The organism is Pseudomonas sp. Irchel s3a10, assembly GCF_900187525.1.
Lineage (GTDB): Bacteria > Pseudomonadota > Gammaproteobacteria > Pseudomonadales > Pseudomonadaceae > Aquipseudomonas > Aquipseudomonas koreensis_G.
The window spans coordinates 55482-111770 of record NZ_FYDR01000011.1 but is presented as its reverse complement, the minus strand read 5'-3'; the positions used below and the strand labels follow the sequence as shown (position 1 = coordinate 111770).

Annotated in this window: 55 protein-coding genes (2 of these 55 running past the window's edge); 29 read left to right on the top strand and 26 right to left on the bottom strand. The window is 60.6% G+C overall.

All coding sequences use genetic code 11. The features are described 5' to 3' along the window. A protein-coding gene (gene glyQ, locus CKW11_RS24745; RefSeq protein WP_003187265.1) for a glycine--tRNA ligase subunit alpha crosses the window boundary here: on the bottom strand, nucleotides 1-858 show its 5' portion. Its footprint begins 96 nt before the window's first position; 858 of the gene's 954 nt are visible here — the first part of the coding sequence; it begins with the start codon at nucleotides 856-858; the stop codon falls past the left edge of the window. An 81-nt stretch (nucleotides 859-939) separates the two neighbouring features. Between glyQ and CKW11_RS24740 the strand changes: the two genes are divergently transcribed. From CKW11_RS24740 to CKW11_RS24730, 3 genes are all read left to right on the top strand, one after another. After that, on the top strand, nucleotides 940-1497 hold the full coding sequence (locus CKW11_RS24740; protein WP_095139783.1) for a DNA-3-methyladenine glycosylase I: 558 nt from the start codon (nucleotides 940-942) through the stop codon (nucleotides 1495-1497). A 40-nt stretch (nucleotides 1498-1537) separates the two neighbouring features. Further along, nucleotides 1538-2425 (top strand): lysophospholipid acyltransferase, encoded by an 888-nt coding sequence (locus tag CKW11_RS24735; RefSeq protein ID WP_047596996.1) that lies wholly within the window; start codon nucleotides 1538-1540, stop codon nucleotides 2423-2425. A gap of 107 nt (nucleotides 2426-2532) precedes the next feature. Then, nucleotides 2533-2772: a PilZ domain-containing protein gene (locus CKW11_RS24730; protein WP_095139782.1), complete on the top strand. Its 240-nt coding sequence runs from the start codon at nucleotides 2533-2535 to the stop codon at nucleotides 2770-2772. A 1-nt stretch (nucleotide 2773) separates the two neighbouring features. On the opposite strand, the gene CKW11_RS24725 is transcribed toward CKW11_RS24730, so the two are convergent. From CKW11_RS24725 to def, 5 genes are all read right to left on the bottom strand, one after another. After that, a complete protein-coding gene (locus CKW11_RS24725; RefSeq protein WP_027610275.1) occupies nucleotides 2774-3088 on the bottom strand; it encodes a tetratricopeptide repeat protein in 315 nt (104 codons plus the stop codon). A 152-nt stretch (nucleotides 3089-3240) separates the two neighbouring features. Beyond that, the gene (trkA, locus tag CKW11_RS24720) at nucleotides 3241-4617 is read right to left on the bottom strand and encodes a Trk system potassium transporter TrkA (RefSeq protein ID WP_095139781.1); all 1377 of its coding nucleotides are present in this window, start codon (nucleotides 4615-4617) and stop codon (nucleotides 3241-3243) included. 22 nt (nucleotides 4618-4639) lie between these two features. Beyond that, nucleotides 4640-5950 carry a 16S rRNA (cytosine(967)-C(5))-methyltransferase RsmB gene (gene rsmB / locus CKW11_RS24715; RefSeq protein ID WP_095139780.1) on the bottom strand — a complete coding sequence of 437 codons (1311 nt, stop codon included), beginning with the start codon at nucleotides 5948-5950 and terminating at the stop codon, nucleotides 4640-4642. After that, nucleotides 5947-6906 carry a methionyl-tRNA formyltransferase gene (gene fmt, locus CKW11_RS24710; protein ID WP_095139779.1) on the bottom strand — a complete coding sequence of 320 codons (960 nt, stop codon included), beginning with the start codon at nucleotides 6904-6906 and terminating at the stop codon, nucleotides 5947-5949. Before fmt ends, rsmB begins: the two co-directional genes overlap by 4 nt. Before the next feature lie 57 nt (nucleotides 6907-6963). Beyond that, complete coding sequence (gene def, locus CKW11_RS24705) at nucleotides 6964-7470, bottom strand: peptide deformylase (protein ID WP_027610272.1); 507 nt, start codon at nucleotides 7468-7470, stop codon at nucleotides 6964-6966. A gap of 159 nt (nucleotides 7471-7629) precedes the next feature. On the opposite strand from def, the gene CKW11_RS24700 reads away from it, so the two are divergent. From CKW11_RS24700 to CKW11_RS24685, 4 genes are all read left to right on the top strand, one after another. Beyond that, nucleotides 7630-8655, top strand: a complete 1026-nt coding sequence (locus CKW11_RS24700; protein ID WP_095139778.1) for a LysM peptidoglycan-binding domain-containing protein — start codon at nucleotides 7630-7632, stop codon at nucleotides 8653-8655. 82 nt (nucleotides 8656-8737) lie between these two features. Beyond that, a complete protein-coding gene (gene dprA / locus CKW11_RS24695; protein ID WP_095139777.1) occupies nucleotides 8738-9835 on the top strand; it encodes a DNA-processing protein DprA in 1098 nt (365 codons plus the stop codon). Nucleotides 9836-9890: 55 nt separating this feature from the next. After that, nucleotides 9891-10448 (top strand): L-threonylcarbamoyladenylate synthase, encoded by a 558-nt coding sequence (locus CKW11_RS24690; protein WP_007962683.1) that lies wholly within the window; start codon nucleotides 9891-9893, stop codon nucleotides 10446-10448. 240 nt (nucleotides 10449-10688) lie between these two features. Further along, nucleotides 10689-11360, top strand: a complete 672-nt coding sequence (locus tag CKW11_RS24685; RefSeq protein WP_095139776.1) for a hypothetical protein — start codon at nucleotides 10689-10691, stop codon at nucleotides 11358-11360. Between the two features lie 65 nt (nucleotides 11361-11425). Here CKW11_RS24685 and CKW11_RS24680 read toward each other — a convergent pair whose 3' ends face one another. Beyond that, a complete protein-coding gene (locus CKW11_RS24680; protein WP_095139775.1) occupies nucleotides 11426-12403 on the bottom strand; it encodes an NADPH:quinone reductase in 978 nt (325 codons plus the stop codon). Nucleotides 12404-12566: 163 nt separating this feature from the next. On the opposite strand from CKW11_RS24680, the gene hemF reads away from it, so the two are divergent. Together hemF and aroE are read left to right on the top strand one after the other, a co-directional pair. Further along, a complete protein-coding gene (gene hemF, locus CKW11_RS24675; RefSeq protein WP_095139774.1) occupies nucleotides 12567-13481 on the top strand; it encodes an oxygen-dependent coproporphyrinogen oxidase in 915 nt (304 codons plus the stop codon). 9 nt (nucleotides 13482-13490) lie between these two features. After that, a complete protein-coding gene (aroE, locus tag CKW11_RS24670; protein WP_095139773.1) occupies nucleotides 13491-14312 on the top strand; it encodes a shikimate dehydrogenase in 822 nt (273 codons plus the stop codon). Nucleotides 14313-14427: 115 nt separating this feature from the next. On the opposite strand, the gene CKW11_RS24665 is transcribed toward aroE, so the two are convergent. From CKW11_RS24665 to betC, 3 genes are all read right to left on the bottom strand, one after another. Further along, nucleotides 14428-15996 carry a SulP family inorganic anion transporter gene (locus CKW11_RS24665; protein WP_095139772.1) on the bottom strand — a complete coding sequence of 523 codons (1569 nt, stop codon included), beginning with the start codon at nucleotides 15994-15996 and terminating at the stop codon, nucleotides 14428-14430. Between the two features lie 254 nt (nucleotides 15997-16250). Continuing rightward, nucleotides 16251-17171 (bottom strand): choline ABC transporter substrate-binding protein, encoded by a 921-nt coding sequence (gene choX / locus CKW11_RS24660; protein ID WP_095139771.1) that lies wholly within the window; start codon nucleotides 17169-17171, stop codon nucleotides 16251-16253. Nucleotides 17172-17186: 15 nt separating this feature from the next. Next, on the bottom strand, nucleotides 17187-18701 hold the full coding sequence (gene betC / locus CKW11_RS24655; protein WP_095139770.1) for a choline-sulfatase: 1515 nt from the start codon (nucleotides 18699-18701) through the stop codon (nucleotides 17187-17189). Nucleotides 18702-18815: 114 nt separating this feature from the next. On the opposite strand from betC, the gene CKW11_RS24650 reads away from it, so the two are divergent. Next, entirely contained in the window at nucleotides 18816-19766 is a 951-nt protein-coding gene (locus CKW11_RS24650) for a LysR family transcriptional regulator (protein ID WP_095139769.1), read from the top strand. A gap of 58 nt (nucleotides 19767-19824) precedes the next feature. Here the strand turns inward: CKW11_RS24650 and CKW11_RS24645 are convergent, their stop codons facing one another. Further along, the gene (locus CKW11_RS24645; protein ID WP_095139768.1) at nucleotides 19825-20490 is read right to left on the bottom strand and encodes an NAD(P)-dependent oxidoreductase; all 666 of its coding nucleotides are present in this window, start codon (nucleotides 20488-20490) and stop codon (nucleotides 19825-19827) included. A gap of 83 nt (nucleotides 20491-20573) precedes the next feature. Between CKW11_RS24645 and CKW11_RS24640 the strand changes: the two genes are divergently transcribed. Then, nucleotides 20574-20900, top strand: coding sequence for a DOPA 4,5-dioxygenase family protein (locus tag CKW11_RS24640; RefSeq protein WP_095139767.1), 327 nt, complete (start codon nucleotides 20574-20576; stop codon nucleotides 20898-20900). Here the strand turns inward: CKW11_RS24640 and CKW11_RS24635 are convergent, their stop codons facing one another. Then, nucleotides 20901-21302, bottom strand: coding sequence for a GFA family protein (locus tag CKW11_RS24635; protein WP_095139766.1), 402 nt, complete (start codon nucleotides 21300-21302; stop codon nucleotides 20901-20903). A gap of 322 nt (nucleotides 21303-21624) precedes the next feature. Here CKW11_RS24635 and CKW11_RS24630 point away from each other — a divergent pair, with 322 nt between their 5' ends. Both CKW11_RS24630 and CKW11_RS24625 read left to right on the top strand, forming a co-directional pair. Beyond that, a complete protein-coding gene (locus CKW11_RS24630) occupies nucleotides 21625-22932 on the top strand; it encodes a CitMHS family transporter (RefSeq protein ID WP_007954069.1) in 1308 nt (435 codons plus the stop codon). Between the two features lie 70 nt (nucleotides 22933-23002). Next, the gene (locus tag CKW11_RS24625; protein ID WP_095139765.1) at nucleotides 23003-23770 is read left to right on the top strand and encodes a TerC family protein; all 768 of its coding nucleotides are present in this window, start codon (nucleotides 23003-23005) and stop codon (nucleotides 23768-23770) included. Nucleotides 23771-23903: 133 nt separating this feature from the next. Here CKW11_RS24625 and CKW11_RS24615 read toward each other — a convergent pair whose 3' ends face one another. Next, nucleotides 23904-24254 (bottom strand): DUF6124 family protein, encoded by a 351-nt coding sequence (locus tag CKW11_RS24615; protein WP_095139764.1) that lies wholly within the window; start codon nucleotides 24252-24254, stop codon nucleotides 23904-23906. Between the two features lie 573 nt (nucleotides 24255-24827). Here CKW11_RS24615 and CKW11_RS24610 point away from each other — a divergent pair. The 12 genes from CKW11_RS24610 (at nucleotide 24828) to CKW11_RS24555 (ending at nucleotide 36417) form a co-directional block, all read left to right on the top strand. Beyond that, entirely contained in the window at nucleotides 24828-25325 is a 498-nt protein-coding gene (locus CKW11_RS24610; protein ID WP_095139763.1) for a PAAR domain-containing protein, read from the top strand. A 16-nt stretch (nucleotides 25326-25341) separates the two neighbouring features. Then, nucleotides 25342-26499, top strand: coding sequence for a DUF2515 family protein (locus CKW11_RS24605; protein WP_095139762.1), 1158 nt, complete (start codon nucleotides 25342-25344; stop codon nucleotides 26497-26499). Continuing rightward, nucleotides 26499-27128 (top strand): hypothetical protein, encoded by a 630-nt coding sequence (locus CKW11_RS24600; protein WP_095139761.1) that lies wholly within the window; start codon nucleotides 26499-26501, stop codon nucleotides 27126-27128. Before CKW11_RS24605 ends, CKW11_RS24600 begins: the two co-directional genes overlap by 1 nt. Beyond that, the gene (locus CKW11_RS24595) at nucleotides 27106-27807 is read left to right on the top strand and encodes a hypothetical protein (RefSeq protein WP_253151915.1); all 702 of its coding nucleotides are present in this window, start codon (nucleotides 27106-27108) and stop codon (nucleotides 27805-27807) included. Before CKW11_RS24600 ends, CKW11_RS24595 begins: the two co-directional genes overlap by 23 nt. Then, complete coding sequence (locus CKW11_RS28590; protein ID WP_095139759.1) at nucleotides 27804-28001, top strand: hypothetical protein; 198 nt, start codon at nucleotides 27804-27806, stop codon at nucleotides 27999-28001. The genes CKW11_RS24595 and CKW11_RS28590 overlap by 4 nt, the downstream gene beginning before the upstream one ends. 416 nt (nucleotides 28002-28417) lie before the next feature. Continuing rightward, nucleotides 28418-30076, top strand: coding sequence for a Na/Pi cotransporter family protein (locus tag CKW11_RS24585; RefSeq protein ID WP_095139758.1), 1659 nt, complete (start codon nucleotides 28418-28420; stop codon nucleotides 30074-30076). 166 nt (nucleotides 30077-30242) lie between these two features. Then, nucleotides 30243-31631, top strand: a complete 1389-nt coding sequence (locus CKW11_RS24580; RefSeq protein WP_095139757.1) for a pitrilysin family protein — start codon at nucleotides 30243-30245, stop codon at nucleotides 31629-31631. Between the two features lie 191 nt (nucleotides 31632-31822). Continuing rightward, nucleotides 31823-32851 (top strand): DUF5924 family protein, encoded by a 1029-nt coding sequence (locus CKW11_RS24575; protein ID WP_095139756.1) that lies wholly within the window; start codon nucleotides 31823-31825, stop codon nucleotides 32849-32851. A 54-nt stretch (nucleotides 32852-32905) separates the two neighbouring features. Next, entirely contained in the window at nucleotides 32906-34054 is a 1149-nt protein-coding gene (locus CKW11_RS24570) for an ABC transporter permease (protein ID WP_095139755.1), read from the top strand. Further along, nucleotides 34051-34854, top strand: a complete 804-nt coding sequence (locus tag CKW11_RS24565) for an ABC transporter ATP-binding protein (protein ID WP_095139754.1) — start codon at nucleotides 34051-34053, stop codon at nucleotides 34852-34854. Before CKW11_RS24570 ends, CKW11_RS24565 begins: the two co-directional genes overlap by 4 nt. Nucleotide 34855: 1 nt before the next feature. Further along, nucleotides 34856-35794, top strand: a complete 939-nt coding sequence (locus tag CKW11_RS24560; protein ID WP_095139753.1) for an MlaD family protein — start codon at nucleotides 34856-34858, stop codon at nucleotides 35792-35794. Continuing rightward, nucleotides 35791-36417, top strand: a complete 627-nt coding sequence (locus tag CKW11_RS24555) for an ABC-type transport auxiliary lipoprotein family protein (protein ID WP_095139752.1) — start codon at nucleotides 35791-35793, stop codon at nucleotides 36415-36417. The genes CKW11_RS24560 and CKW11_RS24555 overlap by 4 nt, the downstream gene beginning before the upstream one ends. Before the next feature lie 121 nt (nucleotides 36418-36538). Here CKW11_RS24555 and CKW11_RS24550 read toward each other — a convergent pair whose 3' ends face one another. The 5 genes from CKW11_RS24550 to CKW11_RS24525 all read right to left on the bottom strand — a co-directional run bounded on the left by CKW11_RS24550 (nucleotide 36539) and on the right by CKW11_RS24525 (nucleotide 40998). Then, nucleotides 36539-37768: a nucleoside recognition domain-containing protein gene (locus tag CKW11_RS24550; RefSeq protein WP_095139751.1), complete on the bottom strand. Its 1230-nt coding sequence runs from the start codon at nucleotides 37766-37768 to the stop codon at nucleotides 36539-36541. A gap of 204 nt (nucleotides 37769-37972) precedes the next feature. Beyond that, on the bottom strand, nucleotides 37973-39304 hold the full coding sequence (gltP, locus tag CKW11_RS24545) for a glutamate/aspartate:proton symporter GltP (RefSeq protein ID WP_038364978.1): 1332 nt from the start codon (nucleotides 39302-39304) through the stop codon (nucleotides 37973-37975). A gap of 705 nt (nucleotides 39305-40009) precedes the next feature. After that, complete coding sequence (locus tag CKW11_RS24535; RefSeq protein ID WP_095139750.1) at nucleotides 40010-40474, bottom strand: inhibitor of vertebrate lysozyme family protein; 465 nt, start codon at nucleotides 40472-40474, stop codon at nucleotides 40010-40012. A 2-nt stretch (nucleotides 40475-40476) separates the two neighbouring features. Then, entirely contained in the window at nucleotides 40477-40641 is a 165-nt protein-coding gene (locus tag CKW11_RS24530) for a DUF1328 domain-containing protein (protein WP_003177151.1), read from the bottom strand. Between the two features lie 72 nt (nucleotides 40642-40713). Beyond that, entirely contained in the window at nucleotides 40714-40998 is a 285-nt protein-coding gene (locus CKW11_RS24525) for a hypothetical protein (RefSeq protein WP_047297449.1), read from the bottom strand. 426 nt (nucleotides 40999-41424) lie between these two features. Between CKW11_RS24525 and algB the strand changes: the two genes are divergently transcribed. Together algB and CKW11_RS24515 are read left to right on the top strand one after the other, a co-directional pair. Continuing rightward, nucleotides 41425-42771 carry a sigma-54-dependent response regulator transcription factor AlgB gene (algB, locus tag CKW11_RS24520; RefSeq protein WP_003220286.1) on the top strand — a complete coding sequence of 449 codons (1347 nt, stop codon included), beginning with the start codon at nucleotides 41425-41427 and terminating at the stop codon, nucleotides 42769-42771. Between the two features lie 10 nt (nucleotides 42772-42781). Then, nucleotides 42782-44572, top strand: a complete 1791-nt coding sequence (locus tag CKW11_RS24515) for a KinB sensor domain-containing domain (protein ID WP_095139749.1) — start codon at nucleotides 42782-42784, stop codon at nucleotides 44570-44572. On the opposite strand, the gene CKW11_RS24510 is transcribed toward CKW11_RS24515, so the two are convergent. The 7 genes from CKW11_RS24510 to CKW11_RS24480 form a co-directional block, all read right to left on the bottom strand. Next, nucleotides 44569-46182 (bottom strand): EAL domain-containing protein, encoded by a 1614-nt coding sequence (locus CKW11_RS24510; RefSeq protein ID WP_371917887.1) that lies wholly within the window; start codon nucleotides 46180-46182, stop codon nucleotides 44569-44571. The genes CKW11_RS24515 and CKW11_RS24510 overlap by 4 nt on opposite strands. A 76-nt stretch (nucleotides 46183-46258) precedes the next feature. After that, nucleotides 46259-47038: an N-acetylmuramoyl-L-alanine amidase gene (locus CKW11_RS24505; protein ID WP_095139747.1), complete on the bottom strand. Its 780-nt coding sequence runs from the start codon at nucleotides 47036-47038 to the stop codon at nucleotides 46259-46261. A gap of 100 nt (nucleotides 47039-47138) precedes the next feature. Then, nucleotides 47139-49208 carry a GGDEF domain-containing protein gene (locus tag CKW11_RS24500; protein WP_095139746.1) on the bottom strand — a complete coding sequence of 690 codons (2070 nt, stop codon included), beginning with the start codon at nucleotides 49206-49208 and terminating at the stop codon, nucleotides 47139-47141. After that, on the bottom strand, nucleotides 49205-50083 hold the full coding sequence (locus CKW11_RS24495) for an endonuclease/exonuclease/phosphatase family protein (RefSeq protein ID WP_095139745.1): 879 nt from the start codon (nucleotides 50081-50083) through the stop codon (nucleotides 49205-49207). The genes CKW11_RS24500 and CKW11_RS24495 overlap by 4 nt, the downstream gene beginning before the upstream one ends. Before the next feature lie 14 nt (nucleotides 50084-50097). Then, the gene (locus CKW11_RS24490) at nucleotides 50098-50739 is read right to left on the bottom strand and encodes a thiol:disulfide interchange protein DsbA/DsbL (RefSeq protein WP_095139744.1); all 642 of its coding nucleotides are present in this window, start codon (nucleotides 50737-50739) and stop codon (nucleotides 50098-50100) included. 200 nt (nucleotides 50740-50939) lie between these two features. Further along, on the bottom strand, nucleotides 50940-51551 hold the full coding sequence (locus tag CKW11_RS24485) for a cytochrome c (protein WP_095139743.1): 612 nt from the start codon (nucleotides 51549-51551) through the stop codon (nucleotides 50940-50942). A 32-nt stretch (nucleotides 51552-51583) separates the two neighbouring features. Beyond that, nucleotides 51584-51889, bottom strand: coding sequence for a cytochrome c5 family protein (locus CKW11_RS24480; protein ID WP_041073683.1), 306 nt, complete (start codon nucleotides 51887-51889; stop codon nucleotides 51584-51586). A gap of 191 nt (nucleotides 51890-52080) precedes the next feature. Between CKW11_RS24480 and yihA the strand changes: the two genes are divergently transcribed. Then, nucleotides 52081-52731 (top strand): ribosome biogenesis GTP-binding protein YihA/YsxC, encoded by a 651-nt coding sequence (yihA, locus tag CKW11_RS24475; RefSeq protein WP_095139742.1) that lies wholly within the window; start codon nucleotides 52081-52083, stop codon nucleotides 52729-52731. A 410-nt stretch (nucleotides 52732-53141) separates the two neighbouring features. Here the strand turns inward: yihA and polA are convergent, their stop codons facing one another. Then, complete coding sequence (polA, locus tag CKW11_RS24470; RefSeq protein WP_095139741.1) at nucleotides 53142-55946, bottom strand: DNA polymerase I; 2805 nt, start codon at nucleotides 55944-55946, stop codon at nucleotides 53142-53144. 74 nt (nucleotides 55947-56020) lie between these two features. Here polA and CKW11_RS24465 point away from each other — a divergent pair, with 74 nt between their 5' ends. Then, on the top strand, nucleotides 56021-56289 hold the 5' portion of the coding sequence (locus tag CKW11_RS24465; protein WP_095139740.1) for a DUF2782 domain-containing protein. It continues 22 nt past the right edge of the window; 269 of the gene's 291 nt are visible here — the first part of the coding sequence; it begins with the start codon at nucleotides 56021-56023; its stop codon lies off the right edge, out of view.

Genomic DNA, 56289 nt, shown 5'->3' with positions numbered 1-56289 from the left:
CGCAACGGAACGCGCCAGGGTGCGTACGCGCAGGATGTATTGCTGACGTGCGGTCACCGAGATCGCCCGGCGCGCATCCAGCAGGTTGAAGGTGTGCGAGGCCTTCAGGACCATTTCGTAGCTCGGCAACGGCAGCGGCTGGTCGAGTTCGATCAGGCGCTTGGCTTCGCTTTCATAGAAGTCGAAGAGTTCGAACAGTTTGTCGACGTTGGCGTGTTCGAAGTTGTAGGTGGACTGCTCCACTTCGTTCTGGTGGAACACGTCGCCGTAGGTCACCTTGCCGAACGGACCGTCAGCCCAGACCAGGTCGTAGACCGAATCCACGCCCTGCAGGTACATGGCCAGACGCTCCAGACCGTAAGTGATCTCGCCGGTCACCGGGTAGCACTCGATGCCGCCGGCCTGCTGGAAGTAGGTGAACTGAGTGACTTCCATGCCGTTGAGCCAGACTTCCCAGCCCAGACCCCAGGCGCCGAGGGTCGGCGATTCCCAGTTGTCTTCGACGAAGCGGATGTCGTGGACCAGCGGGTCCAGGCCGACATGCTTGAGCGAGCCCAGGTACAGTTCCTGGAAGTTGTCCGGGTTCGGCTTCAGGACGACCTGGAACTGATAGTAGTGCTGCAGACGATTCGGGTTTTCCCCGTAGCGGCCGTCAGTCGGACGGCGGCTTGGCTGCACGTACGCGGCGTTCCAGGTTTCCGGGCCGATGGCGCGCAGGAAGGTCGCGGTGTGGAAAGTGCCGGCGCCTACTTCCATATCGTAGGGCTGAAGTACCACACAACCTTGCTCGGCCCAGTATTGCTGGAGCGCGAGGATCAAGTCTTGGAAGGTACGCACGGCTGGCGTAGGCTGGCTCACGAAATTCACCTGTTTCTTGGGCTGCGATTTAAAGAGCGGGAGTATACCCGATTCGTTGCTGCGCACGCCCCCTGGAGCCTTATGCCACGCTGCTTTTGGTGTACCGAAGATCCGCTGTACATGGCTTATCACGATCAGGAGTGGGGCACGCCGCTACGCGATGCGCAGGGTTTGTTCGAGTTGCTTTTGCTCGAAGGGTTCCAGGCCGGGCTGTCGTGGATCACCGTGCTGCGCAAACGCGAGCGCTACCGCGAGGTGTTGTACGGCTTCGACGTGCAGCGTGTGGCGCAGATGAGCGACGCCGAAATCGACGAACTGATGCTCGATCCCGGCATCATCCGCAATCGCCTAAAACTCAATGCCGCGCGGCGCAACGCCCAGGCCTGGCTGGCGCTGGAAGACCCGGTGGCGTTTCTCTGGTCGTTCGTCGGTGGCCAACCGATCATCAATCATTTCAAGGATCGCAGCGAAGTCCCGGCGATCACCCCCGAAGCCGTGGCGATGAGCAAAGCCCTGAAAAAGGCCGGCTTCACCTTCGTCGGCCCGACCATTTGCTACGCACTGATGCAGGCCTCGGGCATGGTCATGGATCACACTCAGGACTGTGACCGCTACGCGCAGCTGGTCAACGGCGGTTAGAATGGCCGCCTCGCGCACAGCACAAAATCAGGAGTGACCTGTGGAAAAGTTTAAAGGCGCCTTGCTGGTAGGCGCTCTGCGGCTGTTTGCCCTGCTGCCATGGCGGGCCGTGCAGGCCGTGGGTTCGGCGATCGGCTGGATCATGTGGAAAACCCCCAACCGTTCCCGCGACGTGGTGCGGATCAACCTTTCCAAATGTTTTCCACAGATGGATCCGGCCGAGCGCGAGCGTCTGGTTGGCCAGAGCCTGAAAGACATCGGCAAATCCCTGACCGAAAGCGCCTGCGCCTGGATCTGGCCGGCGCAGCGTTCGATCGATCTGGTACGCGAAGTCGAAGGCCTCGACATCCTCAAGGATGCGCTGGCCTCGGGCAAAGGGGTGGTTGGCATCACCAGCCACCTGGGCAACTGGGAAGTGCTCAATCACTTCTATTGCAGCCAGTGCAAACCGATCATTTTCTACCGCCCGCCAAAGCTCAAGGCTGTGGATGAATTGCTGCGCAAGCAACGCGTGCAGCTGGGCAATAAAGTCGCTGCCTCCACCAAGGAAGGCATCCTCAGCGTCATCAAGGAAGTGCGCAAAGGTGGTGCAGTGGGCATTCCGGCTGACCCGGAACCGGCCGAATCCGCGGGGATCTTCGTGCCGTTCTTCGCCACCCAGGCGTTGACCAGCAAATTCGTGCCGAACATGCTCGCCGGCGGCAAAGCGGTCGGCGTGTTCCTCCACGCCCTGCGCCTGCCGGACGGTTCCGGCTACAAAGTGATCCTCGAAGCGGCGCCAGAAGCCATGTACAGCACCGATACCGAAGAGTCCTGCGCGGCCATGAGCAAAGTGGTCGAGCGTTATGTCGCGGCGTATCCGAGCCAGTACATGTGGAGCATGAAGCGCTTCAAGAAACGTCCGCCGGGCGAAGCGCGCTGGTACTGAACAAGTTGGCACACTCTGTGGATAAACTGTAAGAGCTGCCGCAGGCTGCGATCTTTTGATCGTGCTCCTTCAGTTATCCACAACCGTTCATCAAAGGGCGCAACAAGATGTCCGAACAGCGCAAATCCTTCCGCATCAAGATCACCCACGACAGCTTCGGCGAATGCCTCGGGCAGACGCGCAACCTGTCGGCTACCGGCGTGTATGTGCAGCATCCGCGCTTGGCTTCACTGCCCAAAGGCGCTGTGGTTTATGGTCAGGTGCAGGGTTTACCCACCGGCGCGCCACGGGTGCGAATGGAAGTGGTGACGGTGGATGCCGAGGGCATCGGCCTACGCTATCTCTAGCCTATTGCGCCTGTCGGTCGAGTTTCTTCAGAAAAACCGTCATTTCCTTTTCGGCCTGCTTGTCGCCATGGGCGCGGGCGGCTTCCAGACCCTGTTCCCACGCCTGACGTGCGGCGGCGTGATCGCCGAGTGCGAGTTGCGCCTTGCCCAATAGCTTCCACGCCGCCGAATACTTCGGATCGAAACCGACACAGCGCTGGAAATGCTCGGCGGCCTTGGCGTTCTCCCCCAGATCCAGATAACCCTTACCCAAGCCGAAGCGCAGCAGTGAGTTATCCACACCCTTGGCGAGCATTTTTTCCAGGGATTCGAGCATCGGTGCAGTCCTTTTCTGTGGAGTGTCAGGCTTAGATCGGTGTCAGTTACACCGCTTTCGCGAGCAAGCTCGCTCCCACATTTGGAATGCATTCCCCCTGTGGGAGCGGGCTTGCTCGCGAAGAGGCCATTACAGCCAACGATATTTCTGGATCAGAAGAAGCTCAGACCCACATGAAACAGCTTCTCCACATCACGAATATGCTTTTTATCCACAAGGAACAGAATCACATGGTCGCCCGTTTCGATCACCGTATCGTCGTGGGCGATGATCACTTCTTCGTTGCGGATGATCGCGCCAATCGTGCTGCCCGGTGGCAGGCCGATTTTCTCGATCGGCCGGCCGATGACCTTGCTCGACTTCGCATCACCGTGGGCAATCGCCTCGATGGCTTCCGCCGCGCCCCGGCGCAATGAGTGCACGCTGACGATATCGCCCCGCCGTACGTGAGCCAGCAAGGTGCCGATGGTCGCCAGTTGCGGGCTGATAGCGATGTCGATGTCGCCGCCCTGGATCAGGTCGACGTAAGCCGGGTTGTTGATGATCGTCATCACCTTCTTCGCCCCCAGCCGTTTGGCCAGCAGCGACGACATGATGTTGGCTTCGTCATCGTTGGTCAGGGCGAGGAAGATGTCGGCGTCGGCAATGTTCTCTTCCAGCAGCAGATCACGGTCCGACGCGCTGCCCTGCAGCACCACGGTGCTGTCGAGGGTGTCGGAGAGATAGCGGCAGCGCGCCGGGCTCATCTCGATGATCTTCACCTGGTAGCGGCTTTCGATGGCCTCGGCCAGGCGCTCGCCGATCTGCCCGCCACCGGCAATCACGATGCGCTTGTAGGTTTCGTCGAGACGGCGCATTTCGCTCATCACCGCGCGAATATTCTCACGGGCGGCGATGAAGAAGACTTCGTCATCGGCCTCGATCACCGTATCGCCCTGCGGCAGGATCGGTCGGTCGCGGCGGAAAATCGCCGCGACCCGGGTTTCGACGTTCGGCATGTGCTCGCGCAACTGGCGCAATTGCTGACCCACCAGCGGCCCGCCGTAATAGGCGCGCACCGCCACCAGTTGTGCCTGACCTTCGGCGAAGTCGATCACTTGCAGCGCGCCCGGATGCTGAATCAGACGCTTGATGTAGTTGGTCACCACCTGCTCGGGGCTGATCAGCACGTCGACCGGAATCGCTTCGTTCTGGAACAGCTGTTCTTCGCGATTGAGGTAGGACGCTTCGCGCACCCGGGCGATTTTGGTCGGGGTGTGGAACAGCGTGTGCGCGACCTGACAGGCGACCATGTTGGTCTCGTCACTGTTGGTCACCGCCACCAGCATGTCGGCATCGTCGGCGCCGGCCTGACGCAGCACCGACGGCAGCGAGCCGCGGCCCTGAATGGTGCGGATGTCGAGACGGTCGCCGAGGTCGCGCAGGCGTTCGCCGTCGGTGTCGACCACGGTGATGTCGTTGGCTTCGCTCGCCAGGTGTTCAGCCAGCGAACCGCCGACCTGCCCCGCACCGAGGATGATGATTTTCATCCAGTCACTCCATTCAATCCATTTAGCCGCGCGCGGCAGCGATCTTGATCAGCTTGGCGTAGTAGAACCCGTCATGCCCGCCCTGCTGGGCCAGCAATTGGCGACCATGGGGCTGTTTGATCCCGGCCGTAGTTGCCAGATCCAGTTCGCGGGCACCGGGCGTGCGCTCAAGGAACGCGGCGATGACTTCGGTGTTCTCGGTCGGCAAGGTCGAGCACGTGGCGTAGAGCAGGATGCCGCCGACTTCGAGAGTTTTCCACAGGGCGTCGAGCAGCTCGCCTTGCAGTTGCGCGAGGGCAGCGATGTCGTCCGGCTGACGGGTCAGCTTGATGTCCGGATGGCGGCGGATCACCCCGGTGGCCGAACACGGCGCGTCGAGCAGGATGCGCTGGAACGGCTTGCCGTCCCACCATGCTGCGGTGTCGCGGCCGTCGGCAGCGATCAGGTCGGCGCTCAGGCCCAGCCGCTCAAGGTTTTCCTTCACCCGCACCAGACGCTTGGCTTCCAGATCCACCGCCACCACGCCGGCCAGCGCCGGTTCGGCTTCGAGGATGTGGCAGGTCTTGCCGCCGGGGGCGCAGCAGGCGTCGAGCACCCGTTGGCCCGGGGCCAGATCGAGCAGATCGGCAGCCAGTTGCGCGGCTTCGTCCTGCACGCTGATCCAGCCTTCGGCAAAACCCGGCAGGCTGCGCACGTCGGCGGCGGTTTCAAGGACGATGCCGTCGCGACTATAGACGCAGGGCATGGCAGCGATGCCAGCGTCGCTGAGCAAGCCGAGGTAGGCGTCGCGGCTGTGGTGCCGGCGGTTGACCCGCAGGATCATCGGCGGATGCGCGTTATTCGCCGCGCAGATCGCTTCCCATTGCTCCGGCCAGAAGGCTTTCAGGGATTTTTGCAGCCAGCGCGGGTGGGCGGTGCGTACCACTGGGTCGCGCTCTAGCTCGGCGAAAATCGTCTCGCTTTCGCGCTGGGCATTGCGCAGCACGGCGTTGAGCAAGCCCTTGGCCCACGGCTTTTTCAGCTTGTTCGCGCAACCGACGGTTTCGCCGATGGCCGCGTGCGGCGGCACGCGGGTGTAGAGCAGTTGATAGAGACCGACCAGCAGCAACGCCTCGACATCGGCGTCGGCAGCCTTGAACGGTTTCTGCAAAAGCTTTTCCGCCAGCGCCGACAGCCGTGGCTGCCAGCGCGCGGTGCCGAACGCCAGATCCTGGGTGAAGCCGCGATCGCGGTCCTCGACCTTGTCCAGTTGCGTCGGCAGGGAGCTGTTGAGCGAAGCCTTGCCGCTGAGCACGGCGGCGAGTGCCTTGGCGGCGGCCAGACGCGGATTCATTGCGTGTCCACCGCTGCGCCGAGCACGGTACCGACGGCGAATTTCTCGCGGCGGCTGTTGAACAGGTCGCTGAAGTTCAGCGCCTTGCCGCCGGGCAGTTGCAGGCGGGTCAGGCACAGCGCCTGTTCACCGCAGGCGACGATCAGGCCGTCCTTGCTGGCGCTGAGGATTTCTCCCGGTGCGCCTTTGCCGTCAGCCAGCGTCGCGGCCAATACCTTCAGCGCTTCGCCATTGAGGGTGCTGTGGGTAATCGGCCATGGATTGAAGGCGCGCACCAAACGCTCCAGTTCAACCGCGGGACGGCTCCAGTCGAGACGCGCTTCGTCCTTGTTGAGTTTGTGGGCGTAGGTGGCGAGCTCGTCGTTCTGCACTTCGCCTTCGAGGGTTCCGGCGGCCAGATCGGCAATTGCCTGGACCACGGCGGGCGGACCCATTTCGGCGAGACGGTCGTGCAGCGTGCCGCCCGTGTCGTCGGCGCTGATCGGGGTCACGACCTTGAGCAGCATCGGCCCGGTGTCGAGGCCCGCTTCCATGCGCATCACGGTCACGCCGCTTTCGGCATCACCGTGTTCCACGGCGCGCTGGATCGGCGCCGCACCGCGCCAGCGCGGCAGCAGCGAGGCGTGGCTGTTGATGCAGCCCAGACGCGGAATATCCAGCACCGCTTGCGGCAGGATCAGGCCGTAGGCGACCACCACCATCAAGTCCGGTTTCAGCGCGGCCAGCTCGGCTTGAGCATCGGCGTTGCGCAGGGTCGGCGGCTGCAACACCTGGATATTATTTTCCAGGGCCAACTGTTTGACCGGGCTCGGCATCAGTTTTTGCCCGCGACCGGCCGGACGATCCGGTTGGGTGTAGACCGCAACGATCTCGTAAGGGCTGTTCAGCAGGGCCTTGAGGTGTTCGGCGGCGAATTCCGGGGTGCCGGCAAAAACGATGCGCAATGGCTCAGTCATGAAGGGAGTCTCATAAAAAGAAAAAGGCTTGCCGCAGCAAGCCTTTGAAGGAGGGCATCAAGCGTTCTGGCGATGCAGCTTTTCCAGTTTCTTCTTGATCCGGTCGCGTTTGAGCGTGGACAGGTAATCGACGAACAACTTGCCGTTGAGGTGATCGCATTCGTGCTGGATGCACACCGCGAGCAGGCCTTCGGCGATCAGTTCGTAAGGCTGGCCGTCGCGGTCCAGCGCCTTGATTTTGACCTTCTGCGGGCGGTCGACGTTTTCGTAGAAACCCGGCACCGACAGGCAGCCTTCTTGGTACTGATCCATCTCGTCAGTCAGCGATTCGAACTCGGGGTTGATGAACACCCGGGGTTCGGTGCGGTCTTCGGAAAGGTCCATCACGACGATACGTTTGTGCACGTTGACCTGGGTCGCGGCGAGGCCGATGCCCGGCGCTTCATACATTGTTTCAAACATGTCATCGACCAACTGACGCACTTCGTCGTCCACTACAGCCACAGGCTTGGCGATAGTACGCAGACGCGGGTCCGGAAATTCGAGGATGTTTAAAATGGCCATAGGCTGATTGCTGCACGTATTGAGTAAAGTCGGGTCGATGGCCTGGCAGGTCCGAAGATGCAGGCTACCGTTGTGAAGCGTAGCTAATGCAATTTGCAGTAGCGAGCCACGGGGGCTCTGACGGTTCACGCGAACGCACATGATAAAGGGATTCGCTGCATGAGGAAAACACTACTCGCCCTGCTGCTTCTGGCTTCGGCCGCGGCAGCACAAGGGCAAGTGCAACTCAGGGATGGTTTTCCACAGCAATACACGGTGGTTTCGGGAGACACCCTCTGGGACATTTCCGGCAAATACCTGCGCGAGCCCTGGCAATGGCCACAGCTGTGGCGGGCCAATCCGCAAATCGAAAACCCCAATCTGATCTACCCGGGCGACACGCTGACGCTCAGTTACGTCAACGGCCAGCCGCAACTGACCCTCAATCGCGGCGAGTCACGGGGCACGATCAAGCTGTCGCCACGCATCCGCACCAGCCCGGTGGCCGAGGCGATACCCAGCATTCCGCTGAAATCGATCAACAGTTTCCTGCTGAGCAACCGCATCGTCGACAAGGTCGAGGACTTCGACAAGGCGCCTTACATCGTCGCCGGCGATGCCGAGCGCGTGCTCAGCGGCACTGGCGACCGGATCTTCGCCCGTGGCCACTTCGACCCGAATCAACCGGTGTACGGCATCTTCCGCCAAGGCAAGGTCTACACCGACCCGCAGACCAAGGAGTTTCTCGGGATCAACGCCGACGATATCGGTGGCGGTGAAATCGTCTCCACCGAAGGCGACGTCGCCACCCTCGCCCTGCAACGCACCACCCAGGAAGTACGTCTGGGCGATCGCCTGTTCAGCGGCGAAGAACGCTCGATCAATTCGACCTTCATGCCCAGCGCCCCGAGCACCGACATCAACGGCCTGATCATCGACGTGCCGCGCGGCGTCACGCAGATCGGCGTGATGGATGTGGTCACCCTGAACAAGGGCAAGCGCGACGGTCTTGCCGAAGGCAATGTGCTGGTGGTGATGAAAACCGGGGAAACCGTGCGCGATCGGGTCACCGGCCAGCCGCTGAAAATCCCCGATGAACGGGCCGGTTTGCTGATGGTGTTCCGCACCTACGACAAGCTCAGTTACGGCCTGGTACTCAACGCATCGCGCTCGCTGGCGGTGCTCGACAAGGTGCGAAATCCTTAGCACGCTTAACAAGTTACCAACAGAGTTATCCACAGCTTGTTCCGAATGGTTCGGGACTTATAACGATCAAGGATGATCCACCATGCTGTCTGCCCATACGCCGGTTTCCCCTGCGGAACTGGAAGCGCGTTTGCGCCTGCACCGCTTGCCGGAAATCGGCCCGAAACGTTTTGCCAAACTGCTTGAAGCCTTCGGCTCGGCGTCAAAAGCCATCAGCGCACCGGCCAGTGCCTGGCGTGCGCTGGGTTTGCCGGCGGCGTCGGCCGAGGCTCGGCGCAGCCCCGAAGTACGCGATGGCGCCAGCCATGCATTACGCTGGCTAGAGCGGCCCGGCCAGCATTTATTGATGTTGGACCAGGCGGATTATCCGGCACTGCTGGCGCAAATCCCTGACCCGCCACCGCTGTTGTTCGTCGCTGGCGATCCGCTGATTCTGGAAAAACCGCAACTGGCGATGGTCGGCAGCCGCAGTGCTTCACGTCCGGGAATGGACACCGCCGCCGCGTTTTCCCGCAGCCTCGCCGGGGCCGGTTTCGTCATCACCAGTGGTCTGGCGTTGGGTATCGATGCGGCTGCCCATCAAGCCGCGCTGGACGTCGGCGGGCAAACCGTCGGCGTACTCGGCACTGGTCTGGAAAAGTTTTATCCACAGCGCAATCGGCGACTGGCCGACGCGATGATTGCCTCGGGCAGCGCCGTGCTTTCGGAGTTTCCACTGGACGCCGGGCCAACGGCGAGCAACTTTCCCAGGCGCAACCGGATCATCAGCGGTTTGTCCCTTGGTGTGCTGGTGGTCGAGGCGAGTGTCGCCAGCGGTTCGCTGATCACTGCCCGGCTGGCGGCGGAACAGGGCCGCGAGGTGTATGCGATTCCCGGCTCGATCCATCACCCCGGCGCACGCGGCTGCCATCAGTTGATCCGCGACGGTGCGGTGTTGGTGGAAACCATCGAGCACATCCTCGAAGCCTTGCGCGGCTGGCAGCATCTGCCGTTATCCACAGACACGCCGCGCAGCGATCATCCGCTGTTGAACCTGCTGCATGCCGCGCCGCACACCAGTGAAGCCCTGGCCGACAGCAGCGGCTGGGCACTGCCCAAAGTCCTCGCGGCGCTCACCGAGCTGGAAATGGATGGCTCGGCCGTGTGCGAAAACGGTCGCTGGCTGGCGAGGACACGCTAGGTTTTACAGGGAAGATCGGTAAACTGCGCAAAACCTGTTTTCGGAGAGTTTTTTCATGGTCAACAGTTGGCGTGTGCAACAAGCCGCACGAGAGATTCGCGCCGGGGCGGTGATTGCCTATCCAACCGAAGCCGTCTGGGGGCTGGGTTGCGACCCGTGGAACGAAGAGGCAGTGGATCGTCTGCTGGCGATCAAAAACCGTTCGGTGGACAAGGGGCTGATCCTGGTCGCCGACAATATCCGCCAGTTCGATTTTCTGTTCGAAGACTTCCCGCAAGAGTGGATCGACCGCATGGCCAGCACCTGGCCGGGGCCGAACACCTGGCTGGTGCCGCATCAGAACCTGTTGCCGGAATGGGTGACGGGCGTGCATGACACGGTGGCGCTGCGGGTCAGCGATCACCCGCAGGTGCGGGATCTGTGCTCGATGGTCGGGCCGCTGATTTCCACCTCGGCCAACCCGCAGGGGCGTCCGGCGGCGCGCACGCGGTTGCGCGTCGAGCAGTATTTCCGTGGGCAGATCGACCTGATCCTTGGCGGGCAACTGGGTGGGCGCAAGAACCCCAGCGTGATCCGCGATCTGGCAACCGGCAAGGTCATTCGCCCCGACTGATCCGCTTTCGAAAACCTTTAACGTGGGTCTTCCTCGCCTTGATGGGGAGGAGGACTACGTCTGCCTGCGATTTATCCTGCAATGACGCCAGTCTCAGCGTCGGAAAAGTCGCCAACTACCCGGATTCATTGACTTTTCCCACCTGATTATCAGACTTTCTGGCGTGGCGGAATCGGCAAAAGCAACCATCCTTTCTCTGCACTCGAAACACTTCGATAAGTTAAGGTCTGCGGAGAAAGAATGGACACTACCAATTTGCAACTCACGGATTACCTGCAGGCGCTTCAGGTGACGTTGAAGAGTCACCATGAGGGTTGTCGCATCGTGATGCTTGAGGCAGGGGCGGATACTCAGGAGTTCGACCGGTTTATCGATCGGCAATTTCGGCTTCGGTTGCAGCATTACATGCTGACTTCACGGGCGCGGATGCTCGAAACCAGACTGGCGATAAAGTCGCGCAGTACCCATTTTCTGCTGTATCGACACGATCAACTGTTGGCGGTATTGAGAGCGACTCCGGCACCGTTCGAGTGGGTATCGCTGGCGCAGCAACATGTTTCACCCACGGTGGCGCTGTCGCGCCATGTCGAATTCAGTCGCTTGATCTCGTACACGCCCAATCAGTTGCCCATCGCGGTCAACGGTCTGCTGGCGGCCGCTACCGAGTGGGCCATTAAACGCGGTTATAACGGGGTAACCGCGTTGTGCAGATCGCAACAGCTGCGCTTCTACCAGCGTTTCGGCCTGATGCCGATCGCCTCCAATGCCCTGCATATCGACCAGCGCGCACGCGGCGATTACTGGGTGTTGTCAGCCGAGTGGCGGCAAATTCTCGCGGCGGTCCAACAGCCTGATCCGGCGGTTGGCCACGTGGTGCAGAAACCGTTGGAGTGTCATCTGCCGAGGTGCTGAACGCGTTCGAACTGACTTGCCAGCCGTGGGTTTGCAACCCTGACTGGCAAGACGTCGAAGGTTGGTCAGGGCAACAGGATGGTCGAGCCGGTGGTGCGTCGTGCCGACAGTTCGGTCTGCGCTTTCGCCGCATCAGCCAGTGGATAGCGCTGGCTGATGTCGACCTTGAGCTTGCCACTGATGATCATCTCGAACAGCTCGTCGGCCATGCGCTGCAGGTTCTCGGCGTTGTTGGCGTAGGTGGCAAGGGTCGGGCGGGTCACGTACAGCGAGCCCTTGGCCGAAAGAATCCCCAGATTCACCCCGTCCACCGCACCGGAGGCGTTGCCGAAACTAACCACCAGACCACGCGGCGAGACGCTGTCGAGCGAGGTCAGCCAGGTGTCCTTGCCGACGCCGTCATAGACCACCGGGACTTTCTTGCCGTCAGTCAGCTCCAGCACCCGTTGTGCCACGTTTTCGTGGCTGTAATCGATGGTTGCCCAGGCGCCGTTGGCTTTGGCCAGTTCGGCTTTTTCCTTCGAGCTGACCGTGCCGATCAGCTTCACGCCCAGTGCCTTGGCCCATTGGCAGGCCAGCGAACCGACACCCCCGGCAGCGGCGTGGAACAGAATGGTTTCGCCGCCCTTGAGTTCATAGGTCTGGCGCAGCAGGTACTGCACGGTGAGGCCCTTGAGCATGACCCCGGCAGCGGTCTCGAAGCTGATTTCGTCCGGCAGCTTCACCAGATTGGCTTCGGGCAGGGTGTGCAACTGGCTGTAGGCGCCCAGCGGGCCGCTGCCATATGCCACGCGATCACCGACCTTGAACCGGGTGACGTCGCTGCCCACCGCATCGACGATGCCGGCGCCTTCCGCGCCGAGGCCGGACGGCAAGGCTGGCGGGGCATACAGACCGCTGCGGTAATAGGTGTCGATGAAGTTCAGGCCGATCGCCTTGTTCGCCACCCGCACCTGATTCGGGCCAGGCGCGGCGGGTTCATAGTCAACAAACTCGAGCACTTCGGGACCGCCGTGGGCGCGGAACTGGATACGCTTTGCCATCTGCCTGCTCTCCTTGGTTCGTTTGTAAGCCCCCTATCCAACTCCCCTGCTTGATCTTCGTCAACTGCGGCGCGCAGGTTTGCGGTGTTATGCTACGCGCCCATTTGCGCCGCCCCCTGCCTGCGGGGCGCCCGCGTAGTTATGCCCGATTCAAGGTGAAGCCATGACGACCCGCACCGACGCCGTAAAGGCCTATCTGCTCGACCTGCAAGACCGCATCTGCGCCGCGCTGGAAACCGAGGACGGCGGCACGCGCTTCGTCGAAGACGCCTGGACCCGGCCTGCCGGTGGTGGCGGTCGTACCCGCGTGATCGAAAACGGTACGGTGATCGAAAAGGGCGGCGTCAATTTCTCCCACGTGTTCGGCAGTGGTCTGCCGCCGTCGGCCAGCGCCCATCGTCCGGAACTGGCCGGGCGCGGTTTCGAAGCCCTCGGCGTGTCGCTGGTGATCCATCCGCACAACCCGCATGTGCCGACGTCCCACGCCAACGTGCGCTTTTTCATCGCCGAGAAGGAAGGTGAAGAACCGGTCTGGTGGTTCGGCGGCGGCTTCGACCTGACCCCGTATTACGGCAACGAAGAAGACTGCATCCACTGGCACCGCGTCGCCGAGCAGGCCTGCGCGCCGTTCGGGCCGGACGTCTACCCGCGTTACAAGGCCTGGTGCGACACCTACTTCCACATCAAGCATCGCCACGAACCGCGCGGCATTGGCGGGCTGTTCTTCGACGACCTGAACGAGTGGGACTTCGACACCAGTTTCGCCTTCATGCGCGCCATCGGTGATGCCTACATCGACGCTTACCTGCCCATCGTGCAGCGCCGCAAGCACGAGTCGTTCACCGCCAAACAGCGTGAATTTCAGGAATTTCGCCGTGGCCGCTACGTCGAGTTCAACCTGGTGTATGACCGCGGCACCCTGTTCGGCCTGCAATCGGGCGGGCGTACCGAGTCGATCCTCATGTCGTTGCCGCCGCAAGTGCGCTGGGCCTATGACTTCAAGGCCGAACCCGGCAGCGAAGAAGCGCGCCTGACCGACTACTTCCTGCAAGACCGTGACTGGCTGGCCCAGGCCTGAGGACTGCTGATGGATCGTTACGTCGTTTTCGGTAACCCGATCGGCCACAGCAAGTCGCCGATGATTCATAAACTGTTCGCCGAGCAGACCGGTCAGCGCCTCGACTACAGCACCCTGCTGGCGCCGCTTGACGACTTCAGCGCCTGCGCCATGGCGTTCTTCCAGGACGGTCGCGGCGCTAACGTCACTGTGCCGTTCAAGGAAGAAGCCTTTCGCCTGGCCAACAGCCTGACCGCTCGCGCGCAACGGGCTGGTGCGGTGAACACCTTGAGCAAACTGGCTGACGGTTCGCTGCTGGGTGACAACACCGACGGCGCCGGACTGGTGCGCGACCTGACGGTGAATGCCGGGTTCAGCCTGACCGGTAAACGCATCCTGTTGCTCGGCGCTGGCGGTGCGGTGCGTGGCGCGCTGGAGCCGTTGCTGGCGGAGAAGCCGGCATCGGTGATCATCGCCAATCGTACGGTGGACAAGGCCGAGCTGCTGGCGGAGTTGTTCTGTGATCTGGGGCCGGTGTCGGCCAGTGGTTTCGACTGGTTGCAGGAGCCGGTGGACGTGATCATCAACGCCACCTCCGCCAGCCTCACCGGCGACGTGCCGCCGATTGCAGCGAGCCTGATCGAGCCGGGCCAGACTCTGTGCTACGACATGATGTACGGCAAAGAGCCGACCGCATTCTGCCGTTGGGCCAGCGAGCATGGCGCGGCAGTGTCGATGGATGGTCTGGGGATGCTGGCTGAACAGGCGGCCGAGGCGTTTTACCTGTGGCGCGGGGTGCGTCCGGATACGACGCCGGTGCTGGCCGAACTACGACGGCAGTTGGCGCAGTAACCCTTGTAGGAGTGAGCCTGCTCGCGATAGCGGAGTGTCAGACACAAATGTTTCAACTGATACTCCGCTATCGCGAGCAGGCTCACTCCTACAGAGGTATGCGGTGTTTGTTGGATCAATCCTCAAATCGGATCGGGCATTTCTCTGGCCCTTCCAGCTTCCGCAACTCCTCGACCACCTGCGGCCGCGCCCGGCGCAGGGTCAGGCTGCGATTCTGACGCAGCAGGCGCCGCGCTTCCTGATGCAGCATCTCCACCCCCGAATAATCGATGAAGTTGATCTGCTGCGCCTCGATCACCACCCGCGTACCGTGCAGCCGTTGCAGGCGCACTTGCAGATAATGGCTGGCGCCGAAGAAGATCGAGCCGCCGACCCGCAGCACGTCCTCCTCACCTTCGCGCGAATGCTGCACCCGCGGTTGCGAAGTGCGTTTGAGGTAGAAGAACAGCGAGGCCAGCACCCCGGCATAAATCGCCGTCTGCAACTCCAGCAGCAGCGTGGCGAGGCAGGTCAGCGCCATGACCACGAACTCGGCACGGCTGACCCGCAGCAACGAACGAATCCCGCGATGATCCACCAGCCCCCAGGCGATCAGCAGAATGCTCCCGGCCATCGCCGGAATCGGAATGTGTGAAATCAGCCCGGCGCCGAAAATCGCGAATAGCGCGACCCAGATCGCCGAAAACACCCCAGCCAGCGGCGAACAGGCACCCGCCTCGTAACTCAGGCCTGAGCGGGTGAACGAACCGGCGGAAAGCGAGCCGGAAAAGAACGCCCCGACGATGTTCGACAAACCCTGTGCGCGGACTTCCTGGTTGGCATCGAGCAACTGCTGCGAACGTGCAGCAATCGAACGGGCAATCGACAGACTCGTCACCAGCCCGAGCATGCCCACCGCCACGGCGCTCGGCAGCAAACGCAGAATCAGATCCAGATCCAGCGGCAGCGCACTGAACGGCGGCAAACGCCCGACAAAGGCGCTGACCAGATGCACATGGCCGAACATCGACGGCCATAACCACACCACCGCGCTGCCCAGCACCAGAGTTATCAACAGGGTCGGCCAGCGCGGCAGCAGTTGTCTGAGCACGAAGCCGACCAGCACCGTGGCCACACCCAATACCAGTGAAGGTTTATCCACAGCCCGCAGGTGTTGCAGCAGCTCCATCAGGCTGGCCAGCGCCGTGGCTTTCGCCGGCAGATCCAGCCCCAGCAAATTCGGCAACTGGCCGATGGCGATCACCACCGCCGCGCCGAGGGTGAAGCCAAGCACCACGGAATGCGAGACGAAATTCACCAGTGCGCCGAAGCGCAGCAGGCCGAGCAGCCACTGGAAAATCCCGGCCAGAAAGCTCAACAGCAGGATCAGCGTGATGTAGTCCTGCGACGCCGGCACGGCCAAGGGACTGACGCTGGCATACAGCACAATCGAAATCGCCGCGGTCGGGCCGCAGATCAGATGCCACGACGAACCCCACAGGCAGGCAATCAGCACCGGGATGATCGCGGCGTAAAGACCATACTCCGGCGGCAGGCCGGCGATCAGCGCGTAGGCGATCGACTGCGGTAACGCGAGAATCGCTCCGCTCAGGCCAACGACCAGATCCCGGCCGACGCTGGCGCGGGTTTGCCGGGGCAGCCAGGTCAGGAAGGGAAAGAGTGAGCGGCGGCTGGGCAGGGCCATGGGTCCTCGCGGGCGGGTTTTGTTCAAGGTTATCAGGGTGCCAGGGTAAAGGCCCTCACCCTAACCCTCTCCCGGAGGGAGAGGGGACTGACCGAGGTGAAAGAGGGAAGTACGTCGACCTGAGATATCCAGTCGAACTCAGGTTCTGAACAGCATAAAGATCGGCTCCCTTCCCCCTCGCCCCCTCTGGGGGAGAGGGCTGGGGTGAGGGGGCAAAAATCTCAAGCCGAGCAAAATTGAAAGCCTCCCCACGGTCAAAGCTTTGCCTTTACAGCCGCCAAAGCATCCTTGCCATCCACGGTCTTCACCCCCTCCAGCCACTTGTCCAGCACCGCCGGATTGGCCTTGATCCACGCCTTCACCGCCTCGGCATTGCTGACTTTCTTGTTCACCACTTCAGCCATGATGCTGTTCTCCATGTCCTGGGTGAACGTCAGGTTGGTCAGCAACTTGCCCACGTTCGGGCAGGCCTCGGCGTAGCCTTTGCGCGTCAGGGTGTAGACGCTGCCGGTGTCGCCGAAATACTTCTCGCCGCCCTTGAGGTAATGCATCTTCAGCTGCACGTTCATCGGGTGTGGGGTCCAGCCGAGGAAAGTGACGAATTTCTGTTTCTTCACTGCTCGCGAAACTTCAGCGAGCATCGCCTGTTCGCTGGATTCGATCAGCTTCCACTGGCCAAGGTCGAAGTCGTTTTTCTTGATGATTTCCTGCAGCGAGATGTTCGCGGGTGCGCCGGAACCGATGCCGTAGATTTTCTTCTCGAATTTGTCGGCGTATTTGTTCAGGTCGGCAAAGTTATGCACACCAGCGTCCCACACATAATCCGGGACTGCCAGGGTGAACTCGGTGCCGTCGAGGTTCTTCGCCAATTGCGTGACGTCACCGGTGGCGACGAACTTGTCGTAGAAGCCCTGCTGCGCCGGCATCCAGTTGCCGAGAAAGACATCCACCTGACCATCCTTTAAACCGCCGAAAGTGATCGGCACCGCGAGGGTGTCAACCTTGGCCTTGTAGCCCATGCCATCCAGCAGAAACCCGGTGATGGCGTTGGTCGCGGCGATGTCGCTCCAGCCCGGGTCGGCCATTTTCACCGTTTCGCAGCTTTGCTCGGCGAATGCCGAGGCGCTGCGCAGAGCCAGCAGGCCAATCGTCAGTGCTGTGGATAACTTGCGCATGGACTTCCCCTTACATTATTGGTTTTGGCAGGGTTGTGGATAACGGGCCTTGCGCTCCAGATCGTCGAGGTCGATGTGGTTGCGCATGTACTGCTGACTGGCGTCCACCAGCGGCTGGTGATCCCAGCTCTTCAGCTTGCCGATGGTCAGAGCATCGGCAACAAAACGACGGCGGCGCTGGCTGGCGAGCACTTCGCGGTGAATCGCCGGGATGTCCCACTTGGCGCGCGCTTCGGCGAGAAAATCGTCGAACAGCTGGCGATGTTGCGGCGACTGGCTGAGTTCTTCCAGTTCACGCGGATCGTTGTGCACATCGAAGAGTAGGCACGGGTCGCTTTCACTGTAGATAAATTTGTACGCGCCGCGCCGGATCATCATCAACGGGCTGACAGTGCCTTCGGCCATGTATTCGCCGAACACTTCGTCATGCCCGCCCTGCCCTTGCAGATGCGCCAGCAGCGAGCGGCCATCTAGCGGCAGACCCGGTTCCAGGGTGCCGCCGGCCAGTTCGACGAAGGTCGGCAACAGGTCGGCGGTGGACACCGCGGCGCTGACCCGGCCGGCAGTGAATTGTCCCGGCGCACTGATCAGCAGCGGCACCCGTGCGGACATCTCGAACCAGTGCATTTTGTACCAGAGACCCTTCTCGCCAAGCATGTCGCCGTGGTCGCCGGAGAAGACAATGATGGTGTCATCGATCAACCCGGTTTCTTCGAGGGTTTGCAGAAGTTTGCCGACGTTGGCGTCGATATAGCTGCAAGCACCGAAGTACGCCCGGCGTGCATCGCGGATCTTATCCACAGGCAGCGGCTTGTCCCACAGGTCGTAGACCTTGAGCAGGCGTTGTGAGTGCGGATCGAGGGAGTGTTGTTCGGGGGTTGTCGGTAACGGGATGTCGCTATCGTCGTACAAATCCCAAAATGCCTTGGGAATTGTGTACGGGTCGTGTGGGTGCGTCATCGACACGGTCAGGCAGAACGGCTGGTCGCCGTCCTCGCGAATATGGTCGAACAGGTATTGCTGGGCCTTGAACACCACCTCTTCATCGAAGTCGAGCTGGTTGGTGCGCACGCACGGACCAGCCTGCAGCACCGACGACATGTTGTGATACCAGCTCGGCCGCACATCCGGCTCGTCCCAGTTCACCGCCCAGCCGTAGTCGGCCGGGTAGATGTCGCTGGTCAGGCGCTCTTCGTAGCCGTGCAATTGATCCGGGCCGCAGAAATGCATCTTGCCCGACAGCGCGGTGCGGTAGCCGAGGCGGCGTAGGTAGTGGGCGTAGGTCGGAATGTCGGCGGGGAAATCGGCGGCGTTGTCGTAGGCGCCGATCTTGCTCGGCAGTTGGCCACTGACCAGGGTGAAGCGCGACGGCGCGCACAGCGGACTGTTGCAGTAAGCGGCATCGAAAACCACGCCCTGAGCGGCGAGGCGCGAAAGATTCGGCAGTTTGATCGGCGACGGCCCGTAGATCGGCAACATTGGCGCAGCCATTTGATCGGCCATGATGAAAAGAATGTTCTTGCGCTTCATGTGATCGCGGCATTCCATAGTGAATATTTATGCGACATTGCTGCGATCGAGCATGGAGTCCATGCTCTGTCCGGTAAAGCCCGCGCCGGACAATGACTAGGATAAGCACAGCTTATGTATGAAGCCCTCGGCAACCTGTCTCTCGACCTGTTGCGCGCCTTCGAAGCAGCGGCCCGTCATCGCAGCTTTACCGCTGCGGCGGTTGAGCTGGGCACCACGCAGCCGGCGATCAGCCAGCAGATCAAGCGTCTGGAAGAACAGCTGGGCTCGCGATTGTTTGATCGGATCTACCGCGGGATCGAACTGACCGAGGGCGGAGCAATCCTGTTCGAGCAGGTTCAGCTCGGTTTGCAACATATCGACGCAGGATTGAGTGCGATCAGTACGCAGCAACAACACGAGGTGTTGCAGGTCGCTACCGATTTCGCCTTCGCTGCGTACTGGCTGATGCCACGCCTTCATCGCTTCCACGAAGCCAACCCGAACGTCGATGTCAGCCTGGTCACCAGCGAGCGCAGCCACAACATGCTGCGCACCGATATCGATGTAGCGATCCTGTTCGGCGACGGGCGCTTTAAACAGGGCGAAAGCCATTGGCTCTTCAGCGAGGAAGTGTTTCCGGTGTGCAGTCCGCAATTGCTCAAGGACCGGCCCCTGCCCTTGCCCACCCAGGCGTTGCTGGAGCTGCCACTGCTGCACTTGCGCGGGGAAAACAGCAGCAACTGGTTTGACTGGAGCGGGCTGTTTCGCGAACTGGGCATCAGCACCCCGCCGGCGCCGGGTCAACTACGTTTCGACAATTACACGCTGTTGATTCAAGCGGCGATTGGCGGTCAGGGTGTCGCGATCGGCTGGCGTCACCTTGTGGATAACTTGCTGAGCCAAGGCTTGCTGTGTCGGCCGATCGCCGAGGCCACGTTGTCACGCCTGGGTTATTACGTGGTGCCGCCGCAACGCAAACGCCGAGGCGCGTTGATTCAGCAGTTTGTCGACTGGTTGATGGCCGAGCAGGCGAGTAGCGCCGAATCTCTGACGGGAATGGCGCTGCCGTCGATTGCGGTTTGAAGAGCAAAAGATCGCAGCCGCGTTACAAATGCAGGAGCTGCCGCAGGCTGCGATCTTTTTACGTATCTGACGTCGCCACAAAATTCACATGCTGCCCCACATGCAGATTCAACCGCAGCTCATCGGCAATCCCCACCGCGACCCGGTTCAGCCGTTCCAGCGGCTCAGCCAGCCCTGGCTCAAGATTGCCGCCCACCTGACTGAAATGCTCAATCGTCAGCCCCGCCACCCCGCGGGGCGCGTTGACCAGCGTCCAGTGCAGCGGGCTGCTTTGCAGGGCTTCGCGGATTTCTTCGGCAGCGTGGCGTTGCAGTGGATCGCCCAGATCCGGCTCGTCGAGCACGGCAAAATCCCCCACCAGAAACAGCCGCGAGACATTGGCCATTTGCAGGCCGTCGATCAATGCATCGACCGCCAAAACCTGTTCCACCGGGCCGAGCACCACGGACCTTTCCACATGGTCGCTGTTGAACGGCAGACCCGGTGCGTCCAACAAGCAGATCACTGCCGAGCTGCCCGCTACGCTCTGCTTGACCCGCTCGGCATCGAACAGATCGCCGCTTTTGGTGCGCAGGCCCGGACGTGGTGCGAGTACGTTCAAATCGTCGAGAATCGCGATGACTTCGTGCTGCCGACGCAGCAATTCAGCCATCAACGCACCGCCCAGGCTGGCCATGGCACCATAGAGCACCACTTTCACCGTTGGGGTTTCGGCATTTTTCATGGCTGATCCTTTTTGTTATCCCTTGTATGGCGTGTGACATACGGGCAACGCCGAGGGTTCGAACCGATTTCCGAGGGTTTCAGATGCAAGCGATCAAGGGTTACCACGCCCACGTCTATTTCGACGCCGACACCATCGACCAGGCGCGCGCGTTGTGTGAGCAGGCCGCGCAGTTGTTTCCATTGAAGATGGGCCGCGTCCATGAACGTCCGGTCGGCCCGCATCCGGATTGGAGCTGCCAGTTGGCCTTCGGCCCGGAGCTGATCGGTGAGGTGTTGCCGTGGCTGGCGCTCAATCGCAAAGGTCTGGTGGTGTTTCTCCACCCGGACACTGGCGATGACTTGCTCGATCACACCGAGCACGCCATCTGGATGGGCGCGATGCGGCCGCTGGACCTGTCTATTTTCTGATCAAAGAGTTTCTTCGGGCTCGCCCGGAAGATGCTCGTCGAGGTGCAGCCAGGGCAATTGGCTGTCGGTCCAGATATGCCGCTCGGCTGGTGCCAACTCCGGGTGATCCAGCGTGGCGATCGTCACATCGATACTCTCGGAACTGAGCTGGGTCACCAATGCCAACTGCGCGCCGCACTGCGCACAGAAGTACCGCGCGCAACTGCTCGACGAGTCGTAGCGCGATGGCGTGCCACTCAGCCATCGGAAGCCGGCCGCCGGAACCGTGATCCACGTAGTGACGATCCCGCCGCTGACCTTGCGGCAGATCGAGCAGTGGCAGTGGGCAATGTTGTGCAATGGCCCGCTGAACTGATAGCGGATATGTCCGCAATGGCAGCCACCACTGTGCACTTCCTCCATGTCCCTGCCCTCCCGTCCCCGAATTTGTTGACTCTAGCCGCATCCGACAGCCGGTTGGCGATTCGCCCGAAGCTTTCGTCAGCGAAAGGTAGCTGAAAGGTTGCCCGATTAGGATCGCGGCCACTACCGGCAACAGACCGGTTGGCCAACGCGTGTGATCGCTCGCACGTCAGGCCCAATTAACAACAACAATGGTGATTCTGATGTCCTCTGTAGCCCGCCCCCTAGCTGTCACTCCGTCCGTACGTCTCGTGCTTCCCGTTCTGCGCTGATCCCTCCGATCCGCTCACTCAATTAGCCGCGCTACGCCTGGAGTAATCTCATGCTGACTTTCCTTGGCTTCGCCATGGTCATCACGTTCATGTTCCTGATCATGACCAAGCGCCTGTCTGCGCTGATCGCCCTGATCATCATCCCGATCCTGTTCGCCCTGTTCGGCGGCTTCGCGCCGAAGATCGGCCCGATGATGCTCGAAGGCATTACCAAGCTTGCGCCGACCGGCGTGATGCTGATGTTCGCCATTCTGTACTTCGCCCTGATGATCGACTCCGGCCTGTTCGACCCGGCCGTGCGCAAGATCCTCAAACTGGTCAAGGGTGACCCGCTGAAAGTTTCGGTCGGTACCGCCGTGCTGGCGCTCGTCGTTTCCCTCGATGGTGACGGCGCGACCACTTACATGATCTGCGTGGCCGCCATGCTGCCGCTGTACAGCCGCATCGGCATGAGCCCGCGGATCATGGCCGGTCTGATCATCCTCGCCGGTGGCGTGATGAACATGACCCCGTGGGGCGGCCCGACCGCTCGTGCCGCCAGTGCGCTGCACGTCGACCCGTCGGACATCTTCGTGCCGATGATCCCGGCGATGGCCGCCGGTGTGGTGGCGATCCTGATCATTGCCTACTTCTACGGCAAACGTGAGCGTGCGCGTCTGGGCGAGCTGCACCTGATCGGCGACGAGATCGACCACAGCGAAATCAGCGTCTCGCAGTTCCCCGATGCCCGTCGTCCGAAGCTGATCTGGTTCAACGGTCTGCTGACCCTGGCGCTGATGTGCACCCTGATCGCCGGCCTGCTGCCGCTGCCGGTGCTGTTCATGGTGGCGTTCAGTATCGCGATGATCGTCAACTACCCATGCCTGCAAATGCAGAAGGACCGCGTTGCGGCCCACGCCGGCAGCGTGCTGTCGGTGGTCAGTCTGATTTTCGCTGCGGGTATCTTCACCGGTATCCTGTCCGGAACCGGCATGGTCGACGCCATGTCGAAAAGTCTGCTGGCAGTGATTCCGGATTTCCTCGGCCCGTACCTGGCGGTGATCACGGCGCTGGTGAGCATGCCGTTCACGTTCTTCATGTCGAACGACGCGTTCTACTACGGCGTGTTGCCGGTGCTTTCGGAAGCGGCCAGCCATTACGGCATTACCGCGGTGGAAATGGCCCGTGCCTCGATCGTCGGTCAGCCCGTCCACTTGCTCAGCCCGCTGGTGCCGTCGACGTACCTGCTGGTGGCGCTGGCCGGTATCGAGTTCGGTGACCACCAGCGTTTCACTCTGAAGTGGGCAGTGCTGGTCTGCCTGTGCATACTGGTGGCCGCCTTGCTGCTGGGGACGTTCCCGCTGTTCAGCACGTTGTAACGGCATTCACTCACCATGACGCCAGCTGCTTGCTGGCGTCATGGTTTAACACTCGCTCAAAGGAATACACATGGATTGGCTGACCAACCCCGAAATCTGGGTTGCCTTCTTAACCCTGACCGCCCTGGAAATCGTTCTGGGCATCGATAACATCATCATGATTTCGATCCTGGTCAGCCGCATGCCCAAGCACATGCAGCAGCGCACGCGGATCTTCGGCCTGGGCCTGGCGATGATCACGCGGATCCTGTTGCTGCTGTCGATCACCTGGGTCATGCGCCTCACCGCCGACCTGTTCGTGGTGTTCGGCCAGGGCATTTCCGGCCGCGATCTGATCCTGTTCTTCGGTGGCCTGTTCCTGCTGTGGAAGAGCTCGCAGGAGATGTACCACGCGCTGGAAGGCGAAGACGAAACAGGCGACGAGCCTTCGGGCAAGGGCGGCAACTTCCTCTACACCATCATCCAGATCGCGATCATCGACATCGTGTTCTCGCTGGACTCGGTGATCACCGCCGTCGGCATGGTCTCCCATGTGCCGGTGATGGTCGCGGCAATCGTCGTCGCCGTGCTGGTGATGATGGCGGCCTCGGGCAAAATCAGCGAGTTCATCGACAAGCACCCGTCGCTGAAGATGCTGGCGCTGTCGTTCCTGCTGGTGGTCGGTACCGTACTGATCGCCGAGTCGTTCGACGTGCACGTACCGAAGGGCTACGTCTACTTCGCCATGGCGTTCTCGCTGGCGGTGGAAGCGATCAACATCAAACTGCGCGGCGCGATGGCCAAGAAGAAACAGCAACAGGATCCGGTGAAACTGCGCAAGGACGTGCCGGGGCAGTAACCCGGCAGTCCAGCAACACGCAACATCCCTTGTGGGAGCGGGCTTGCTCGCGAAGGCGGCGTGTCAGTCAACGATGATGTTGGCTGACCCAGCGCTTTCGCGAGCAAGCCCGCTCCCACAGTTGTTTCTGCATTCAGGCAGGGGGGACGAGGTTATGCAGCACCCGGTTCACCGCCAGTTCGCCGAGCATGATTACCTGCTGAATGCCGAGCAGGGAATTGCGCTGCGGCCCGTCGATGAACCCGGCCAGATCACTGGCCATGATGCTCGCCGACGCCAGGGATTCGCAGGCATGCACCAAAAGGGTTTCGTTATCGACGGCGGGGTCGATGAGGAAAATCGTGCTGGGTTTGCGCACCGGCTCACAGACTTTCTTGAGCGTGGGGTCGAGGTAGAAATCGATGGCACGGTCGGCCGCCTCTTTCATTTTTTGTGTATTGGTAGCCGGATCGGTGTCCGGTGGGTTGGGTGTCACTTTGAACATATTGACTAGCTCCTCAAATGAAGCCGCCATCGTTCTCTACTAAAAGAATGGAGGCGGCTGTGCGCAGGTTAGTAGACCGGGGAGCTAGCTTTACCGGCGCACCCGAGGGTGCCCTGCGCACAACCACCATCGAGTGCAGGAAAGCGAAACCTGACTGAACAGTACTTGTGCACAACACTAGCAACCCGGGCTACTAATCCCGACCACTGATGAGCAGTGGCAAGCAAACGATAGAGACCGGCCCCAAGGCGCACAAGCCGGCGGATTCTGGCGTAGCCGTAGGCAACGGCGCAAGGTTTTGTAGCCTTCCGGACGTAACACGGCATGTGCATAAACACCCTGCACAATCCGCGTTTAACCTTTTCAAATCCGCCCCAAAATCTGTGGGAGCGAGCCTGCTCGCGAAGGCGTCATCTCAGTTAAAAAATAGCCCGCCTGACCCATCGCATTCGCGAGCAGGCTCGCTCCCACAGTGGCACATCGCAACTCTTTGAGACGGGATTCAAAGGTTGACGCCCCAAGCTTCGCTCGTTAGCTTCCCCGCTCGCCTCAAACGACAAACAAGGAGTGTTCATGTCTGGAAAACCTGCCGCACGCGTCACGGACCCGACCACCTGCCCGCTTCCCGGCCATGGTACCAACCCGATTGCCAGTGGCTCCGGCGACGTCTTTTTCAACGGCCTTGCCGCCGCTCGCCTCGGTGACACCTGCACCTGCGGCCAAGCCCTCAATGGCGCCTTTTCCGCGACGGTATTTATCAACGGCAAAAACGCCATGACTCTCGACAGCACGGCCAGCCATGGCGGCGTTGTGATCGGTGGCTCCGGTGACGTCATCATCGGCAGCTCGCACACTCCCGCACCGTTCATTCCGCCGCTGCCGATCGTTGGCCAGCCGCTGATCGAATTTAAAGCCGTCAGCGCCGGCAACGGCGAACCCATCGCCGCACAAGGCTACGAAATCGAAACCGCCGAAGGCCGCATCGTCAAAGGCCAGACCAACGAAAAAGGCATGACCCAAAGCGTCGCCACGCGCCAGCCGGACCTGGCCATCGTGCGCTGGACAGCCTGACTTTCAAGGAAGAACCATGACCGGACAATGCATCGCTCCAGACGACCTGGACATGAAGAAGCTCTGGGACAGCACCTGTGAGCTGCCCACCTGCAAACGCGAAACCAGCACCGCCGGCCCCAATCCGAAAACCCGCGTCGAAGTCCCGCTGCTGACCTGCAACTGCCTATGGCGGCGCTTCCAGAAAGAAGCCGAAGACTGGGTCGCCCCCGGCGGCGTCCTCATCGCCGACCCTCAGGCACGCAACCGCAAAATCAACGCCGCGTACGCGCAGTTGTGGCTGGCGGATAACCGATTTCAGTGGGCGGGGCTGGCGGCGTTTGCATCGAAGCAGGTGGGGTGTGGCTTGATCCACGCCACCAAACTGCAAACTGCCATTGCTGCGCAGAAAGCAGCGCTGGAAAAGCTGCGCACCGCCCCATCGGAAACCTTGTTCGAAGGCTTCGGATTCAAGTTCAGCAAAACCAATCCTGAGGTTGAACATGAACTTGAGAAAGCCCGAGCGGCAAACCCGATGCCGACCGAGGACATCACCTTCGGCGACAACCCACGCTCAGTGGTTCAGCAGCAGCTGGATTATGTGTATGAGATGTTGGCGCTAGGTAATACATCGCTGTTTCTGGACGTTTATCCGTTGCACCGGTTTTTTATGGTGCGGGGGTATAAGGAAATGGAGAAGTGTCTGAAGAGCCGGCGCGAGATCGCGAAAGATGTGATTTGGCCGATTGCGAAGAAGGTAGAGTTTGGCGCTGATAATCCTGAGATTTATGCGACCTTTAAAGCCATTGATCAAGGAAACATCTCAGGTAGCGTTGAACAAATGGCGCTCCATGAGCAAGTCAACATTCTTCAGCCAGCGATGTACGACGAAACCCACTTTGCCCTGTTGATGCGAGGGACGCATGGGGGGGACGTAATTTCGGTTGTGACTGGATTGTTGCCGGGGGCTGCCGAAGAGATCCAGCTCACTCTCGCTAGTCAATGTAAAGCGCCTGACAATCGAAAAGTCGCTTTTGGCAGCAATCCGCTGGCTAACCTTGCCGATAAGGATCAGCGAATGGAATTTGTTCTGCGCGCTGCTACTCAATTCAACGAACTGCTTAAACTGCCGTCTTCTCGCGCAAAACTTGAGCAATCCATCCGTGAGATTGCAGCTGGCGGGGGGGTAAAGTGATGCGTAAGCGCAGTTTTTACGTTGCTGCTGTCGTCGTATTAGGAGCTGTCGCGCTAACACTCTATTTCGGAAGAGGTCCGCAACAAATTTCCTTCCACATTGGAAAAACATATGACGATGTCGTGCGCGACTCATCATTTCCTGTAACAGATAAAACTGCCATCTATCCTAGTGATCCCCCTCACCCGAGTTCGACTTGGATCAGTAGCCCAGTAATTATCACTTTCGATGACGAACAACACGGGTTTACGCTGCCCATCACAAAATTTGGTGCAATTGGCTGGTCTGACTTCAAAGCAATCACCCTTTCTACGTCACCAATGCTGGAGACGTTGCCGTTCGATCAAGCAGTGAATCTGCTGGGTAAGCTGCAGCAGATGTTCAAAAAGGCAGGTTGGTCGCCAGAAGCTGTTGAAGGGAATGATTGGCTCAAGACTGAAACCCAAGAAGACAAGACGCATCTCCAGGCCAAACTTTTTGATCAATTGGATGGTGTCATTCTGTTGATCCCCCATAAGTACAGCCTGTTTCTCCACATCAAATGCTATGCACGTTGCGACGAGCGAAATCCCGAAACGGCCAAATATTTGATTGATGTAGGTTTTGGTGAAGACCATTTCAGTGATTGACCGTTTTAAATCGTCTTGGGGCAAATCAGCGACCTTGGCAGGTAAGCATCGGGTATCGCTGGGCGGCTCTACGATTCTGCTGGCAAGTGTCATGGCCTGTGCATGGAGTACCAAGACCCTATCCGTTCATATCGGAAAACCCTACGAACTGGTTATCAAGGACTCAACATTCCCGGTTGAGGATAAAACGGCTATCTATCCAGGTGATCCTAATGATCCTGAGGATCCCGCGCGTCCTGGCTCTACATGGATTAGCAGCCCGACCATCATTGAGTTTGATGACCCTGTTTATGGCTTCAAACTTCCCTCGACAGTATTCGGTGCCGTTACGTATGCAAGTCAGAAAGTTTCGACACTGACGACATCGCCGATGACGGAAACCTTGCCATTTTCAGAGGCTCTGGAACGGTTGGTTGCTACGCAAAGCAACCTCAAATCACGAGGGTGGAAGCTTGAACCTTTGGAACACAATGACTGGTTCAATGCCGATTCTGGTCCAGAACGTGAGCGGCTAAAGACCAAACTCTTTGATCAGGCTGTTGGCATTGATTTGTATGTACCGGGAAAGTACAGCTTGCTGCTGTTGATCAAGTGCTATGCAAGTTGTGACAAGCAAGATCCGGCGACTGCGAAATATTTGATCGATATCAGCGTGGGTCGGGATCGAAGCGGAACATGAGAATTGCTGCACGTGGCGCAGTCGATGCCGGCGCGGAGCAGGGTTTTCCAGAGCATGCTTTCACTCTGCCGCCCACCCTGTTCGAGACTATGGGGTTTGTTCATTGGAAATTTGCTCACCTGACCACTGCGAAGTATTTGATCGACGTGAGCGCTGGAATGGTTTCTACAGTGATTGACCCTGCAAAGCCGTAAACCCTTTGGGAGCGGGCTTGCTCGCGAAGGCGGCGTGTCAGTCAACGATGATGTTGGCTGACCCAGCGCTTTCGCGAGCAAGCCCGCTCCCACAGTTGTTTAGGGCTACTGAAGAATCCGGGGCAGCCGTAATACGTGTAGGAGTGAGCCTGCTCGCGATAGCGGTCCGTCGGTCAGCAACGATGTTGAAGCTGGTCGCCCTATCGCGAGCAGGCTCACTTCTACAGGGGACCGCGTTGATTTCAGATGAGGTGGATGAACCTGCTTTCATGACACTTTTGTTTCAATCCGCACTTTAGCTGTGCAATGCTGGCGCCCAGTCCGTTAGCCAACTACAGCTTAAGTATCAAAAACGTAGAAACCGCGCGGTACCGTCAACTTGCCCCTCTGGGGCGCTGCTACTACAGGGGGTCTGCATGCTCACCCTGCTCAATTTGCTTTCTGCCGTGGCCCTGCTGATCTGGGGCACGCACATCGTCCGAACCGGCATTCTGCGGGTGTACGGCACCAATCTGCGCCATGTGATCGGTCAGAACATGTCCAGGCGCTGGCTCGCGTTCGTCGCCGGTATCGTCGTGACTGCGATGGTGCAGAGCAGCAACGCCACGGCCATGCTTGTCACCTCCTTCGTCGGCCAGGGCCTGATGGCGCTGACTCCGGCGCTGGCGACCATGCTCGGCGCCGACGTCGGTACTGCGCTGATGGCGCGGGTGCTGACCTTTGACCTGTCGTGGCTGTCGCCGCTGCTGATTTTCCTCGGGGTGATTTTCTTTCTGTCGCGCAAACAGACGCGGCTCGGGCAGATGGGCCGGGTCAGCATCGGTCTGGGGCTGATCATTCTCGCGCTGCAACTGATCGTCGAAGCCGCCGCGCCGATCACCCACGCCCAAGGGGTGAAGGTGATCTTTGCTTCGCTGACCGGCGACATCCTCCTCGACGCCTTGGTCGGCGCGATGTTCGCGATGATTTCCTACTCCAGCCTCGCCGCCGTGCTGCTGACCGCGACGCTGGCCGGCGCGGCGGTGATCAGCCTGCCAGTGGCGATCGGTCTGGTGATCGGCGCCAACATCGGCAGCGGCGTGCTGGCGTTCATGAGCACCAGCATGCAGAACGCCGCCGGGCGGCAAGTGGCGTTGGGCAGCCTGCTGTACAAACTGATCGGCCTGCTGCTGATCATCCCGGTGCTCGACCCGCTGGTGCACTGGATGGACGGCCTGGATTTCAGCCCGCAGGAAATGGTCATTGGTTTCCACTTGCTCTACAACACCGCGCGCTGCCTGATCCTGCTGCCCAGTGTTTCGCCGATGGCACGGCTGTGTGCCTGGCTGCTGCCGGAGCGCCCGGAGGTCAACGGCACCGCCAAGCCGCGGCATCTCGATGCGACGGCGCTGGTCACCCCGAGCCTGGCGCTGGCCAACGCCGCCCGCGAGACCCTGCGCATGGGCGACCTGATCGACAACATGCTCGACGCGATGCTCGATGTGCTGCGCGGCAAGCAGACCGCCATCACCCAGGAAATGCGCCGACTGACCGATGACGTCGAAGCGCTGTACAGCGCGATCAAATTGTATCTGGCGCAAATGCCCCGCGAGGATCTCGGCGAGCAGGACAGTCGGCGCTGGGCGGAGACCATCGAATTGGCGATCAACCTGAAACTGGCCAGCGACCTGATCGAACGGATGCTGCGCAAGGTGCAGCAGCAGAAGACTTCGCAGCGGCGGTCGTTTTCCGAAGAAGGCCTGGAGGATCTGGCCGGGCTGCATCAGCAACTGATCGCCAACCTGCGCCTGGGCCTGTCAGTGTTTCTCAGTGGCGACAAGGAAAGCGCCCGTCAGTTGTTGCGCGAGAAACGTCGCTTTCGCGCGCAGGAACGACGTCTGGCCCATGCCCATGTCAGCCGTTTGCAACGTAAGATCGTGCAGAGTCTGGAAACCAGTTCGCTGCACTTGGAGCTGATTGCCGATATGAAGCGCTTGAACTCGCTGTTTTGCAGCAGTGCTTATGTAGTGCTGGAAACGGCCGACACCGGGGCGCTGGAAGCGGATGATATTGCCGACATTACGCATTCGCCTTGAACGTCTGGGGCTGGGGTCAGTCAGTAACATTGATTCAGCCTTAAGACCTTCGCGAGCAAGCTCGCTCCCACATTTGAAATGTATTCCCCTGTGGGAGCGAGCTTGCTCGCGAATGCCGGCCTGAATAGCGACACGGATCTCCAAATCAGCCGTATGGAAGCCTGTTATGCGTTGCCTGTTGTTCGCCTGTCTGTTGCTCGGTTCCCTGCCCGCCTTCGCCGTTGATCGCTTTCAGGTCGAAGGCTATGCGTTGCCCAACGGTTTGCAGCTGTTGCTCAAGCCCGGCACCGAGCGCGGGCATGTGGCGATTCGTCTGGTGGTGGGCGTCGGTCTCGACGATTTCGACTGCGATGAAAAAGAGCTGCCACACCTGCTCGAGCATCTGCTGTTCAGCGGTGTCGACGCCACTGGCGAAGGTGGTCTCGAGGAGCGCATGCAGGCGCTGGGCGGTGAGTGGAACGCGTTCACCAGCAACGCCGACACCACATTCGTCATCGAAGCCCCGGCGAAGAACCAGCGCAAGGTCCTCGACCTGCTGCTCGACCTTTTGACCCAGACCCGCATCGACGACAACGCGATCAACGCCGCCAAGCGTGTGGTCGAGCGCGAGGACGGCGGCCACTACACGCGCCTGCAACGCTTTCTCGACCGCCAGGATCTGGGTCACACCGCGAGCAATCAACTGGCCGTGGAATTGGGCCTGAAATGCCCGCAACGGGCCGAGGTCGGTCATCTGACCCAGACGCAACTGGAGAAGGTGCGCAAGACCTGGTACGCGCCGAACAACATGACCCTGATCGTCGTCGGTGAACTCGACAAACTGCTGCCGGCCTATCTGGAACGCACTTGGGGCGCGCTCGAAGCGGTGGAGCCGGCCGAGCACCGTGAGCTGCCGGACATCCGCACCAGCGCCGCCCATGAACGCACCCTCACCCGCAGCTTCATCGGCGACAGCGCCAAGTTGCACTGGCTGGTGCCGGAGCCGATGCTCGACGATCAGTACGACGAGACCTTCGACATCCTCAAGGACTACCTCGACTGGGCGCTGTACCGGCAGATTCGCCTGAATCACGGCTTGTCCTACGGGCCATGGGCCGAGCGCGAAGTGTTTGGCGGGGTCGGCTTCATGAGTCTCAATGCCGACGTCGATCGCGATGATGTCGACGAAGCCCGGCAAGTGCTGGAAGACCTCAAGGCCGACCTGCTGAAAAACGGCCTCGACCCGGACACCTTCGCCCGGATCAAACAGGCGGCCATCGCCCATCAGGCCTGGGCCGTACAAGGCAACAGCGCGATGGCCGACTACTACTGGAGCGCGCTGGGCGATTACGAGGACGGGCGCTTTGCCAACCCTGCCCGCGAGTTGCAAGGCGTGACGCTGGAGACGGCGAACAAGGCCATGCGTGAATTGCTGTTGCAGCCGGGGTATCTGCGGATCGAGAAGCCGTTGCTCAGTGATGATCAGGTGTTGTGGCTGATTGCCGGTGGTCTGGGTGTTTTGCTACTCATCCTGACGGGTTGGCGCTTGCACCGCCGTAAGCCAGCCGAGCACTGAACCGGTGGGAGCGGGCTTGCTCGCGAAGGGGCCGTGTCAGTCGACATCATTGCTGAATGACACACCGCCTTCGCGAGCAAGCCCGCTCCCACAGGGATCCGTGCTGATTTTACTGACCGGGAGCCTCGCCACGTCGCCCGGCGGGCGGTACTCTGTCGAGGTTTTTCCCTATCCAGTCGTGAACCGCCACCATGCAGAAAATCCCCCTCCTGATCCAGCGCATTCTCGAGCTGATGAAGCGCTACCCCGGGGTGATTGCGCTTGGCGGTTTCATCTCCGGGGTCGGCAGTTTCATTCTGGTCGATCGCCAGCAGGGGCTGGCGAGCTGGATCACCGTCATCATGCTGCTGAGCTGGATCTGGCTGATGCTGGAAAACACCCTGACCGGCCTGTTCACGCGCATCTTCAAGCGGGAAATCCCCCAGCCGCTGCTGCGTTACGCGACGCAGATGATTCATCAGGAAAGCCTGTTTTTCGTCCTGCCGTTCTTCTTCATCACCACCACCTGGAACAGCGGCCAACTGATCTTCACCGGCTTGCTGTGCATCGCCGCGTTGATCTCGATTGTCGATCCGCTCTATTACAAATGGCTGGCGCCACGGCGTTGGGCGTTTCTTGCGTTGCACACCCTGACCCTGTTCGCCGCCCTGCTCACCGCGCTGCCGGTGATCATGCACCTGACCACCGCGCAGAGTTTCAAATGGGCGCTGGGCACGGCGGTGGTGTTGTCGTTCCCGAGTCTGGCGTCGATCTTCCCGATCCGCACGGTGCGCAACGCGCTGGCGATTCTGTGCATCACCTTCGGCATCGGCGCGGTCGGCTGGACGCTGCGCTCGTGGGTGCCACCGGCGACGCTGTGGATGACCGACGTGGCGATCAGCACCCAGTTGCAGGATCGCACCCCCGGCGCCAGCCTCGACCAGGTCAGCGCCGAGCAGATCCGCAACGGCGGCCTCTACGCCTACACCGCAATCAACGCGCCGCGCGGGCTGGATGAGCGGATCTACCACGTGTGGCAGTTCGACGGCAAAGAGGTCGACCGCATCGCCCTCGATATCCACGGCGGGCGCAAGGATGGCTACCGGGCGTGGACGCACAAGCAGAACTTCCCCGGCAACCCGGTGGGCAAGTGGCAGGTGCGGGTGCTGACTGAAGACGGTCAGGTGATCGGCGTGCTGCGTTTCGAAGTGACAGACAGCACAGCGATCAAAGAAAAGTAATCCGGTTCGTGCTATTACGTTAGTTCGCTTAATAGCCGGACAAGCACGGAGCTTATGATCAGCAGCGCAATGAGCGGTAATGCCCAGCTGGACACGTCAATCAGCCCTGCCCGCCTGCGGGTTTCCGGGGACTGGACGCTTGCCCATTACGCCGACCTCAAGCACCTGACCGGAAAACTGACCGGCCAGTACGACGCCGATACCGTGGTCGACCTCAACAGCCTCGGTGCCCTCGACACTGCGGGCGCTTCGTTGTTGGTGGAGCTGCTCGGTTCCGAGCGTCTGGGCAAATCCGCCGAACACCCCGACTGCACGATTTCCCAGGCTGACCGCGCGCTGCTGCAAACGGTGTATCGCTCGTTGACCGACTTCTGCGTGCCGGTCAAGGAGCCGGAAGTCAGCGTCAGCGTGCAACTGCTGACCCGCATCGGGCGCGCCGTGGAAACGGTCTGGCAGGACACCCTGCAAGTGCTGGGTTTCATCGGCCTGATCCTCGAAACCATCGCCCGCAACCTGCTGCGGCCCAAGCGCTGGCGCATCACCCCCGTCGTCGCCCACATCGAACAGACCGGCCTCGACGCCGCGCCGATTGTGGCGCTGCTGACTTTTCTGGTCGGCGCGGTGGTGGCGTTTCTCGGCGCCACAGTGCTGGCCAGTTTCGGTGCGACGATCTTTACCGTGGATCTGGTGGGCTTTTCCTTCCTGCGTGAGTTCGGTGTGTTGCTCACGGCGATCCTGATGGCCGGGCGCACCGCCAGTGCGTTCACCGCGCAGATCGGCTCGATGAAGGCCAACGAGGAGATCGACGCGATCCGCACCCTCGGCCTCGACCCGATGGAACTGCTGGTGGTGCCGCGTGTGTTGGCGATGCTGGTGGCGCTGCCGATGCTGACGTTTCTGGCGATGCTCTGCGGGATCATCGGCGGAGGCGTGGTGTGTGCAGTGTCGCTGGGGATTTCGCCGGCGATGTTTCTCTCGCTGCTGCAGAGCGACATCGGTATTCAGCACTTTCTGGTCGGCCTGGTGAAAGCGCCGGTCTTTGCCTTCCTGATTGCCACGATCGGTTGCCTGGAAGGCTTCAAGGTCAGCGGCAGCGCCGAATCGGTCGGTGCGCACACCACGTCTGCCGTGGTGCAGTCGATTTTCGTGGTGATCGTGCTCGATGCGGTGGCTGCGCTGTTCTTCATGGAGATGGGCTGGTGAGTCGTCTACCCCGCGCGCCCTCGGAGGCGGTGATCGAAGTCCGTGGCCTGTGCAATCGCTTTGGCAGCCAGAGCGTGCACGAGAATCTCGATCTGGATTTGTACAAAGGCGAAATCCTCGCCGTGGTCGGCGGCTCCGGCAGCGGTAAATCGGTGCTGTTGCGCAGCATTGTCGGCCTGCGCCGGCCCAGCGAAGGCAACGTGAAGGTGTTCGGACAGAACCTGCCGAGCCTGTCCGAGCATGAGCGTTCGCTGGTCGAGCGGCGCTTTGGTGTGTTGTTCCAGAAAGGCGCGCTGTTCTCCTCGCTGACGGTGACCGAAAACGTCGCCCTGCCCCTGATCGAACACGCCGGCCTGAGCCGCCACGACGCCGAGCATCTGGCGGCGGTGAAACTGGCGCTGGCCGGGCTGCCGCTGTCGGCGGCAGACAAATACCCGGCCTCGCTGTCCGGCGGGATGATCAAGCGCGCTGCGCTTGCCCGGGCGCTGGCGCTGGACCCGGACATCCTGTTTCTCGACGAACCCACCGCCGGCCTCGATCCGATTGGCGCGGCGCAGTTCGATCAACTGATCCTGACCTTGCGCGATGCGCTGGGCCTGAGTGTGTTTCTGGTGACCCACGACCTCGACACGCTCTACACCATCACCGACCGGGTGGCGGTGCTGGCGCAGAAGAAGGTGCTGGTGGCCGGCCCGATCGATGTGGTGTCGGAAACCGATGACGCGTGGATTCACGAATACTTCCACGGCCCGCGTGGCCGCTCGGCGCTGGACGCCGCCAAATTGCTTAACGAGGTCTGACATGGAAACCCGAGCCCATCATGTGTTGATCGGCCTGTTCTCGGTGATAGTGGTTGCAGGCGCCCTGCTCTTCGGCCTGTGGCTGGCCAAGTCCAGCGTCGACAGCGAGTTCAAGGATTATGAAGTGGTCTTCAACGAGGCGGTCAGCGGCCTGTCCAAGGGCAGCCCGGTGCAGTACAGCGGGATCAAGGTCGGTGATGTGGTCAACTTGCGTCTCGACCCGAAAGACCCACGCCGGGTGTTGGCGCGGATTCGTCTGGGCGGTGACACCCCGGTCAAGGAAGACACCGAGGCCAAACTGGCACTGGCCGGGATCACCGGGACCTCGATCATTCAGCTCAGCGGCGGCACCCCGCAGAGCCCGAAGCTGCGTGGGCATGACGGCGATCTGCCGACCATCGTCGCCTCGCCCTCGCCCATTTCCCGGCTGCTCAACGACAGCAACGACCTGATGACCGGCATCACCGCGCTGCTGAGCAATGCCAACCAGATGTTCTCCCCGCAGAACGTCGAGCGCGTCAGCAACACCCTGGCGCATCTGGAGCAGACCACCGGTTCGATCAACGATCAGCGCGGCGACCTGCGCCAAGCCATGCAGCAACTGGCGAGCGTCGGCAAACAGGCCGGCAGCATGCTTGAGCAAACCTCGGCGTTGATGCGCAACGCCAATGGCCTGCTCAACGATCAGGGCAAGCAGGCGCTGGGCAGTGCCGAGCAGGCGATGAAGTCGCTGGAGCAAAGCAGCGCCACCATCAACGGCCTGTTGAGCAAGAACCAGAACTCCCTCGACAACGGCCTGCAGGGCCTCAATGGCCTGGCGCCGGCGATCCGCGAACTGCGCGAAACCCTGACCTCGCTGCGCGGCATTTCCCAACGCCTGGAGGCCAACCCCAGCGGCTACCTGCTGGGCAGCGACAAGAACAAGGAATTCACCCCATGAAGCTGACTCACTTCGCCCTCCTCGCCAGTTTCACTCTGCTCTCGGCATGCTCGATCCTGCCCAAGGCCGAGCCGTCGGATGTCTATCGCCTGCCCGCCACTCAAGCGCCCGCCTCGTCCAGTTCAGCGGCGACCCAGCACTGGTCGCTGCGCCTGAACAAGTTGCAGGCCAGCGAAGCGCTGAACCGGCCGAACATTGCGGTGATTCCACAGGGTGATGTGATCAGCAGCTACAAGGCCTCGCGCTGGAGCGATCCGGCGCCGGTGCTGGTGCGTAATCGGCTGCTCGATGGCTTTGCCCGCGATGGTCGGGTGACACTGCTCAGTACCGATGACAGCAACTTCGCTGCGGATCTGGAACTGGGCGGCAGTTTGCAGGCGTTTCAGACCGAGTATCAGGGCAATCAGGCCAGCGTCGTGGTGCGCGTCGATGCGCTGCTGGTGCGCGGCTATGACCAGAAGATCCTCGCCAGCCGCCGCTTTGAAGAGCGCCAGCCTTTGAATGATGTGCAGGTGCCAGCGGTGGTGGCGGGTTTTGGACAGGCCAGTGATCGTCTCACTGCAAAGGTCGTCGCATGGGCTGTTCAGCAAGGGCAGCAGTTCGCCCAACAACCCAGACCTTGAACCTTATACATAACCCCTGTGGGAGCGGGCTTGCTCGCGAAGGCGGTGTGTCAGGCAATGCAAACGTTGACTGACACACCCTCTTCGCGAGCAAGCCCGCTCCCACAATGGGGATTTGTGGTTAGCCGAAGAACCAGTAGCAGACCCAGATGGCGCCGAGCACGCCGGCCAGCTCCGCCAGCAACGCACAGCCCACCGCGTGCCTTGCGCGCTGAATCCCCACCGCACCGAAATACACCGCCAGCACATAGAACGTGGTTTCGGTACTGCCCTGAATCGTCGCCGCCACCAGCGCCGGAAAGCTGTCGACACCGGAGGTCTTCATGGTCTCGATCAGCATCGCCCGTGCGGCGCTGCCGGAAAACGGTTTGACCATCGCCGTCGGCAAGGCATCGACAAACCTTGTGTCCCAACCGGCCCATTCGATCAGATGACGAATGCCGTCCAGACCAAAGTCCAGCGCCCCGGAAGCCCGCAGCACACCGATGGCGCAGAGCATCGCCACCAGATACGGCAGCAGGTTCTTGGCGACGTCGAAGCCCTCTTTGGCGCCCTCGACGAACGCCTCGTAGACCTTGACCTTGCGTAACGCGCCGATCACCAGGAACAGCATGATCAGGCCGAACAGCGTCAGGTTGCCAAGGATCGACGACAGCCCGGCCAGCGCCGTAGCCGACATTGTCGCCAGCAGCGCCATGAAGCCGCCGAGGATCAGTGCGCCAGGAATCAGATAGGCCAGCACCACCGGGTCCCAGATACGCAGGCGCTGCATGAACGCCACCGAAAGGAAGCCGACGATGGTCGAGCAACTGGTCGCCAGCAGAATCGGCAGGAATACCAGGGTGGGGTCCGGTGCGCCTTGCTGGGCGCGGTACATGAAGATCGTCACCGGCAGGAGGGTCAGCGACGAGGCGTTGAGCACCAGGAACAGGATCTGCGCGTTGCTGGCAATGGTCGCGCTGGGGTTGAGCTCCTGCAGCGCCTTCATCGCCTTGAGGCCGATCGGCGTGGCGGCGTTGTCCAGGCCCAGGCCGTTGGCGGCGAAGTTCAGGGTGATCAGGCCTAATGCCGGGTGCCCTGCCGGGACTTCCGGCATCAGCCGCAGAAACAGCGGGCCCAGCACTTTCGCCAGCCATTCGACGATCCCGGCCTTCTCGGCGATGCGCAGGAAGCCCAGCCACAGGGTCAGCGTGCCGAACAGCAGCACCATGACCTCGACCGAGAGCTTGGCCATGGCGAAAATGCTTTCCACCATCGCCGCGAAAATCCCGGCGTTGCCACCGACCAGCCACTGCACCAGCGCAGATATTGCCGCCACGACGAAGAAGCCAAGCCACAGGCCATTAAGCATCAGTCAAATCCCCCGGAAGATGCGGCGAATGATAGCGGGGTCGCCAGAAACGACAAACCCCGGATTGCTCCGGGGTTCGTTGGTAAGCCTTGCATCAATCACTGTGGGAGCGAGCTTGCTCGCGAAGGCGGTGTGTCAATCAACATAATTGTTGGATGTGCCGGCCTCTTCGCGAGCAAGCCCGCTCCCACAAGGGTGTTTGCATTATGGCTTCGAGATCTCGCCAGCCGGCAGTTTTTCCTTGCTGCGCCAGTGCGGCAGGGAGTTCCAGTAGCGCTCGCCCTTGGCGTCGTCGTACATGCCTTCCCAACGCGCGATAACCAGGACTGCCAGAGCGTTGCCGATCACGTTCAGTGCGGTACGCGCCATGTCCATGATGCGGTCGACACCGGCGATGAACGCCAGGCCTTCCAGCGGGATACCGACGCTGCCCAGCGTCGCCAGCAGCACCACGAAGGACACGCCAGGTACGCCGGCGATGCCTTTGGAGGTGACCATCAGGGTCAGCACCAGCAGCAATTGCTGGCTGATCGACAGGTCGATGCCGTACAGCTGGGCAATGAAGATCGCGGCGATCGACTGGTACAGGGTCGAACCGTCGAGGTTGAACGAATAGCCGGTCGGTACCACGAAGCTGCAAATGGCTTTCGGTGCACCGTAGGCTTCCATCTTCTCGATCACCCGTGGCAGCACGGTTTCCGAGGAGGCGGTGGAGTAAGCCAGCACCAGCTCATCCTTGAAGATGCGCATCAGCTTGATCACCGAGAAGCCGAACAGCTTGGCGATCAGGCCCAGCACCACGAAGGCGAAGAAGGCGATGGCGACGTAAACCAGGATCACCAGTTTGGCCAGCGGCAGCAGCGAGGCGAAGCCGAAGTTGGCGACGGTCACCGCGATCAGGGCGAACACGCCGATCGGCGCGTAGTTCATGATCATGTGGGTGACTTTGAACATGCTTTCCGAGACGCCCTGGAACATCTTCACCAGCGGCTCGCGCAGGTCCGACTGCAGGCTCGACAGACCGAGACCAAACAGCACGGAGAAGAAGATGATCGGCAGCATTTCGCCGCGGGCCATGGCCGCGAAGATGTTCGACGGGATCAGATTGAGGATGGTCTCGATGAACGCGTGTTCATGCTGCACTTCGGCGGCGGTCGCCTGGTACTTGGAGATATCCACCGTGCCCAGGGTGCTCATGTCGATGCCGGCGCCCGGGTGGAACACGTTCGCCAGCACCAGACCGACAAGGATCGCGATGGTGGTGACGATTTCAAAATAGATGATGGTCTTCAGGCCGATACGCCCGAGTTTCTTGGCGTCGCCCACGCCGGCAATGCCGACGATCAGGGAGGAGATGACGATCGGGATCACGATCATCTTGATCAGACGGATAAAGATATCGCCTGCCGGTTGCAGGACGTTGCTGATCCACCAGGCTTTTTCGGCACTGAAGTGGTTGAGCAACGCACCAATTGCAATCCCTAAAACCAGACCGATGAGGATCTGCCAGGCGAGGCTGAGTTTTGCCTTCTTCATTATCTTTACCCTTACTTGCGTTTGACTCAGGCACATGCAGGAACTGGAACGCTCTGTCAGCGGAAAAGTCTGTGCATCTGCCTCCGTATAAGGTGCCCCGAAGCGCGTATTTACGGCTCTTCGGCAGGCGAAAAAAGGCGCAACTATTCCGATGCAAGGTTGCGCCGTCTAATGCCGTAAACGCCTACCCTATGCCGAATCGGCATGAGCTTTTTTAAATGAAACTGGCGTCCCAACCGGTTCGATTACGACATTTCAGCCGGCATAAGTGCCGTGAACCGGCCATCACAGCGTAGATTGGTTATTTTTTAAACGAGAAATTTCGACGGAAATTTTAAGAAAAAGCCTACGTTTGCAGACTATATGTCCCACTGTTTAAAGGGATTCTTTCTCGATATACGGTCGCCAGGAAACACCGCGTAATGTTTTCGCGCGCAGTGTGAGGCATTCAAAGACGAGCAGGACGCTCTGGATCAATGTTTTTTGCTTCGGATAAAGCTCAGCGCAAGTCCGTCGAGCCACTGAGGGTCGGCGAACCTGCGTCGCAGCTTTTACCCTGACCCGGCCCTCGCGCAGGCACTCCCTGTACCCGTAGGTCACTCCGACCCTGTAACAGTCAGAACGTCCCGGCCCCCTGGTCATGCGCCGACCTTCCTCGGGTGGGCGCAATGGAAGGCAGCGAGGCCGCTGCCTTCATGTTCAAACTCAGTACCACTTCGGATCTTTCTTCAGGGTTTCCATCAGCAGATCCTGCATGCCCTGATCGGGCTTGCCGAAGAACCTGTACGTGGCATGTCGCGTTGGCGACTTGTCGGACGGCAGGCCTTCGGGCACATCAACCAGCATGCCGTAGGCATCGTCCTTGTCGAAGCTGAACGCGACGATCAAGCGATGGTTGAGGCACTTGTCTGCATTTTCGCAGAGCGGGCCAACCAGATACTTGTCGCCATCTTCTACCATCGCGTTCATCTGCTGTTCGGAAGTGCCGGACAGGTTCATCACCCATTCCGGCAGGCGTTCTTCGTTCTTTACAACGCCTTGCCAGGTTTCGCGGTATTGCGGGTCGGAGCTGAGCAGCTCATTGACCCGCGCCTGGCCATCATTGGCCGCCATCGCCATGGCACTACCGCCCAGAAGCAGGGCGGCTGCCAGTGTCTTTAGAGCAATCATCGTTAACCTCGGCCGCGACGGCCAAAGAAGAAGGAAGCGATGAACATCACCAGGAACACGACAAAGAGAATCTTGGCGATACCCGTGGCGGTGCCCGCGATACCACCGAAGCCCAGTACGGCGGCGATGATGGCAATGATCAAGAATGTAATTGCCCAGCTCAACATGGTGATTCTCCTTACTTCTCTATTTAGGGATATTGCGTGTTCCGGCGCCTGGCGCCCGAATTCTTCGGTTTGTCAGAAAACCCAACGCTCTTCACGTGGCAGTTGATCCAGCGGCTGTGGCTGATCGACATCCATCATGCGCATCGAGGCGCTTTCTGCCTGACTGCTGCTGACAGCGCTGAAGTGCGTCTGCGTGCTGTGTTGAATCGAGATCAGTGGCTCAGGCTTCTGGCTGTTTTCCCAGCTCAGGTATTGCTGGCAGGCGATCAGGGTGATCAACAGCGCAAGTACGCCAAACAGGCCTTGCTGAATATGCAGTGGCGAGATACGCACTTGGGCGGCACGTTGGCGAGTCATCCTGGGTTCCTCACTCTTATTCGGTTGGGGCAGTGGAATCTGCCCGGGCTGAATGAGGTATTGCAGGCTGCATGCCAGTTTTTTATTTGAAAAATATTCAATAAAATCAATGAGTTATAAGTGTCTAAAATTCAGCGATGGACGCATCCTGCACGATGGGTCATCTGCGGTCGTGCGAAATGCATGATTATTTCGTAGGAGATTTCATTCTTATGGAATTGAGAGCACGTCCCGGATGTCAGAAAAGTACGCAGGGAACCCCCTGCAACTCGGTGATTGTTTAAAAACTCAACAAAATCAACGGATTGGCCGTGAAGGCAGGAGAGAGCTACCCTCCTATGGCTCGCATCGTTCAGAATCAACCATGCAACTTGCCCGATTTTTCCGGGACTAACCCAAGATCAATCACTATGGAGCGTAGGAAAAATGGAATCTGCCACTGAGCATCAAGGCCGCATTCTGCTGGTGGACGACGAGTCCGCCATCCTGCGAACCTTTCGTTACTGCCTCGAAGACGAAGGTTATACGGTGGCCACCGCCAACAGTGCGGCTCAGGCTGAGGCATTGTTGCAACGTCAGGTATTCGACCTGTGCTTCCTTGATTTGCGTCTGGGTGAAGACAACGGTCTCGATGTACTGGCGCAGATGCGCGTTCAGGCGCCATGGATGCGCGTGGTGATCGTCACCGCACACTCGGCTGTCGATACCGCGGTGGACGCGATTCAGGCAGGCGCCGCCGACTATCTGGTCAAACCGTGCAGCCCCGACCAGTTGCGCCTGGCCACCGCCAAGCAACTGGAAGTGCGCCAGCTCTCGGCGCGTCTGGAAGCTCTTGAAGGCGAGATCCGCAAACCTAAGGACGGCCTCGACTCCCACAGCCCGGCGATGAAAGTCGTGCTGGAAACCGCGCGGCAGGTCGCCGGTACCGACGCCAACATCCTTATCCTTGGCGAATCCGGCACGGGTAAAGGGGAACTGGCCCGGGCCATTCATGGCTGGAGCAAGCGCGAGAAGAAATCCTGCGTGACCATCAACTGCCCGTCGTTGACAGCCGAGCTGATGGAAAGCGAGCTGTTCGGTCACAGTCGCGGTGCGTTTACCGGCGCCAGTGAAAGCACCTTGGGCCGAGTCAACCAAGCGGACGGTGGCACCCTGTTTCTCGACGAGATCGGCGATTTTCCACTGACATTGCAACCCAAGTTGCTGCGGTTCATTCAAGACAAGGAGTACGAGCGGGTAGGGGATCCAGTGACCCGCCGTGCCGATGTGCGGATTCTCGCCGCGACCAACCTCAATCTGGAGGACATGGTGCGCGACGGGCGCTTCCGTGAAGACCTGTTGTATCGCCTCAACGTGATCACCCTGCATCTGCCGCCATTGCGCGAACGTGCCGAGGACATCCTGACCCTGGCCGACCGCTTCCTCGCGCGCTTCGTCAAGGAATATGCGCGTCCGGCGCGGGGCTTCAGTGACGAGGCGCGCGAAGCACTGCTGGGCTATCGCTGGCCGGGCAATATTCGTGAGCTGCGTAACGTGGTGGAGCGGGCGAGCATCATCTGCCCGCAGGAGCGCGTGGAAATCAGTCACCTCGGCATGGCCGAGCAACCGGCGAACAACGCGCCACGGGTCGGCGCGGCGCTGAGTCTCGATGAGCTGGAAAAAGCTCACATTGGCGCGGTGCTGGCGACGGCAGGCACTCTGGATCAGGCAGCGAAAACCCTCGGCATCGACGCGTCGACCCTGTATCGCAAGCGCAAGCAGTACAACCTGTGAGCGCGCGACGATGAAACTGGCGATGAAGTTGCGCACTCGCTTGTTCCTGAGTATTTCTGCGCTGATCACCGTCGCCCTGCTCGGGCTGTTGCTCGGGCTGGTCAGCGTGATGCAGATGGCCGGTACGCAGGAAGCAACGATCCGCAGCAACTTCGTGACCCTCGACCTGGGGCTTAAATTGCGCCAGACCCTCGGCGATCAACTGGTGCTGATGCTGGCCGAAAAGCCCGATCCCGCCGCGTTCGAAGCGTCGAAGCAGCATTACCTGCAATTGCTGGATGAAGGCATTTCACAGCAGGTGGAGGACGATGGCCGGCAGTACGGGTTTACCCAGGCCAAGGCCGATTACCTGCGTTTCCTGCAGGCGTTCGAAATGTCGCGTGACCCGGGCAATGTGCTCAGTGGCAACAGCGACCTCAGAGAACGCTTCAACATCTTGCGCAACGGTTTGATTACCGAGCACAAGCACGCGCTGGACAACATCAACGCGGTGCAGCATGACGCCCGGGAAAGAGCACTGCTGGTCTCAGGTCTGCTCGGGCTGGTGGGACTGGCGGTGTTGATCATCGGTTTTGTCACGGCCCATGCGATTGCCCGGCGTTTTGGCGCGCCAATCGAGGCGCTGGCGCAAGCGGCGGACAACATCGGCCAAGGCAATTTCGAAGTGACGCTGCCGATTTCCTCGGCGATGGAAATGAACCAGCTGACCAAGCGCTTCGGGCTGATGGCCGAGGCGCTGCGCGAGCATCAGGCGACCAACGTCGACGAGCTGCTGGCCGGTCAGCAGCGTCTGCAGGCGGTGCTCGACAGCATCGACGACGGCTTGCTGATGATCGATCGCGAAGGGCATCTGGAGCACCTCAATCCAGTGGCCCAGCGCCAGTTGGGCTGGGACAGTGATCGTCTCGGTCAGGGCTTAGGCACAGCGCTGGAGCGCCCCGAGCTCGACGCACAACTGCAACTGGTGCTGCGCGGTGGCACCCTTGAGCGCGCCCCGGAAGATTTGAGCATCGAGGTCGATGGCGAATCACGCTTGCTGACTTACAGCCTGACGCCGGTCAGCCACACCCAGGGGCATATTCTTGGCGCGGTGATGGTGCTACACGACGTCACCGAACAGCGCGCCTTCGAGCGCGTACGCAGCGAGTTTGTGCTGCGTGCCTCCCATGAGCTGCGCACGCCGGTCACCGGCATGCACATGGCGTTCGGGCTGTTTCGCGAGCGGGCGAAGTTTCCCCCGGAGTCACGCGAGGCGGACCTGCTCGACACCGTCAACGAAGAGATGCAGCGCCTGATGCAGTTGATCAACGACTTGCTCAATTTCTCGCGCTATCAGAACGGTTTGCAGAAGCTCACCCTGGCGCCGTGCTCCATCGAAGACTTGCTGGAGCAGGCGCAATCGCGCTTTGCGGATGCGGCGGCGGCCAAAGGCATTGCCTTGAACGTCGAAGTGCAGGGGCCTTTGCCGCGCCTGCAGGCCGATCAGGCGCAACTCGACCGGGTACTGGATAACCTGATCGATAACGCCCTACGCCATACCGCCCGCGACGGGCAGATTCGCTTGCAGGCGCGTCGGCATGGCGAGCGGGTCATCATCAGCGTCGAGGACAACGGCGAAGGCATTGCCTACGGGCAGCAGGGGCGGATTTTTGAACCGTTCGTGCAGGTCGGGCGCAAGAAGGGCGGCGCCGGCCTTGGTCTGGCGCTGTGCAAGGAAATCGTCCAGTTGCATGGCGGGCGCATGGGCGTCTATTCGCGGCCGGGGCAGGGTACGCAGTTCTACATGGCGCTGGCGGTCTAGGCTTCGTCATCCAGTCGGCGCCCGGCGAGGCGTCGTCCACGGGTGATCAGTTCGATGAACTGCACCGCACTCAAGGCCTGGGCGAACAGCCAGCCCTGACCGAACTTGACTCCCTCACTGCTGAGAAACACGGCTTGCGCTTCATGCTCGATGCCCTCGGCAATCACCTTCAGATCCAGTGCCTGCGCCATGTGAATGATGTGCGGAGCAACGCCGCTGCTGGCCGCGTCATGACCGAGTGCGTCGATGAAGGCCTTGTCGATTTTCAGGCAATCCACCGGCAACGTTTGCAGGTAGGCGAGGCTGCAATAACCGGTGCCGAAATCGTCGATCAGCACCTGATGGCCGACATCGCGCAAGGCTTGCAGGTTTTCCCGAGCCACCACCACGTCGATCAGCCCGCGTTCGGTAACTTCGAAGGCAATCTGCCGCGCCGCGACCCGGTGCAGGGTCAACAGTCTGGCCATGACCTGACCGATGCGCGGCACCATCACGTCGCACGCCGCGAGGTTGACCGAGATGTACAGCTGCGGATTCGCGCGCAGCACCGGCCCCAATTGTTCCAGCAGCCGCTGCAGGACGAAATCGGTCATCTGCCGAATCTGCCCGGTGTTTTCTGCCAATGGAATGAACAGGTCAGGGCTGGTCAGGGTGCCGTCCGGACGACGCCAGCGCAGCAGGGCTTCGGCGCCCACGCAATTGCGACTGTCGAGGTCGAAGATCGGTTGATACAGCACTTGCAGCTCGCCACGCCGAATCGCGCCCTGAAGCTCGGCGTCCAGTGACTGGCGCTGGCGCACCAGCAGAAACACGAAGAAGCCGGCAAACGCCCCCAGCAGCAGGCAGGCCGGCACCATCCACCACCAGACCGCGGGAATGTGCATGCCAGTGCGCGGGGTGATCAGCACTAACTGGTATTCCGGATTGTTGGTTGGCATGCGGTAGATCAGCCGTGACTGGGTGACTTGCAGGGCCTCGCGGCTCTTCGGTGGCCAGGTTTCGCTCGGTGGCCAGGTCTGCGCGGTGCCGAGTACCGGAATCGCTCGCTTGCCGTGGTCGAGTACCACCAGCAGGCTGCTGTCTGGTGGCAGGTCGACCATGTCGGTCAAATGCCCGCGCGATGTCGCCACACGGAAGTTGCCGCGCCCGAGCATCAGCGCTGCGCGGTTTTCATCGGGTTCGGTGGTGGTGTTGAGCCAGTAGCTATAGGTCGGCCCTTTGATGTCCGGCGCGCGGACCACCGACAGTCCTTCCTGGCGGGGGCGGTTGGAGCAGATCCGCGAACCGTCCATGTAGGCCGCTTCATAGACGAAGCGATAGTTGAAAGTGACTTGTTGCAGTGTCGCGATCATTTCCTCATCGCAACTGCGCAACGGCTGCGCCTCCAGGTCGTCGAGACTTTCGCGCAATTGCCCGAACAATTGCTCGAGCCGGGCCAGAAAGCGCTCGCCCTGGGCGTTCATCTCCTGGCTTTCGTTCTGTTCGATCTGGCGCATGGCGACGAACATTCCGCCGGCGATCAGCAGGCTTGCACTAAGGACAGCCGCGATCATCGCCAAAAACCACGGGCGATAAAACCAGCTACGCAGCGTCGCTCGGGTAGCAACCATCATGGAATATCCGAAGAATTACCAATGAGTTATAGCTGCTGATTTAGATTTCGCCCTGACCGTCGGGCGGGCGTCATTATTTTGTCTGGTTGAGTACTAGCAACAACGCTGCCGTTTGCGCGTCTGGCGTACCATCGAAACGGGACGGACGGAAGTGCATCTGGAAGGCTGCCAGTACATGGCGGGTCGCTACGTCCAGCTCGCCGGTCTGCGGGGTGTCATAACCGACGCGCGCCAGTTGCGTCTGGAACCAGCTGATGCTCGGCAGTTCGGCGTTGAACTGCAGCTGCTGCCGCGCCACCGCTTGTTCGTTGGGCCATACGCCCAGGCCTTCGGCGGCCAGACGTTTCCATGGGAACAGCGGGCCGGGGTCCAGTTTGCGCAGGGGCGCGATATCGCTGTGGCCGATGATATGACGCGGGCTGATGCCTTGGCGCTGGCTGATGTCCTTGAGCAGGACGATCAGCGATTGAATCTGCGCTTCGCTGTACGGGTACCAGAGGCGCCCAGTCGGCGTGTCCTTGAAACCCGGATTGACGATTTCGATGCCGATCGAGCTTGAGTTGAGCCAGGTGCGGCCCTGCCATTGGCTTTCGCCGGCGTGCCAGGCGCGTTGGTTTTCATCCATCAGCTTGTAGATGGTGGCGCTCTTGTCGTCGCCGATCAGGTAGTGGCTGCTGACTTCGCCGTGGGTCAGCAGTTGCAGCGAACGCGCGAGCGACGCCGAGGTGTAATGCACGATCACGAACTGCACGCGGCTGTCGTGATTAGCCGATGGATGGCTGGTGTCGTAACGCGGGCCGCTGGCACAACCGGCCAGAACGAGCAGCGACGCGAGGAGGGTAAAGAATTTCATGGCAGGGAGCAGTACACGCAAGACAGTAATGCAACAGTGTAACGTACTGCTTTGCGTATCGACGGCCAATGGGCTGATTTAAACATAATGGAACAATTACTCAGCCCAGTTCGACCCGATTGCGTCCGCCGTTTTTAGCGCGGTACAACGCCTGATCGGCTCTTTTAAGCACCAGATCGCTGTGTTCTCCCGGGCGGAACGACGCCAGGCCCATGGAAATGGTGATCGTCACCCGTTCGCCCTTGAAGTGAAACGGGCAGGCTTCGATGGCCGCGCGCAGGGTCTCCAGCAGTTTGGCGCCCACCGCAGGCGTGGTGGCCGGCAGCAGCAGAACGAATTCCTCACCGCCAAAACGGGCAATGAAATCCGCAGCACGCAGGCGTTTGCGCAGCACTGTGGCGATGATCTTCAGCACCTTGTCGCCGGCCAGATGGCCGTAGTTGTCGTTGATGCGCTTGAAATGATCGAGGTCGAGCATCGCCAGACTCAAGGTGTTGCCGTGTTGCTGCCACTGCTTGATCTCGTGCTCTAGCCGCTCGCTCCAGGCAGCGCGGTTGGGCAGGCCGGTCAGCGGATCGATCAGGGCTTTCTGCCGCTGTTCTTCCAGGTGTTCGCGGAAGCCCAGAGCTTCCTGCTCCATGTGCGCCACACGCTCCGCCAGGCCCTTGAGACGTGCCGCCACTTCCTGCTCGCGGGCATCGCGTTGTTTCTGGTGCTGGTCCATGGTGCCAAGCAGGCCTTCGAGGTGGTTCTCCAGCACCTGCTTGAGATCATCCAGATCAGCCGCTTCCTGCACGCTGGTCTGCAAGCCGTCGACTTGCTCGCGAATCTGCGTGTCCATCGCCCGCGCCGCCGAGCTGTTGTCAGCGTGGCCCTCGCTGGCGGCCTGCAGATTGCTCTGGAACGCTTCGAGGCGCTCGTTGAGTTGCTGCAGATAGGCTTCGAATTCGTGCTGGCCGCTGTCGGTGATCGCCAGCATCAAGGTCGCCAGATCGTCGAGGATCGGTAGCAGTTCGTACCAGTTCAAACCATTTTTCAACCGATCACGCATCGCCTCGGCCTGCGGGCGATGGCGCTCGGGCAAGGTCAGGTCGTCGAGCAGCCCGATCAGCGTGTCTTCGATGTGTTTGGCCACCGAGCTGTAAGACGGCTCCGGCGAGTCGGGCAGGGCGTACAGAATGTCTTGCTCGGGTTGCTCCGGATCGATGGCGGCCAAGGCCTGGGCAATCGGTTCGGGCAGGGGCAGGCTGTCGAGGAGTAACGGTGCCGGGATGTCACCCGGGTGGATCAACTCGTCGGGGTTGAACGTGGCAGCAGGCGGTGGCGCTGTAATTGGGGTGTTCGGCTGTTTCGCTTCAGGTTCGGTTACTGGTAGTGCAGGTGCAGCAACCGGTGCGCTGATCGGCTCTGCAGCAATGACCGGTGGCGCGAACGCGACCACAGCTGATTCGGCCTCGGGCTGCACTGCTGGCGTTTGCTTATGCTCGGCCTCTGGTGGTTGTGCGGCGGCCTCTGCAATGACTGGTGCTGCCGGAGTCGGCTCGACCGCTGCGGCTGGCGCTGGTACCACCGGCTCTGGCGCAGCTTCAGCTTGAGCCGGCGTTGGCGCCTGAGCCTGTTCCGGTGCCTCTGGCACCCCTTCACTGTCCCGACTGCCAAACAGGCGCTGCAAAAAGCCCGGCCGCTCCGGCTCGGGCGGCGTTTCCAGCTGGCTCAACGCCTTGCCCTGCAAACCACTGAGTTCGCTCAGCAGCAGCGGCATTTCTCGCGCCTGGCCGACCCGACTGTCGAGTTGCTTGGCGAATTTCTTTAGTGGTTGCGCGACTTCCCGGGGCAGCGGCAGCGCTTGCAACTGGGTGACCAGCGCGGTCAGCGCGGTGCTGACCTGATCGATCCGGGTCTCGCGACGCTGCTCCGAGTCCAGTACGGCTTTTTCCAGGCGCGGCAGCAGGGCGGCGAGGCCGGCGTCCATATCGTCGGTGCGCACCACTTCGCGCATCTCTTTCATGCACTGATCAACGACCTTGTCGGTGCCTTCAGCGGCCAGCGTGCTGCGCACCAGACCGCGACGCAGCAAGTCGAGCCGGGCGGCCCAGCGACGTTCGAGCTTGTCCTGTTGTTCGATGCTTTTGAGGTACTTCTCTTTCCAGCGCTGGGCGTCGTCGCTCATTCAGGGGTTCCGCGAGGGGCAGGACTCAACGCGGGCAATGCATCGGCCGTGAGCGAACCCGGCAGACGAATCTCTACCGCGACCGGCAGGTGATCGGAAATGGGTTGGGCCAGCACTTCGACCTTTTCCAGGGTCAGGGTCGGGCTGAGCAAAATATGATCAAGGCATCGCTGCGGCCGCCAGCTGGGAAACGTGGCTTGCATCTGCGGGGCCAGCAGGCCGAGATCGCGTAACGGTGACTGTTGTAGCAGATCACTGGCATGGGTGTTCATGTCGCCCATCAATATCTGGTGCTTGTAGCCACTGATCAGATCGCGAATATAGGCCAGTTGCAGGCTGCGGACCCGGGCGCCGAGGGCCAGGTGCATCATCACCACCACCAGCGCTTCCGGGCCTTCGCCGAAACGCAGGAGGATTGCGCCGCGACCTTTCGGGCCGGGCAGCGGATGATCTTCGATCGCCCACGGCTTCAGGCGACTGAGCACGCCATTGCTGTGCTGGGCCAGTCGGCCAAGGTTGCGATTGAGCTGTTGATACCAGTAGGGGAAGGCGCCGAGATGGGCCAGATGTTCGACTTGATTGACGTAGCCTGAGCGCAGGCTGCCGCCATCGGCTTCCTGCAGGGCGACCAGATCGAAGTCGCCGAGCAGGTCACCGATCTTTTGCAGATTGCCTGAGCGCCCGGTGTGCGGCAGCAGGTGCTGCCAGCTGCGGGTCAGGTAATGCCGATAGCGCTCGGTGCTGATGCCGACCTGGATATTGAAACTGAGCAAGCGCAGACGCTGGTCCGCTGGCAGGCCCGTGGATGCCAGGTGGTGCTCGTTGACCTGCGGATCGTGCAGGCCAACGGTGCGTTCGGTCTTCCAGCGGCGCATGGCGGTTGCCGCGCTTAGTTGGCAGCAGCCTTGTTAGCCGCTCGCTCTTTGGCGACCAGTTGATCGGCCAGTTGCAGAGCCTGTTCGGCACCACCGGCAGAGCCGATGTCGAAGCGGTACTTGCCGTTGACGATCATGGTTGGAACGCCAGTGATCTCGTACTTCTTGGCCAGTTCCTTGGCTTTTACGATCTGACCTTTGATGGCGAAGGAGTTGAAAGTTGCCAGGAACTTGTCCTTATCGACGCCTTGGGTGGCCAGAAATTCAGCCATGTCTTGTGGGTCGGTCAGCTTCTTGTGTTCTTTCTGGATAGCGTTGAACACCGCGTTGTGAACCTTGTGCTCGACACCCATCGCTTCCAGGGTCAGGAACATCTGACCGTGAGCGTCCCATGGGCCGCCGAACATCGCAGGAATGCGCACGAAGTTGACGTCCTTGGGCAGCTTCTCGACCCAAGGGTTGATCACCGGCTCGAATGCGTAGCAGTGCGGGCAGCCGTACCAGAACAGCTCCACTACCTCGATCTTGCCTGGTTCTGCCACTGGCACCGGGTTAGCCAGTTCGACATAAGGTGCGGCAGGGGCTTCAGCGGCCTGGGCGGTCACGCCGAACAGGCTGGCAGCGACGAGAGCGGCGCTGATGATCAGATTACGCATGCTTTACTCCTGGACAATTTTGGTCGCCTCGCGCGACCTGTTTTCAGACAGGTCCTGGCGGGCATGAGTTCTGTAGTGTAACGGCAGCGGCCACAAAAAAGGGCGGCCAAAGCCACCCTTTTTATACTTGCTGCGACGGATTAATCGAGCGTTAACGTTGCAGGAGATGTCCATCGCCGCAAACGCTCGATTCAGGGCGGTTAGTGCAGGCCCTGGATGTAGCTGGAGACTGCGGCAATGTCTTCGTCGCTCAGACGCTTGGCGATTGTCTGCATGGTCATGGTGTCGCCGTCGTTTTTGCGGCCGCCTTCTTCCTTGCGGAAATCGGTCAGTTGCTTGGCGATGTATTGAGCGTGTTGACCACCCAGATGCGGGAAGCCGGCGGCGGCGTTGCCGGTACCGTTCGGCGAATGGCAGCCGGTGCAGGCAGGCAGGCCCTTGGTCAGGTTGCCGCCGCGGAACAGCGCTTCACCGCGCGCGACGAGCTTCGGATCGGCGGCGCCGACGCTACCTTTCTGGCTGGCGAAGTACGCGGCCATGTCGGCCAGATCCTGATCGCTCAGGTTGGTCAGCAGGCCAGTCATTTCCAGAACGGTGCGCTTGCCCGACTTGATGTCGTGCAGTTGCTTGGTCAGGTAGCGTTCACCCTGACCGGCCAGTTTGGGAAAGTTGGGTGCCATGCTGTTGCCGTCCGGGCCATGGCAGGCTCCGCATACGGCAGCTTTTGCCTGGCCGGCGGCGGCATCACCGGCAGCATGGGCGAAGCCTGAAATTCCCACGGTCAACAGCAGACTCACGATCAATTTGTTCATCAGCTAATCCAACTACGGCTAAGGGTTAAGAGTTATGGACCGGGTTTACTCTCGCTCATCCAAAGGATGATGGCCTGGTAATCCTCGGCACTGCAGTCCATGCACAAACCACGCGGCGGCATCGCCTTGAAACCCTGGGTCACGTGTTGCACCAGCGTCTCCATACCTTTCGCCAACCTCGGCGTCCAAGCTGCCTGATCGCCTCTTTCGGGCGCCATGGGTAGTTGGCCGGAATGACAGGCACCACAAACACGGTTGTACACGGCTTCCGGTTCCTGTGTAGCCTGTGCGCCGCAAAGCGGTATCAGGACTCCGGCAGCCAGCAGCCATTTCGTCATAAAACGACCTTTTCAGGGTTGAGAGCGTTCTGCGTTCTGATGCGCAATCAAGGTCTTTGGCTCTCGTGAACTTCATCCTTCGCTGGGACAAAGCACACACAAAATCTGCGGCATTATATACTGGCGTCACTGAAACGGAAGCGACACCGCGTTCCGCGCCCAATCCCGGCGCCGCCCACATCGGAAATCCCATGCAACTCAAGAATCCCATCCTCGGCCTGTGCCAACAGTCCACGTTCATGCTCAGTGCCGCCAAAGTCGATCAATGCCCTGACGACGAAGGTTTCGAAGTGGCGTTCGCCGGTCGTTCCAACGCCGGTAAATCCAGCGCACTGAATACCCTGACTCACGCCAGCCTGGCGCGCACCTCGAAAACCCCGGGTCGCACACAGCTGTTGAACTTCTTCAAGCTAGACGATGAACGGCGTCTGGTCGACCTGCCGGGCTACGGTTATGCAAAAGTCCCGATCCCGCTCAAGCAACACTGGCAGCGTCACCTCGAGGCTTACCTCGGTGGCCGCGAGAGTTTGAAGGGTTTGATTCTGATGATGGACATCCGTCATCCAATGACCGACTTCGACCTGTTGATGCTCGACTGGGCCGTTGCGGCCGGCATGCCGATGCACATCCTGCTGACCAAGGCCGACAAGCTGACCTACGGCGCCGCCAAGAACACGCTGCTGAAAGTGCAGGCGGAAATCCGCAAGGGCTGGGGTGATCTGGTGACGATCCAGCTGTTCTCGGCGCCAAAACGCATGGGCCTGGAAGAGGCCTACACTGTGTTGGCAGGCTGGATGGAGCTGGCAGACAAAGGCGCCGAAGCGGCGGCCGAGGCAGAATAGGGGAATTTCAAAACTGTCTGTGGTGCTGCCAGGCAAGGCAAAAGTGCTGGTAAAAAGCGGAGTTTAGGGAACCTGAATGAGCATTTTGACTAGCGCTTTTAACGCAGCATGACTGCGCCACAGCCGATTTTGAGGCAAAAAAAGCCCCGGACTTCATATGGGGAGGGAGAAGTTCCGGGGTTCAAGTTCCGAACCGCTAGGGCGGGGTTCAGATATCTGCCAACACTTAACACAACATAGGAGCATCGAAGGGCTTCACCAGCCATTCAGTATCTCTGAGTAGTGAGTTGTCAGATTAGTTCAGATTTTTTTCAAAAAGCTTTGGAATAACCCCAAGCGCGTTTCGAAATAAGCGCGTTTCGGGCTTTTGCCGCGACAGTATGTCACGGCAAACGCCCAAGCTAGACGCCTCAGTGCGCCTCATCCCAGTTGTTGCCGACGCCGACTTCCACCAGTAACGGCACGTCCAGTTTCGCCGCTTCGCTCATGTGCAGGCGGATTTCCTGGCTCACCTGATCGACCAGATCCTCGCGAACCTCCAGCACCAGTTCGTCGTGCACCTGCAGGATGACTTTGGCGTCCAGCCCCGAAGACGCCAGCCAGTTATCCACCGCCACCATGGCTTTCTTGATGATGTCCGCTGCGGTGCCCTGCATTGGCGCGTTGATCGCCGTGCGTTCGGCGGCAGCGCGTTCCTGCGGCTTGTTGGAGTTGATTTCCGGCAGGTACAGGCGACGACCGAAGAAGGTCTCGACGTAACCCTGATCCGCCGCCTGGGCGCGGGTGCGCTCCATGTATTCGCGCACACCCGGATAACGGGCGAAGTAGGTGTCGATGTAGGCCTTGGCGGTCTTGGTGTCGACGCCGATATCCTTGCCGAGTTTCTGCGCGCCCATGCCGTAGATCAGGCCGAAGTTGATCGCCTTGGCGCCACGGCGCTGGTCGGAAGACACTTCGCTCAGCTCGACCTTGAACACTTCAGCGGCGGTCGCGGTGTGCACGTCCAGATTGTTGCGGAAGGCATTCATCAGGCCTTCGTCCTTGGACAAGTGGGCCATGATCCGCAGTTCGATCTGCGAATAGTCCGCCGCCAGCAATTTGTAGCCTTTTGGCGCGACGAACGCCTGGCGAATGCGTCGGCCTTCAGCGGTACGCACCGGAATGTTCTGCAGGTTCGGATCGCTGGAAGACAAGCGCCCGGTGGACGCCACGGCTTGGTGGTACGAGGTGTGAATTCGCCCGGTGCGCGGGTTGATCTGCTCCGGCAGGCGGTCGGTGTAGGTGCTTTTCAGCTTGCTCATGGAGCGGTGTTCCATCAGCACTTTCGGCAAACGGTGATCATCCTCGGCCAGTTTCGCCAGCACTTCCTCGGCGGTCGAAGGCTGGCCCTTGGCGGTTTTCTTTAGTACCGGCAGGCCGAGCTTCTCGTAAAGGATCACGCCCAGCTGCTTGGGCGAGCCGAGGTTGAATTCTTCGCCGGCGATTTCAAACGCTTCGCGCTCCAGCGCGACCATCTTGTTGCCCAACTCGATGCTCTGGATGCCGAGCAGCTCAGCGTCGACAAACGCGCCTTGGCGCTCGATGCGCGCCAGCACCGGCACCAGCGGGATTTCGATGTCGGTCAGCACGCTGGCCAGACTCGGGATTGCGCTGAGTTTTTCAAACAGGGTCTGGTGCAGACGCAGGGTGATGTCGGCGTCTTCGGCAGCGTAAGGGCCGGCCTGCTCCAGAGCGATCTGGTCGAAGGTCAGTTGCTTGGCGCCTTTGCCGGCGATGTCCTGGAAGCTCACGGTGGTGTGATCCAGGTACTTCTGCGCGAGGCTGTCCATGTCGTGGCGGGTGGCGGTGGAATTGAGCACATAGGACTCAAGCATGGTGTCGAAAGCGATGCCGCGCACGGTGATGCCTTCGTTCTGATCACCGCTGATGGCGCAGTTGGCCAGAATGTTCATGTCGAACTTGGCGTGCTGGCCGACCTTGAGCTTGTTCGGGTCTTCCAGAATCGGCTTCAGCGCGCGCAGCACGGTGTCGCGATCCAGTTGCTCGGGCACGCCGATGTAGGAGTGGGTCAGCGGGATGTACGCCGCTTCGTTGGCCTGCACCGCGAACGACAGGCCGACCAGTTGCGCCTGTTGCGCGTCGATGCCGGTGGTTTCGGTGTCGAAAGCGAACAGCTTGGCGTTGTTCAGTTTCTCCAGCCAGACATCGAAGCGCGTCTGATCGAGGATGGTTTCGTAAGCGGCTTCGGCAGGGGCGGCGGGCACTTCGGCTGGCGGCGCGTTGAACAGATCGCCAGCCGGCGCAGGCTCGGTAGCGGCACTCAGTTCCTGGCGCTTGGCATCGCGATCCAGATCATTGATCCAGCTTTTGAATTCCAGCAGGGTGTACAACTCGTAGAGCTTGGCCGGATCTTCCGCGCCCATTTGCAGGTCATCGAGGCCGATGTCCAGCGGCACGTCGACCTTGATGGTCGCCAGTTGATAGGAGAGGAAGGCCATCTCCTTGTGCTCTTCGAGCTTGGCCGGCAGGGTCTTGGCCCCACGAATCGGCAGGGTCGGCACGATGTCGAGATTCGCGTACAGCTCGGTCAGGCCGCCGTTGACGCCGACCAGCAGGCCGGAAGCGGTCTTCGGACCGATGCCGGGAACACCCGGAATGTTGTCGGAAGAATCGCCCATCAGCGCCAGATAATCGATGATCTGCTCGGGAGCGACGCCGAATTTCTCCTTCACGCCCTCCACGTCCATCGAGCTACCGGACATGGTGTTGACCAAGGTAATGTGGCCGTCGACCAGTTGCGCCATGTCCTTGTCGCCGGTGGAGATGATCACCGGGCGATCTGCCGCTGCGCTGCTGCGTGCCAGGGTGCCGATCACGTCGTCCGCCTCGACGCCTTCCACGCACAGCAGCGGGAAACCGAGGGCGATCACGCTCTGGTGCAGCGGTTCGATCTGCACGCGCATGTCGTCGGGCATGCTCGGACGATTGGCCTTGTATTCGGCGTACATCTCGTCGCGAAACGTCCCGCCCTTGGCGTCGAAGACCACGGCGAACGGACTGTCCGGGTACTGCTTGCGCAGACTCTTGAGCATGTTCAGCACACCTTTGACCGCGCCGGTCGGCAGGCCTTTGGAGGTGGTCAGCGGTGGCAGGGCATGGAAAGCGCGGTACAGGTAAGACGAACCGTCCACCAGGACGAGGGGGGCTTGGCTCATGAGCAGAATCAACCTTTTCGGCGGGCCCGGCGCTAGAATAGCGGGACCGTTGACGACAAAGGGACAAGGTTATCATGCGTACGTTAAATCGCTTGCTGCTGGTCGGTTTGATTGCTGCCTCACCATTGGCCGCGATAGCGGCGGATGATGCGCCGTCGGGAGATCCTGAAGTCACCATTCGCACGGAAGGCGACAAGACGATTCAGGAATATCGTCAAAACGGGTTCCTGTACGCGATCAAAGTCACGCCGAAGGGCGCGCCACCTTACTTTCTGGTGCGCGCAGACGGGACGGATGCAAACTTCATCCGCTCGGATCAGCCGGATATGCTGATTCCGTCGTG

Bases quoted from the DNA above. Each gene is read 5' to 3' on its own strand.
- CKW11_RS24740 (WP_095139783.1), top strand. From the start codon at position 940: ATGCCACGCTGCTTTTGGTGTACCGAAGATCCGCTGTACATGGCTTAT.
- CKW11_RS24730 (WP_095139782.1), top strand. From the start codon at position 2,533: ATGTCCGAACAGCGCAAATCCTTCCGCATCAAGATCACCCACGACAGC.
- CKW11_RS24725 (WP_027610275.1), bottom strand. From the start codon at position 3,088: ATGCTCGAATCCCTGGAAAAAATGCTCGCCAAGGGTGTGGATAACTCA.
- trkA (WP_095139781.1), bottom strand. From the start codon at position 4,617: ATGAAAATCATCATCCTCGGTGCGGGGCAGGTCGGCGGTTCGCTGGCT.
- rsmB (WP_095139780.1), bottom strand. From the start codon at position 5,950: ATGAATCCGCGTCTGGCCGCCGCCAAGGCACTCGCCGCCGTGCTCAGC.
- fmt (WP_095139779.1), bottom strand. From the start codon at position 6,906: ATGACTGAGCCATTGCGCATCGTTTTTGCCGGCACCCCGGAATTCGCC.
- def (WP_027610272.1), bottom strand. From the start codon at position 7,470: ATGGCCATTTTAAACATCCTCGAATTTCCGGACCCGCGTCTGCGTACT.
- CKW11_RS24700 (WP_095139778.1), top strand. From the start codon at position 7,630: ATGAGGAAAACACTACTCGCCCTGCTGCTTCTGGCTTCGGCCGCGGCA.
- dprA (WP_095139777.1), top strand. From the start codon at position 8,738: ATGCTGTCTGCCCATACGCCGGTTTCCCCTGCGGAACTGGAAGCGCGT.
- CKW11_RS24690 (WP_007962683.1), top strand. From the start codon at position 9,891: ATGGTCAACAGTTGGCGTGTGCAACAAGCCGCACGAGAGATTCGCGCC.
- CKW11_RS24685 (WP_095139776.1), top strand. From the start codon at position 10,689: ATGGACACTACCAATTTGCAACTCACGGATTACCTGCAGGCGCTTCAG.
- CKW11_RS24680 (WP_095139775.1), bottom strand. From the start codon at position 12,403: ATGGCAAAGCGTATCCAGTTCCGCGCCCACGGCGGTCCCGAAGTGCTC.
- hemF (WP_095139774.1), top strand. From the start codon at position 12,567: ATGACGACCCGCACCGACGCCGTAAAGGCCTATCTGCTCGACCTGCAA.
- aroE (WP_095139773.1), top strand. From the start codon at position 13,491: ATGGATCGTTACGTCGTTTTCGGTAACCCGATCGGCCACAGCAAGTCG.
- CKW11_RS24665 (WP_095139772.1), bottom strand. From the start codon at position 15,996: ATGGCCCTGCCCAGCCGCCGCTCACTCTTTCCCTTCCTGACCTGGCTG.
- choX (WP_095139771.1), bottom strand. From the start codon at position 17,171: ATGCGCAAGTTATCCACAGCACTGACGATTGGCCTGCTGGCTCTGCGC.
- betC (WP_095139770.1), bottom strand. From the start codon at position 18,701: ATGAAGCGCAAGAACATTCTTTTCATCATGGCCGATCAAATGGCTGCG.
- CKW11_RS24650 (WP_095139769.1), top strand. From the start codon at position 18,816: ATGTATGAAGCCCTCGGCAACCTGTCTCTCGACCTGTTGCGCGCCTTC.
- CKW11_RS24645 (WP_095139768.1), bottom strand. From the start codon at position 20,490: ATGAAAAATGCCGAAACCCCAACGGTGAAAGTGGTGCTCTATGGTGCC.
- CKW11_RS24640 (WP_095139767.1), top strand. From the start codon at position 20,574: ATGCAAGCGATCAAGGGTTACCACGCCCACGTCTATTTCGACGCCGAC.
- CKW11_RS24635 (WP_095139766.1), bottom strand. From the start codon at position 21,302: ATGGAGGAAGTGCACAGTGGTGGCTGCCATTGCGGACATATCCGCTAT.
- CKW11_RS24630 (WP_007954069.1), top strand. From the start codon at position 21,625: ATGCTGACTTTCCTTGGCTTCGCCATGGTCATCACGTTCATGTTCCTG.
- CKW11_RS24625 (WP_095139765.1), top strand. From the start codon at position 23,003: ATGGATTGGCTGACCAACCCCGAAATCTGGGTTGCCTTCTTAACCCTG.
- CKW11_RS24615 (WP_095139764.1), bottom strand. From the start codon at position 24,254: ATGTTCAAAGTGACACCCAACCCACCGGACACCGATCCGGCTACCAAT.
- CKW11_RS24610 (WP_095139763.1), top strand. From the start codon at position 24,828: ATGTCTGGAAAACCTGCCGCACGCGTCACGGACCCGACCACCTGCCCG.
- CKW11_RS24605 (WP_095139762.1), top strand. From the start codon at position 25,342: ATGACCGGACAATGCATCGCTCCAGACGACCTGGACATGAAGAAGCTC.
- CKW11_RS24600 (WP_095139761.1), top strand. From the start codon at position 26,499: ATGCGTAAGCGCAGTTTTTACGTTGCTGCTGTCGTCGTATTAGGAGCT.
- CKW11_RS28590 (WP_095139759.1), top strand. From the start codon at position 27,804: ATGAGAATTGCTGCACGTGGCGCAGTCGATGCCGGCGCGGAGCAGGGT.
- CKW11_RS24585 (WP_095139758.1), top strand. From the start codon at position 28,418: ATGCTCACCCTGCTCAATTTGCTTTCTGCCGTGGCCCTGCTGATCTGG.
- CKW11_RS24580 (WP_095139757.1), top strand. From the start codon at position 30,243: ATGCGTTGCCTGTTGTTCGCCTGTCTGTTGCTCGGTTCCCTGCCCGCC.
- CKW11_RS24575 (WP_095139756.1), top strand. From the start codon at position 31,823: ATGCAGAAAATCCCCCTCCTGATCCAGCGCATTCTCGAGCTGATGAAG.
- CKW11_RS24570 (WP_095139755.1), top strand. From the start codon at position 32,906: ATGATCAGCAGCGCAATGAGCGGTAATGCCCAGCTGGACACGTCAATC.
- CKW11_RS24560 (WP_095139753.1), top strand. From the start codon at position 34,856: ATGGAAACCCGAGCCCATCATGTGTTGATCGGCCTGTTCTCGGTGATA.
- CKW11_RS24555 (WP_095139752.1), top strand. From the start codon at position 35,791: ATGAAGCTGACTCACTTCGCCCTCCTCGCCAGTTTCACTCTGCTCTCG.
- CKW11_RS24550 (WP_095139751.1), bottom strand. From the start codon at position 37,768: ATGCTTAATGGCCTGTGGCTTGGCTTCTTCGTCGTGGCGGCAATATCT.
- gltP (WP_038364978.1), bottom strand. From the start codon at position 39,304: ATGAAGAAGGCAAAACTCAGCCTCGCCTGGCAGATCCTCATCGGTCTG.
- CKW11_RS24535 (WP_095139750.1), bottom strand. From the start codon at position 40,474: ATGATTGCTCTAAAGACACTGGCAGCCGCCCTGCTTCTGGGCGGTAGT.
- CKW11_RS24530 (WP_003177151.1), bottom strand. From the start codon at position 40,641: ATGTTGAGCTGGGCAATTACATTCTTGATCATTGCCATCATCGCCGCC.
- CKW11_RS24525 (WP_047297449.1), bottom strand. From the start codon at position 40,998: ATGACTCGCCAACGTGCCGCCCAAGTGCGTATCTCGCCACTGCATATT.
- algB (WP_003220286.1), top strand. From the start codon at position 41,425: ATGGAATCTGCCACTGAGCATCAAGGCCGCATTCTGCTGGTGGACGAC.
- CKW11_RS24515 (WP_095139749.1), top strand. From the start codon at position 42,782: ATGAAACTGGCGATGAAGTTGCGCACTCGCTTGTTCCTGAGTATTTCT.
- CKW11_RS24510 (WP_371917887.1), bottom strand. From the start codon at position 46,182: ATGGTTGCTACCCGAGCGACGCTGCGTAGCTGGTTTTATCGCCCGTGG.
- CKW11_RS24505 (WP_095139747.1), bottom strand. From the start codon at position 47,038: ATGAAATTCTTTACCCTCCTCGCGTCGCTGCTCGTTCTGGCCGGTTGT.
- CKW11_RS24500 (WP_095139746.1), bottom strand. From the start codon at position 49,208: ATGAGCGACGACGCCCAGCGCTGGAAAGAGAAGTACCTCAAAAGCATC.
- CKW11_RS24495 (WP_095139745.1), bottom strand. From the start codon at position 50,083: ATGCGCCGCTGGAAGACCGAACGCACCGTTGGCCTGCACGATCCGCAG.
- CKW11_RS24490 (WP_095139744.1), bottom strand. From the start codon at position 50,739: ATGCGTAATCTGATCATCAGCGCCGCTCTCGTCGCTGCCAGCCTGTTC.
- CKW11_RS24485 (WP_095139743.1), bottom strand. From the start codon at position 51,551: ATGAACAAATTGATCGTGAGTCTGCTGTTGACCGTGGGAATTTCAGGC.
- CKW11_RS24480 (WP_041073683.1), bottom strand. From the start codon at position 51,889: ATGACGAAATGGCTGCTGGCTGCCGGAGTCCTGATACCGCTTTGCGGC.
- yihA (WP_095139742.1), top strand. From the start codon at position 52,081: ATGCAACTCAAGAATCCCATCCTCGGCCTGTGCCAACAGTCCACGTTC.
- polA (WP_095139741.1), bottom strand. From the start codon at position 55,946: ATGAGCCAAGCCCCCCTCGTCCTGGTGGACGGTTCGTCTTACCTGTAC.